General features: G+C 34.1%; 48 protein-coding genes (1 of these 48 only partly in view). 29 read left to right on the top strand and 19 right to left on the bottom strand.

What is annotated here, in order from left to right; all coding sequences use genetic code 11:
• On the top strand, positions 1-1,714 hold the 3' portion of the coding sequence (locus ACFQ1Q_RS02675; RefSeq protein WP_386127719.1) for a carboxy terminal-processing peptidase. 419 nt of this gene lie to the left of the window's left edge; the window shows 1,714 of its 2,133 coding nt (coding positions 420-2,133); the start codon falls outside the window, past its left edge; its stop codon occupies positions 1,712-1,714.
• 76 nt (positions 1,715-1,790) lie between these two features.
• Positions 1,791-2,885 (top strand): ABC transporter permease, encoded by a 1,095-nt coding sequence (locus ACFQ1Q_RS02670; protein ID WP_386127717.1) that lies wholly within the window; start codon positions 1,791-1,793, stop codon positions 2,883-2,885.
• On the opposite strand, the gene ACFQ1Q_RS02665 is transcribed toward ACFQ1Q_RS02670, so the two are convergent.
• From ACFQ1Q_RS02665 to ACFQ1Q_RS02655, 3 genes are all read right to left on the bottom strand, one after another.
• Complete coding sequence (locus ACFQ1Q_RS02665; protein ID WP_386127715.1) at positions 2,882-3,547, bottom strand: hypothetical protein; 666 nt, start codon at positions 3,545-3,547, stop codon at positions 2,882-2,884. The two genes, ACFQ1Q_RS02670 and ACFQ1Q_RS02665, sit on opposite strands and share 4 nt — an antisense overlap.
• On the bottom strand, positions 3,548-4,165 hold the full coding sequence (yihA, locus tag ACFQ1Q_RS02660; RefSeq protein WP_386127713.1) for a ribosome biogenesis GTP-binding protein YihA/YsxC: 618 nt from the start codon (positions 4,163-4,165) through the stop codon (positions 3,548-3,550).
• Between the two features lie 184 nt (positions 4,166-4,349).
• A complete protein-coding gene (locus ACFQ1Q_RS02655) occupies positions 4,350-5,114 on the bottom strand; it encodes an alpha/beta fold hydrolase (protein WP_386127711.1) in 765 nt (254 codons plus the stop codon).
• A 232-nt stretch (positions 5,115-5,346) separates the two neighbouring features.
• Here ACFQ1Q_RS02655 and mraZ point away from each other — a divergent pair, with 232 nt between their 5' ends.
• The 13 genes from mraZ to ftsZ all read left to right on the top strand — a co-directional run bounded on the left by mraZ (position 5,347) and on the right by ftsZ (position 20,879).
• A complete protein-coding gene (mraZ, locus tag ACFQ1Q_RS02650) occupies positions 5,347-5,817 on the top strand; it encodes a division/cell wall cluster transcriptional repressor MraZ (RefSeq protein WP_386127709.1) in 471 nt (156 codons plus the stop codon).
• Positions 5,792-6,700 carry a 16S rRNA (cytosine(1402)-N(4))-methyltransferase RsmH gene (gene rsmH / locus ACFQ1Q_RS02645; protein WP_386127707.1) on the top strand — a complete coding sequence of 303 codons (909 nt, stop codon included), beginning with the start codon at positions 5,792-5,794 and terminating at the stop codon, positions 6,698-6,700. The genes mraZ and rsmH overlap by 26 nt, the downstream gene beginning before the upstream one ends.
• Positions 6,701-6,750: 50 nt before the next feature.
• The gene (locus tag ACFQ1Q_RS02640) at positions 6,751-7,068 is read left to right on the top strand and encodes an FtsL-like putative cell division protein (RefSeq protein WP_386127705.1); all 318 of its coding nucleotides are present in this window, start codon (positions 6,751-6,753) and stop codon (positions 7,066-7,068) included.
• Between the two features lie 55 nt (positions 7,069-7,123).
• Complete coding sequence (locus tag ACFQ1Q_RS02635; RefSeq protein ID WP_386130138.1) at positions 7,124-9,082, top strand: penicillin-binding protein; 1,959 nt, start codon at positions 7,124-7,126, stop codon at positions 9,080-9,082.
• Positions 9,079-10,542, top strand: coding sequence for a UDP-N-acetylmuramoyl-L-alanyl-D-glutamate--2,6-diaminopimelate ligase (locus ACFQ1Q_RS02630; protein ID WP_386127703.1), 1,464 nt, complete (start codon positions 9,079-9,081; stop codon positions 10,540-10,542). Before ACFQ1Q_RS02635 ends, ACFQ1Q_RS02630 begins: the two co-directional genes overlap by 4 nt.
• A gap of 4 nt (positions 10,543-10,546) precedes the next feature.
• The gene (gene mraY, locus ACFQ1Q_RS02625) at positions 10,547-11,788 is read left to right on the top strand and encodes a phospho-N-acetylmuramoyl-pentapeptide-transferase (protein ID WP_386127701.1); all 1,242 of its coding nucleotides are present in this window, start codon (positions 10,547-10,549) and stop codon (positions 11,786-11,788) included.
• A complete protein-coding gene (murD, locus tag ACFQ1Q_RS02620; protein ID WP_386127699.1) occupies positions 11,789-13,120 on the top strand; it encodes a UDP-N-acetylmuramoyl-L-alanine--D-glutamate ligase in 1,332 nt (443 codons plus the stop codon).
• Positions 13,121-13,159: 39 nt separating this feature from the next.
• On the top strand, positions 13,160-14,362 hold the full coding sequence (locus ACFQ1Q_RS02615) for an FtsW/RodA/SpoVE family cell cycle protein (RefSeq protein ID WP_386127697.1): 1,203 nt from the start codon (positions 13,160-13,162) through the stop codon (positions 14,360-14,362).
• A 2-nt stretch (positions 14,363-14,364) separates the two neighbouring features.
• Positions 14,365-15,468 (top strand): undecaprenyldiphospho-muramoylpentapeptide beta-N-acetylglucosaminyltransferase, encoded by a 1,104-nt coding sequence (murG, locus tag ACFQ1Q_RS02610; protein ID WP_386127695.1) that lies wholly within the window; start codon positions 14,365-14,367, stop codon positions 15,466-15,468.
• A 1-nt stretch (position 15,469) separates the two neighbouring features.
• Positions 15,470-16,819: a UDP-N-acetylmuramate--L-alanine ligase gene (gene murC, locus ACFQ1Q_RS02605; RefSeq protein WP_386127693.1), complete on the top strand. Its 1,350-nt coding sequence runs from the start codon at positions 15,470-15,472 to the stop codon at positions 16,817-16,819.
• Entirely contained in the window at positions 16,809-17,528 is a 720-nt protein-coding gene (locus ACFQ1Q_RS02600; RefSeq protein ID WP_386127691.1) for a cell division protein FtsQ/DivIB, read from the top strand. The genes murC and ACFQ1Q_RS02600 overlap by 11 nt, the downstream gene beginning before the upstream one ends.
• Positions 17,529-17,531: 3 nt before the next feature.
• Positions 17,532-18,857: a cell division protein FtsA gene (gene ftsA / locus ACFQ1Q_RS02595; protein WP_386127689.1), complete on the top strand. Its 1,326-nt coding sequence runs from the start codon at positions 17,532-17,534 to the stop codon at positions 18,855-18,857.
• A gap of 96 nt (positions 18,858-18,953) precedes the next feature.
• Positions 18,954-20,879: a cell division protein FtsZ gene (ftsZ, locus tag ACFQ1Q_RS02590; protein WP_386127687.1), complete on the top strand. Its 1,926-nt coding sequence runs from the start codon at positions 18,954-18,956 to the stop codon at positions 20,877-20,879.
• Positions 20,880-21,040: 161 nt separating this feature from the next.
• Here ftsZ and ACFQ1Q_RS02585 read toward each other — a convergent pair whose 3' ends face one another.
• Positions 21,041-21,514: an Lrp/AsnC family transcriptional regulator gene (locus ACFQ1Q_RS02585; protein WP_386127685.1), complete on the bottom strand. Its 474-nt coding sequence runs from the start codon at positions 21,512-21,514 to the stop codon at positions 21,041-21,043.
• A gap of 198 nt (positions 21,515-21,712) precedes the next feature.
• Between ACFQ1Q_RS02585 and ACFQ1Q_RS02580 the strand changes: the two genes are divergently transcribed.
• From ACFQ1Q_RS02580 to ACFQ1Q_RS02565, 4 genes are all read left to right on the top strand, one after another.
• Entirely contained in the window at positions 21,713-22,999 is a 1,287-nt protein-coding gene (locus ACFQ1Q_RS02580) for a dihydrolipoamide acetyltransferase family protein (protein WP_386130135.1), read from the top strand.
• Between the two features lie 234 nt (positions 23,000-23,233).
• Positions 23,234-24,301 (top strand): branched-chain amino acid aminotransferase, encoded by a 1,068-nt coding sequence (locus ACFQ1Q_RS02575; protein WP_386127683.1) that lies wholly within the window; start codon positions 23,234-23,236, stop codon positions 24,299-24,301.
• A 256-nt stretch (positions 24,302-24,557) separates the two neighbouring features.
• Positions 24,558-26,606 (top strand): alpha-ketoacid dehydrogenase subunit alpha/beta, encoded by a 2,049-nt coding sequence (locus tag ACFQ1Q_RS02570; RefSeq protein WP_386127681.1) that lies wholly within the window; start codon positions 24,558-24,560, stop codon positions 26,604-26,606.
• 37 nt (positions 26,607-26,643) lie between these two features.
• Positions 26,644-26,973 carry a thermonuclease family protein gene (locus ACFQ1Q_RS02565; RefSeq protein WP_386127679.1) on the top strand — a complete coding sequence of 110 codons (330 nt, stop codon included), beginning with the start codon at positions 26,644-26,646 and terminating at the stop codon, positions 26,971-26,973.
• 86 nt (positions 26,974-27,059) lie between these two features.
• Here ACFQ1Q_RS02565 and ACFQ1Q_RS02560 read toward each other — a convergent pair whose 3' ends face one another.
• From ACFQ1Q_RS02560 to ACFQ1Q_RS02540, 5 genes are all read right to left on the bottom strand, one after another.
• Entirely contained in the window at positions 27,060-27,251 is a 192-nt protein-coding gene (locus tag ACFQ1Q_RS02560) for a cold-shock protein (RefSeq protein ID WP_386127677.1), read from the bottom strand.
• Positions 27,252-27,386: 135 nt separating this feature from the next.
• On the bottom strand, positions 27,387-29,030 hold the full coding sequence (locus ACFQ1Q_RS02555; RefSeq protein WP_386127675.1) for a SulP family inorganic anion transporter: 1,644 nt from the start codon (positions 29,028-29,030) through the stop codon (positions 27,387-27,389).
• A 112-nt stretch (positions 29,031-29,142) separates the two neighbouring features.
• Positions 29,143-29,712, bottom strand: coding sequence for a DUF4136 domain-containing protein (locus tag ACFQ1Q_RS02550; protein ID WP_386127673.1), 570 nt, complete (start codon positions 29,710-29,712; stop codon positions 29,143-29,145).
• Positions 29,713-29,728: 16 nt separating this feature from the next.
• Entirely contained in the window at positions 29,729-31,738 is a 2,010-nt protein-coding gene (locus ACFQ1Q_RS02545) for a urocanate hydratase (RefSeq protein ID WP_386127671.1), read from the bottom strand.
• Entirely contained in the window at positions 31,738-31,899 is a 162-nt protein-coding gene (locus tag ACFQ1Q_RS02540) for a DUF5522 domain-containing protein (RefSeq protein WP_386127669.1), read from the bottom strand. Before ACFQ1Q_RS02540 ends, ACFQ1Q_RS02545 begins: the two co-directional genes overlap by 1 nt.
• Before the next feature lie 476 nt (positions 31,900-32,375).
• Here ACFQ1Q_RS02540 and ACFQ1Q_RS02535 point away from each other — a divergent pair, with 476 nt between their 5' ends.
• The 3 genes from ACFQ1Q_RS02535 to hemL are packed head-to-tail and all read left to right on the top strand — an operon-like array spanning position 32,376 to position 35,379.
• A complete protein-coding gene (locus tag ACFQ1Q_RS02535; protein WP_386127667.1) occupies positions 32,376-33,275 on the top strand; it encodes a 1-aminocyclopropane-1-carboxylate deaminase/D-cysteine desulfhydrase in 900 nt (299 codons plus the stop codon).
• Positions 33,276-34,082 carry a glucosaminidase domain-containing protein gene (locus ACFQ1Q_RS02530; protein ID WP_386127665.1) on the top strand — a complete coding sequence of 269 codons (807 nt, stop codon included), beginning with the start codon at positions 33,276-33,278 and terminating at the stop codon, positions 34,080-34,082. It abuts the gene before it with no gap.
• Between the two features lie 7 nt (positions 34,083-34,089).
• The gene (hemL, locus tag ACFQ1Q_RS02525; RefSeq protein ID WP_386127663.1) at positions 34,090-35,379 is read left to right on the top strand and encodes a glutamate-1-semialdehyde 2,1-aminomutase; all 1,290 of its coding nucleotides are present in this window, start codon (positions 34,090-34,092) and stop codon (positions 35,377-35,379) included.
• A gap of 45 nt (positions 35,380-35,424) precedes the next feature.
• On the opposite strand, the gene ACFQ1Q_RS02520 is transcribed toward hemL, so the two are convergent.
• The 6 genes from ACFQ1Q_RS02520 to ACFQ1Q_RS02495 form a co-directional block, all read right to left on the bottom strand.
• The gene (locus ACFQ1Q_RS02520) at positions 35,425-35,850 is read right to left on the bottom strand and encodes a hypothetical protein (RefSeq protein WP_386127661.1); all 426 of its coding nucleotides are present in this window, start codon (positions 35,848-35,850) and stop codon (positions 35,425-35,427) included.
• 160 nt (positions 35,851-36,010) lie between these two features.
• A complete protein-coding gene (locus ACFQ1Q_RS02515) occupies positions 36,011-37,228 on the bottom strand; it encodes a hypothetical protein (RefSeq protein ID WP_386127659.1) in 1,218 nt (405 codons plus the stop codon).
• Between the two features lie 117 nt (positions 37,229-37,345).
• Positions 37,346-39,835 carry a zinc-dependent metalloprotease gene (locus ACFQ1Q_RS02510; RefSeq protein WP_386127657.1) on the bottom strand — a complete coding sequence of 830 codons (2,490 nt, stop codon included), beginning with the start codon at positions 39,833-39,835 and terminating at the stop codon, positions 37,346-37,348.
• Between the two features lie 187 nt (positions 39,836-40,022).
• Positions 40,023-41,714 (bottom strand): lysine--tRNA ligase, encoded by a 1,692-nt coding sequence (gene lysS, locus ACFQ1Q_RS02505; RefSeq protein WP_386127655.1) that lies wholly within the window; start codon positions 41,712-41,714, stop codon positions 40,023-40,025.
• A gap of 128 nt (positions 41,715-41,842) precedes the next feature.
• Positions 41,843-42,415 carry a TlpA family protein disulfide reductase gene (locus ACFQ1Q_RS02500; RefSeq protein WP_386127653.1) on the bottom strand — a complete coding sequence of 191 codons (573 nt, stop codon included), beginning with the start codon at positions 42,413-42,415 and terminating at the stop codon, positions 41,843-41,845.
• A gap of 108 nt (positions 42,416-42,523) precedes the next feature.
• Positions 42,524-43,582: a helix-turn-helix domain-containing protein gene (locus tag ACFQ1Q_RS02495; protein WP_386127651.1), complete on the bottom strand. Its 1,059-nt coding sequence runs from the start codon at positions 43,580-43,582 to the stop codon at positions 42,524-42,526.
• Between the two features lie 102 nt (positions 43,583-43,684).
• On the opposite strand from ACFQ1Q_RS02495, the gene ACFQ1Q_RS02490 reads away from it, so the two are divergent.
• The 3 genes from ACFQ1Q_RS02490 (at position 43,685) to lipB (ending at position 45,093) form a co-directional block, all read left to right on the top strand.
• Positions 43,685-43,843, top strand: a complete 159-nt coding sequence (locus ACFQ1Q_RS02490) for a YqaE/Pmp3 family membrane protein (RefSeq protein ID WP_386127649.1) — start codon at positions 43,685-43,687, stop codon at positions 43,841-43,843.
• Between the two features lie 69 nt (positions 43,844-43,912).
• Positions 43,913-44,272, top strand: coding sequence for a SnoaL-like domain-containing protein (locus tag ACFQ1Q_RS02485; protein WP_386127647.1), 360 nt, complete (start codon positions 43,913-43,915; stop codon positions 44,270-44,272).
• A 113-nt stretch (positions 44,273-44,385) separates the two neighbouring features.
• A complete protein-coding gene (gene lipB, locus ACFQ1Q_RS02480) occupies positions 44,386-45,093 on the top strand; it encodes a lipoyl(octanoyl) transferase LipB (protein WP_386130133.1) in 708 nt (235 codons plus the stop codon).
• A gap of 1 nt (position 45,094) precedes the next feature.
• Here the strand turns inward: lipB and ACFQ1Q_RS02475 are convergent, their stop codons facing one another.
• The 4 genes from ACFQ1Q_RS02475 to ACFQ1Q_RS02460 all read right to left on the bottom strand — a co-directional run bounded on the left by ACFQ1Q_RS02475 (position 45,095) and on the right by ACFQ1Q_RS02460 (position 49,633).
• Complete coding sequence (locus ACFQ1Q_RS02475) at positions 45,095-45,535, bottom strand: nucleoside deaminase (protein WP_386127645.1); 441 nt, start codon at positions 45,533-45,535, stop codon at positions 45,095-45,097.
• A gap of 6 nt (positions 45,536-45,541) precedes the next feature.
• Positions 45,542-46,591, bottom strand: a complete 1,050-nt coding sequence (locus ACFQ1Q_RS02470) for a nucleoid-associated protein (RefSeq protein ID WP_386127643.1) — start codon at positions 46,589-46,591, stop codon at positions 45,542-45,544.
• A gap of 68 nt (positions 46,592-46,659) precedes the next feature.
• Positions 46,660-48,999 carry a hypothetical protein gene (locus tag ACFQ1Q_RS02465; RefSeq protein ID WP_386127641.1) on the bottom strand — a complete coding sequence of 780 codons (2,340 nt, stop codon included), beginning with the start codon at positions 48,997-48,999 and terminating at the stop codon, positions 46,660-46,662.
• Positions 49,000-49,030: 31 nt separating this feature from the next.
• The gene (locus ACFQ1Q_RS02460; protein ID WP_386127639.1) at positions 49,031-49,633 is read right to left on the bottom strand and encodes a ribonuclease HII; all 603 of its coding nucleotides are present in this window, start codon (positions 49,631-49,633) and stop codon (positions 49,031-49,033) included.
• Positions 49,634-49,837: 204 nt separating this feature from the next.
• On the opposite strand from ACFQ1Q_RS02460, the gene ACFQ1Q_RS02455 reads away from it, so the two are divergent.
• The 4 genes from ACFQ1Q_RS02455 (at position 49,838) to ACFQ1Q_RS02440 (ending at position 57,410) form a co-directional block, all read left to right on the top strand.
• The gene (locus tag ACFQ1Q_RS02455; protein ID WP_386127637.1) at positions 49,838-52,912 is read left to right on the top strand and encodes a SusC/RagA family TonB-linked outer membrane protein; all 3,075 of its coding nucleotides are present in this window, start codon (positions 49,838-49,840) and stop codon (positions 52,910-52,912) included.
• A gap of 17 nt (positions 52,913-52,929) precedes the next feature.
• On the top strand, positions 52,930-54,441 hold the full coding sequence (locus tag ACFQ1Q_RS02450) for a RagB/SusD family nutrient uptake outer membrane protein (RefSeq protein WP_386127635.1): 1,512 nt from the start codon (positions 52,930-52,932) through the stop codon (positions 54,439-54,441).
• Between the two features lie 13 nt (positions 54,442-54,454).
• The gene (locus tag ACFQ1Q_RS02445; RefSeq protein WP_386127633.1) at positions 54,455-55,282 is read left to right on the top strand and encodes a hypothetical protein; all 828 of its coding nucleotides are present in this window, start codon (positions 54,455-54,457) and stop codon (positions 55,280-55,282) included.
• A gap of 175 nt (positions 55,283-55,457) precedes the next feature.
• A complete protein-coding gene (locus ACFQ1Q_RS02440) occupies positions 55,458-57,410 on the top strand; it encodes a putative porin (protein ID WP_386127631.1) in 1,953 nt (650 codons plus the stop codon).
• Positions 57,411-57,671 lie beyond the last annotated feature (261 nt).

The following is a 57,671-nucleotide window of genomic DNA, read 5'->3' as shown; positions in this document are numbered from 1 at the left end:
TTACGAAGATTTAGACTACGCTAAAAATAAGCGTGACTTAAAGGAGCGTTGGAGAAAGCAACTAAAATTTTCTACAATTGCAAATTTTGATGAAGCCATTGAAAATAATAGAATCATGGCTGAAGAAGACGAGACAGTAGAACTAAAATCTGAAAAAGAATTAGAAGTTGATGCACGTGAAGCTACAAAAGAATCTTTGGAGGAACTTTTTACTTACATACAAGAAAGACGTCGTAACGACTGGTTTGGTGTATTTATAAATGCTGTTGTTAGAGAATTTGATCCACATACATTTTATTTTTTACCAGAGGACAAAGATCGTTTCGATAGAGATATGTCTGGGAAATACAATGGTATTGGAGCAAGATTACAGCGCAAATTAGATGTCATTTCTATTAGCGAATTAATTAGTGGTGGACCAGCTTGGAGACAAAATGAGCTTGAGCCAGGTGACCAAATTTTAAAAGTTAGACAAGAAGACGAAGAAAAAGGCATCAGTATAATTGGCATGCGTTTAGAAGATGCTATCAAATTTATCCTCGGTCCAAAAGGAACAGTTGTTACGCTTACCGTAAAAAAGAACGATGGTACAATTCAGGACATTTCAATTGAGCGCGATGAAGTTGTTTTAGAAGAAACCTATGCAAAATCATCCACCGTAATTAAGGATGGTAAAAAATATGGACTCATTAATTTGCCAAGTTTCTATGATAATTTTGACAGAAATGATAGAGTAAGCTCTGCAATTGATGTTAAGCGCCAAATTGAAGAATTAAAAAAAGATGGTATCGAAGGTATAATTTTAGACCTTAGAGACAATCGTGGTGGTTCACTTGGTGCAGTCGTAGATATGGCAGGTTTATTTATTGAAGAAGGACCAATCGTACAAGTAAAAAGCACTACAGAAGACAAACGTGTTCTTAGCGATACCGACAAATCAATTGTTTGGGATGGACCATTAGTAATTATGGTTAATGAACTTTCTGCTTCAGCTTCAGAGATTTTAGCTGCAGCGATGCAAGATTATAAACGTGCTGTAATTATCGGAAGCGAGCAAACATTTGGAAAAGGAACAGTTCAAAATGTTGTTGATTTAAACCGAATGGTACGAAACAATTCTAACGGAGATTTAGGCGCAATAAAGTTTACGACCGACAAATATTACAGAATTGATGGTGGTTCTACACAACTAAAAGGAGTAAAGAGTGATATCATCGTTCCAGACAGATACAAATATATTGGTATTGGTGAGCGCACGCAAGATAATCCACTAGCTTGGGACAAGATAGACTCAGCGGAATATGAGGTTTGGGGGAACTATTTCGATTATGATAAAGCTATTGAAAAAAGTAAAAAACGTATCGAAAACAATGAGCAATTAAAGCTTATTGATGAAAACGCTAAGTGGATTAACGATATCCGTGAAAATGAATCGTTTTCTCTTAATTATGAAAAGTACAAACAACGCTTAGAGCAAAATGAGGAGTATGCTAAACGTTTCGATAGATTGACTGATTATCAGACAGATTTAACTTTTAAATCATTACCGTATGAATTAAAGTTAATTGAAAAAGATTCTATTTTAGAAGAAAAGCGTAAACGCTGGCACAAAAGCCTAAGTAAAGATGTTTATGTTGAAGAAGCTTTAAATGTGTTGAATGATTTAAAAATTGCTTACGGAATTAAAAACATAGTGTCTGATATTAAAAATTAAAAAAAGTTTAAACATTATAATTTGAAATATATAAATTGCTATTTCAGACGTCAGTCAAAAATCAAACTGAAGACAAATGACTAAAAATAGTAATTCACTAACAAGATTGGCGCTCCAAAAATTCAAGAAGAATATTTGGGGCGTCTTTAGTTTTTGGGTTATTGTAATCATTGGGTTTATTTCTGTTTTTGCATATGTTTTGGTGCCTGACAATTCTAAAAATGCAAATCAAATGCATTTGTCTATACATTCTAAATCTCCAGGATTTCAGGTTCAAATACTAGAAATGCCAAATCAAATTAAAGACGAATCCACTTGGCTTTCAAAACTGTTTTTCGGTACGGATGATGTTACTACCGAAATCCCAATTTCAAGTTATTATATTAAAAACGAACAACTCAACTACACCGAATATGCCGATGATGGATTAATTGGTCAAGAAAAAAGTATCAATTTATCCGTTTTTCCTAATTCTGAAGTTGAATCTTATATTAACAACCGCACTTTCATTTTCGGGACAGATAAGTACGGACGCGATTATTTAAGCCGAATTCTAATCGGAGCGCGTATTTCCTTTTTTATAGGTTTTGTTGCGGTTTTTATTTCCTTACTTGTGGGTTTATTTTTGGGAAGTTTGGCAGGTTACTACGGAGGAAAAATTGATGCTTTTATAATGTGGATTATTAATATCACTTGGTCAATTCCGACTTTATTATTAGTTATTGCAATCACATTAGCATTAGGTAAAGGTTTTTGGCAAGTTTTTATCGCCGTAGGTTTAACCATGTGGGTTGAGGTTGCTAGAGTTGTTCGCGGACAAATCATTGGTGCAAAACAATTGCAATATGTCACAGCGGCAAGAGCGTTAGGATTTACAGATTTCAGAATAATTACAAAGCATATTTTGCCAAATATTATGGCGCCATTAATTGTAATATCAGCAGCAAATTTTGCAGCCGCTATTTTAATAGAAAGTGGCTTGAGCTTTTTAGGAATAGGCGCACAACCACCAATGGCAAGTTGGGGCGCAATGATAAAAGACCATTATAATTATATAATACTCGGAAAACCATACTTGGCATTAATTCCAGGAATTTGCATTATGGTTTTGGTAATGGCTTTTATGCTAATTGGTAATGCCTTACGCGATGCTTTGGATGTGAAGAATTAGTTTTTGAAAAACAAAGGTATTTCCTTGTTAATAAAATGATTATACAAATCCATGTACGAACCTTCACCGTTCATTACTAATATCTTTCCCTTCTTAGTTATAATTGCAGAAGAACTACATAGAGTTTGGCTGGTAAAAATTTTTTCTCTAAAAAAATTATTTTTATCTAAGAAAAAAAATTCGTGTTCTTCGTTTGATTTTGTTCTCAATTTGATACCGTTTTCAAACAGCCACAAGTAAAAAAAATTTGCTTCTTCAAATTTTTTCAACCTGGGTTCAAGCCATTTTTTTCTATTTTTAATTTCTCCACGTGTCCAATAATTATCTATATAATTGATACACAAATCATCCTTAAATTTATAACTTAATAATATAATAGTACTATCAGGAATTTTTGTTTTTGTAATTTTTTCGAGTTCAGTCTTTATTTGATTGTAATTAGAAATTCCTTTTTGATATAGATTATGTCGTAACATCGCATAATGTTTTTTGACTTCACCGATGGAATCCCATCGAGATAGCATATTAGCACGATTAAACCATTTTAGATGAAAAGTATCTTTGTCTATGATTTTCTTGTCAACATCAAGATAAATATTCGCTTGACCAATACTAAAATTAGAACTAAACAGAATCACAAAAAAGTAAAAGAAATATTTCATTTAAATATTATTTCTTAAACCCTCAATCTCCTCATTAGTCTCTGCAATAAACCCAAGCACTTCATCTTGCCCAATTTTCTTACTAGAAGAAGTCACAAAATGCGGCGGTAACTCTTCCCAAAAACGCAGCAGATGATTGCAGTACTCTTCAACATGACGCTCAATAGCTTTTGGTTTTAGTTTATCGGCTTTGGTGAAAATAATTGAAAACGGAATTTCCTTTTCGCCTAAATACTGCATAAACTCCAAATCTACAGGTTGCGGTTTGTGCCTAATATCTATAAGAACAAATGCAGAAACAAGTTGTTGGCGTTGTTCAAAATAGTTAGTAATAAACTTCTGAAAGGTCTTTTTTGTAGACTTCGATACTCGAGCATAACCATACCCAGGTAAGTCTACTAAAAACCAATTGTCGTTAATTAAAAAATGATTAATTAGTTGTGTTTTTCCAGGTCGACCAGATGTTTTTGCTAAACTCTTTCGGTCGGTTAACATATTAATTAATGAAGATTTACCAACATTACTTCGCCCTATAAACGCATATTCAGGTAGAGGTTGTTGTGGACATTTTTCCACAACCGAGTTACTTACAACAAATTCAGCAGATTTTATTTTCATCCCATCAGTACGCTTCCGCGTCCAGCTTCCTAAATGGAAGCAATTTTCAGTTAATCAAAGTACAAAAATACACTTCTTTTAATTAAGGCATTTTTGAAACAAAAACCTTTAGAGTAAGAGTTTTGAGAATGAGTTTTAGAGCAAGAGTTTCCTTCCCTTTGGGAAGGATTAGGATGGGCTTTTTTTAAAAACCTCGTTTTCGCAACCAATCAAACAAAATCCTATTAAATTGGTCAGGATGTTCCATCATAGCAGCGTGACCACATTTGTCTATCCAAAATAATTCAGAATCTGGTAATAGCTCATGAAACTCTGTTGCAACTTCTGGTGGCGTAACAGTATCGTTTTTGCCCCAAATAATACAAGTCGGCGTTTGCATTTTTGGTAAGTCTTTTGCCATGTTATGACGTATTGCACTTTTAGCAATAGCTAGTGTTTTAATAAGTTTATTTCGGTCATTTACTGTTTCATAAACTTCGTCTACAATCTCTTTTGTTGCCACTTCTGGGTCGTAGAATACGTCTTGCGCTTTCTTTTTTATAACCTCGTAATCACTACGTTTAGTGTAACCGCCACCCATGGCGCTTTCGTAAAGTCCAGAACTTCCTGTTATAATTAGACCTTTTACTTTTTCTGGAAATAATTTGGTGTGATACAAACCAATATGTCCGCCTAGAGAGTTTCCTAAAAGCAAGACAGAATTAAAACCTTTATGCTCAATAAAATCATGAAGGTATTTGGCAAATGTCTTAACATTAGTTTTAAGTAGAGGTTTGGTGTAAATGGGTAATTCAGGAATTAAGACTTTATAGCCTTTTTCGCTAAAAAAATCCGTTACACCATCAAAATTACTTAAACCACCCATAAGTCCGTGAAGCACAATGATTGGTGTGCCTTCACCGACTTCGATATATTTAAAATCTCCTTCTTCCTTTAAAAGGTGTGCCATGCATTGGTTAGTATTGTTAAGAGCAAATATAGTTAAATCATTACGAAATATGCTTCAAAAATTTGCTCCATTTTATTAGAAGAATACGGCTTTCAATTGTTTTGCTGCTCGCTTATTTTTTTTTAAAAACAGAAAACTTATTAACAAAAGTGGTAGAAAGTGGTAAAATGTGGGTAAATTTTCGATATATTTGATTTTAAAATTGTTTTACAACCTTTTTTGACCCAATCATTTGAACGCATTAATAGGAACATACGAAGTAAAAGCCGACGCAAAGGGCAGACTTATGTTGCCAGCTGTTTTAAAAAAACAGTTGGCGCCTGTAATGCAATCTGGGTTTGTTTTAAAGCGTGCAGTTTTTCAACCATGTTTAGAATTGTATCCAATGCCAGAATGGGAAAAGCTGATGGAAAAGGTGAATAAGCTTAACCGTTTCAACAAAAAAAATGACGCATTCATTCGTCGTTTTACTGCTGGTGTAAAAGTCGTCGAAGTTGATGCTACAGGAAGACTTTTAATTCCGAAAGATTTATTGAATTTCTCTGGTATCACAAAACAAACCGTATTGGCTTCTGCAGTGAATATTGTGGAGATTTGGGATAAAGACAAGTACGAAACTGCTATTGATGATGCGGCTTTAGATTTTGCAGATTTAGCAGAAGAAGTAATGGGACAAGATGATGGAGCAGACGGATTATCATAATGCAGTTCTTTTAAAAGAAACGGTAGATGGTTTGGCAATTGAGCCAGATGGTGTTTACGTTGATGTCACTTTTGGTGGCGGCGGACATAGCCGTGAGATTCTAAATCGACTTGGTCCAAACGGGAAGCTTTACGCTTTTGATCAAGACATAGATGCCTTGGCTAATACAATTGACGACGAAAGATTCACATTAATTAATGAGAATTTTAGATATATAAAACGCTTTCTAAAGTTTTACGGTGTTAAAGAAGTTGATGGTGTTTTAGCAGATTTTGGAGTGTCGTCGCATCAGTTTGATGTTGCGGAGCGTGGTTTTTCAACCCGATTCGAAGCTGATTTAGATATGCGAATGAATCAGGAAAATGAATTATCAGCTTTTCAAGTAGTTAATGAGTACGATGAAGAAGCGTTGCGACATGTGTTTTTGCAATATGGCGAATTAAGACAAGCGCCAGCAATGGCAAGAGAAATTGTTGAAGCTAGAAAAACGTCGCCAATAAAAACAAGCGAGCAATTAAAAACGGTTTTAAAACGCTTTTTAAATCATAGAAAAGAAAATAAAGTATTGGCTCAGATTTATCAAGCCATCAGGATAGAAGTAAATCAAGAGATTGAAGTTTTAAAAGAATTGTTGTTGCAAATGCCACAAATTTTAAAACCGAAAGGAAGATTAAGCTTCATTTCATACCACTCTCTAGAAGATAGATTGGTGAAACGCTTTATAAGAAACGGATTGTTTGAAGGCGAACCAGAGCGAGATATGTTTGGCAATTTCGAAGTGCCTTTAAAAAAAGTAGGTGGTTTAATTGTGCCAACAAAAGACGAGATAAAAATAAATAACAGAGCACGGAGTGCAAAACTGAGAGTCGCTGAAAAAATTTAATAACTAAAAAGAAGTCTTCCCTTTGGGAAGATGTCCGAAGGACAGATGGGATGAAAAAAAGTATCTACAGCATATTAAGAGGTACATTTCTAATCAGTGATGATTCGTTCAAAAATTGGCGGGTCATTCTTTTTATTTCTGGGCTAGCCATAATTATGATTGCAAGTGCGCATAGTGCAGATAAAAAGGTTTTTGAGATATCTAGATTAAATAACGAAGTTAAAGAAATGCGAAGTGCTTTTGTAGATGGACGTTCCAAATTAATGCGATTAAAAATGGAATCGACCATTGTAAAAAAAGTAGAAGAAAAAGGGTTGGAAATTTCAAAAAATCCTCCAAAAAAAATAAAAATTAAAACACAAGACTAAATTGGCAACATCAGAAACTAACATATTAAACAGATTGTACTTCGTGGCAGGCTGTATGTTTGTCTTTGCGCTTGCCGTAGTGTTTAAGTTATGTTCCATTCAGTTTATTCAAGGCGATAAATATCGTGCTATGGCAGAAAAAAGAACGGTAAAGCGTTTCGAGATTCCTGCTAACCGTGGTAATGTTTATTCTGCAGATGGAAGTTTGCTGGCAACATCAATTCCAAAATATAATGTTGCTATTGATGCTGTAACCTCTTCAAACAAAAATTTCGAAAAATACATCAAGCCATTAAGCGATTCGCTTTCAGCTTTCACAGGAAAATCTTCAAATGGCATAGAGAAAAAAATCAGAAAAGCGAGGCGTACAAAAGACCAGTATTTGTTGTTGCTTAAAAATTTATCATATTCTGAATTCATCCGCGTCCGCAACTTTCCACTTTTCAATTTGGGTTCTGTTCGTGGTGGTTTTGTATACGACCAATCGACAAAGCGTGAACATCCCATGGGTGGCATCGCTGAGCGTTCAATTGGTTACGAGAAAATTGATGAAAATAATTATGCAACTCGCGTCGGAATTGATGGTGCTTTTGGAGTAAAATATTTAAGAGGTGAAAATGGTACGCGCCTCAAACAAAAAATAGGAAAAGGCGAGTGGAAACCAATTCGTGATGCTAACGAAGTTGAGCCACGTGATGGGTATGATATTTATACCACGATAGATGTTAATATCCAAGATATTGCACATCATTCCTTATTAGGTCAGTTAGAAACATACGAAGCAGAACACGGTTGTGTAGTAGTTATGGATGTAAAGACGGGCGAAATCAAAGCCATTTCAAACCTAGGTAGAAATCGTGAAGGTAAATACTACGAACGTCTTAACTATGCGGTTGGCGAAAGTCATGAGCCAGGTTCAACCTTTAAGGTTATGGCAATGATGGCGGCGCTAGAAGATAAAGTAATTGATACGTCAACTGTGGTAGATACTAAGAATGGCCGCAAAATGTTTTACGGTCGTCCAATCACAGATTCTGGTTCTGGACATGGAAAAATTTCGGCAGCAAAAGCACTGGAAGTCTCTTCAAACATCGGTTTGGCAACTATTGTAGATGAACATTATTCTAAAAATCCAGAGAAATTTTTGAAGCGACTTCGTACGTGGAAGTTAGACCAAACTTTAGGTGTTTCTATTATTGGTGAAGGTGAGCCTGTGATACCAAAGCCAGGTGACAAGATTTGGAGTCGTAATGCTTTGCCATCAATGGCTTATGGGTATAACATGCAATTGACACCGCTTCAAACTTTGGCATTTTATAATGCAATTGCCAATGATGGCGAATTAATTAAACCTCATTTTTTAAGAGCAGTAAAGGAGTTTGATAGAGAAATAGAAGTTTTTGAAAAAGAAGTGATTGTAGATAAGATTTGTTCGGACCAAACGCTTTCAAAAATAAAAGTGATTTTAGAAAATATAGTGAAGCGCGGAACAGGTAAAAAATTGTATTCCGAAACCTTTTCAATGGCAGGAAAAACAGGAACAGCACGAACAGATTATGCCGATTATGAAGAATGGCGTAAAGACCCAAAATACGTATCGTCTTTTGCGGGCTATTTTCCTGCGGACAATCCAAAATATTCTTGCATTGTGGTGATTCATAAACCAAGTACAAAAGTTGGTTTCTATGGTGCAGATGTTTCTGGTCCAGTTTTTAAACGTATTGCTCAAAAAATTTATACAGATACGCCACTGATTGAAGAAATGCAGACAGTGGAATTTAAGAATGAAGACATTATTTCGGACTTTGAAAAATTTAACAAAGTCTCAAACACTTACAAAACCATCATGCCAGATTTGGTGGGAATGCCAGCGATGGATGCTGTGGCTTTTCTGGAAAATATGGACGTAAATGTAAAAGTAAAATTGAATGGAAGCGGCGAAGTGAAGTCGCAATCTGTTTCAAAAGATATTAAACTCAAACCGAATCAAACTATCATTTTAGAAGCATCGTGAAACTTTTAAAGGACATATTATACAAGGTTAAAATCAATGCGGTTTCGGGCAACACGAGTGTGTCTGTGAACAAGATTGAATTTGATTCTCGAAAGATTGAATCTAAGGATGTTTTTGTGGCGCTTGTAGGTACGCTTTCAGATGGTCATGACTACATTACTAAAGCTATTAATAATGGTGCAATTGCGATTGTTTGTCAGAAATTACCAGAAAAATTAGAAGATAACGTTACCTATATAGAAGTCGAAAATTCTAACGAGGCGCTCGCTTTTATGGCGGCAAATTATTACGAAAACCCTTCAGAAAACTTAAAGTTAGTCGGTACAACGGGAACAAACGGTAAAACTACTGTGAGTTCCCTGCTATACCAATTATTCAAAAAGGCAGGTTATAAAGTTGGCTTATTATCTACCGTGAAAATAATGGTAGATGATACCACTTACGAAACATCGCACACGACACCAGATTCTCTAACGATTAATAGATTTTTAAAGTTGATGAATGACGAAGGCGTAGAGTTCTGTTTTATGGAAGTAAGTTCACACGGCATTCATCAAAAACGTACCGAAGGTTTGCATTTTGAAGGCGGAATTTTCACCAATTTATCTCATGACCATTTAGATTATCATAGCACGTTTGCAGAGTATCGTGATGTAAAAAAGGCCTTTTTTGATGGCTTACCAAAAACAGCATTCGCTTTGGTAAATACCGACGATAAAAATGGATTGGTAATGTTGCAAAACACCAATGCAAAAAAATACACATACGCTTTAAAAACTTACGCAGATTACAAAGCGCAGATTTTAGAAAATCAGTTTGGTGGATTGTTATTAAAGCTGAATGACAATGAAGTTTGGACAAAACTAATCGGAAATTTTAACGCTTATAATTTACTCGCCATCTATGCAACTTCAGAATTATTAGGACTCCAAAATGAAGAAAGCTTAAGATACATCAGTGAACTCGAAAGTGTAAGTGGCCGTTTTGAATATTTTGTTTCAGACGAAAAAATTACTGCCATTGTCGATTATGCTCATACACCAGATGCTTTAAAAAACGTGTTGGAAACTATCAACTCCATTAGAACTAAAAATGAAGAATTAATTACGGTTGTTGGTTGTGGTGGCGACAGAGATGCTACAAAGCGTCCGAAAATGGGACATATTGCTTCAGCATTAAGCACAAAAGTAGTCTTTACAAGTGATAATCCGCGTACGGAAGATGCACAAAGTATTCTCAATGATATTGAAGCTGGAGTTGAACCACAAAATTTTAAAAAAGTGCTTTCAATTTTAGATAGAAAACAGGCTATAAAAACAGCGTGTCAATTAGCGCAACCTAACGATATTATTCTTATTGCTGGTAAAGGGCATGAGACCTATCAGGATATAAATGGTGTAAAAAATGATTTTGATGACTATAGAATTGTCAGCGAACTTTTAAAACAATTGCAAAAGTAAAACTATGTTATACTACCTGTTTGATTATTTAGAAAAACAGTTTCAGTTTCCTGGAGCATCACTTTTTGGGTTCTTGACATTTAGAGCGGCGATTGCAATGATTTTGTCTTTGTTAATCTCTATTGTTTATGGTAAGCGCATCATTCGTTTTTTACAAACAAAACAAGTTGGTGAAACTATTAGAGATTTAGGTTTAGAAGGTCAAGCTGAAAAAGCGGGAACGCCAACAATGGGTGGAATTATCATCATCTTGGCGACGTTAATTCCAGTATTATTATTCGCTAAGCTAGATAATATATATATCATTCTACTGATTGTCACTACAGTTTGGATGGGCGCAATCGGCTTTTTAGATGATTACATAAAGAAGTTTAAAAATGATAAAGAAGGCTTAAAAGGAAAATTTAAAGTTCTCGGTCAAGTCGGTTTAGGAATTATAATTGGAGCAACGCTTTATTTCCATCAAGATGTGACAATGAAGGAAAAATTGCCAATAGAACAACAAAAAGTATTGTTGGCTGAAAATCCTGATATCGAACCTTCGAAATTATTTGAAGAAGAGGCGAAATCATTAAAAACAACAATTCCTTTTGTAAAAAATAATGAGTTCGACTATGCAGATTTAATCACTTGGATAAACCCGAATTTAGAAAAATATGCTTGGATAATTTTCATATTAGCTGCAATTCTAATTATTACTGCGGTTTCAAATGCTGCAAATCTTACTGATGGTATTGACGGTTTGGCGGCAGGAACTTCGGCCATAATTGTACTCACATTGGGAATTTTTGCTTGGGTTTCTGGTAACATCATTTTTTCAGAGTATCTCAACATCATGTACATACCAAGTGTTGAAGAAATCACCATATATATCGCTGCTTTTGTAGGTGCTTTAATCGGTTTTTTATGGTATAATACCTATCCAGCTCAAGTATTTATGGGCGATACAGGAAGTTTAACCATTGGAGGAATCATAGCAGTAATCGCAATTGCGGTCCGTAAAGAATGGTTAATTCCTATTCTGTGCGGAATTTTTGTAGCAGAAAATTTATCAGTGATGTTACAAGTTGGTTATTTCAAATACACAAGAAAAAAATATGGCGAAGGCAGACGCATTTTTAAAATGTCGCCTTTACATCATCATTATCAAAAATCAGGATTTCACGAAAGTAAAATTGTTACCAGATTCTGGATTGTCGGAATTCTATTGGCAATCCTAACTATTGTGACATTGAAAATTAGATAAATGAAAAGGCTTGTAATTCTCGGCGGTGGAGAAAGTGGTGTTGGCACGGCACTTTTAGGAAAAGCAAAAGGCTATGATGTTTTTGTTTCTGATAAAGGTGAAATAAAACAGAATTACAAGGACGTTCTTATACATAATGAGATTAAATGGGAAGATAAACAGCATTCTGAATCATTAATTCTGAATGCGGATATCATTATGAAAAGCCCAGGAATTCCAGATAAAGTGGAGTTGATTCAAAAAATCAAAACAGCGGGAATTAATGTGGTTTCTGAAATTGAATTTGCTTCACATTACACAGATGCGACCTTGGTAGCAATTACAGGAAGCAATGGAAAAACCACAATAGCAAGTCTAACGCATCATATTCTAAAGCAAGAATTGGATGTTGGGTTAGCGGGAAATATTGGAGACAGTTTTGCAAAACAAATCTTAGAAAAAAATCATCAAAATTATGTGCTTGAGGTCAGTAGTTTTCAGTTAGATGATATCCAAGATTTTAAGCCACATATCGCGATTCTGACAAATATTTCACCAGACCATTTAGATAGATATGATTACAAATTTGAAAATTACATCGCATCAAAATTCAGAATAATAGAAAATCAAACGGAAGACGATTATTTCATTTACGATGCGGATGACGAAGTGATTTCAGAATGGTTAGAAAATAATCCTATTAAATCTCAAAAATTGCCTTTTTCATTGACGAAAGAATTTGAAAACGGCGCATATATAAAAGAAGAAAATATAATAATAAACATAGATAACAACCATATAATTATGCCAATAAAAAAACTAGCATTAGACGGTAAACACAACGTTAAAAATGCAATGGCTGCTTCAACAGCGGCACATTTACTTAAGATTAGAAAGCAAACCATTCGCGAAAGTTTAGAGAACTTTCAAGGTGTAGAACATCGATTGGAAAATGTACTACGTATTAACAAAGTACAATACATAAATGATTCAAAAGCCACGAATGTCAACGCAACATATTTCGCTCTAGAAAGTATGCAAGCGCCAACTGTTTGGATTGTTGGTGGTGTAGATAAAGGCAACGACTACCGCGAAGTTTTTCAGTTTGTAAATGAAAAAGTAAAGGCTATTATCTGCTTAGGTACAGACAACACAAAACTGATGCAAACTTTTGGTAATATGGTTGATGTTATCATCGAAACGCAGTTTATGAGCGAAGCTGTTAAGATTGCTTACAAAATTGCAAGCGCCGGTGATAATGTGTTGTTATCGCCAGCATGTGCAAGTTTTGATTTGTTCGAAAATTACGAAGATAGAGGTCGTCAATTTAAAGAAGCGGTTAGAAAATTATAAACTTAATTCTTTCTTCTAGGAAGATGTCTAACAAGACAAATGGCACAAGGGATTTTTAAAAATATAAAAGGTGATAGGTTAATTTGGGCAATAGCAACGTTATTGGCAATTTTCTCATTTTTACCTGTGTATTCAGCAGCTAGTAATTTGGCATATACTGGCGGCTCGGGTAACACCTTTTCTTATTTGGTAAAACATTCCATGCATTTATTTTTAGGCTTCGCCATTATGTATGCGGTGCATCGAATTCCATATCGCTATTTTAGAGGATTATCAATGATTATGATTCCTGTAGTTATTGTCTTGTTAATTTTAACTGTGTTGCAAGGAACTACTATTGATGGTGCCAATGCGAGCCGTTGGATTAAAATACCAATACTCAACATGTCATTTCAGACATCAACTTTAGCATCGGTTGTTTTGATGGTTTATGTAGCGAGATATTTGTCCAAAATTAAAGATAAAGCCGTTTCGTTTAAAGAAACAATTCTGCCATTATGGGCGCCAGTTTTTATTGTACTTGCACTTATTTTACCAGCCAATTTCTCAACAACTGCTATCATGTTTTTAATGGTAGTACTACTTACTTTTTTGGGAGGTTATCCTGTGAGATATCTTTTGGTTATTATTGGCTCGGGTGTATTAGCATTGATATTTTTTATACTTATTGCAAAATCCTTTCCAGAAGTGATGCCAAACCGTGTAGATACTTGGATGAGTAGAATTGAAAGTTTTACTAGTGATGAGAAAACTCAAGAAGCGTACCAAATAGAAAACGCTAAAATCGCTATTGCATCCGGCGGCGTAAGTGGTTTGGGTCCTGGAAAAAGCATTCAAAAAAATATATTGCCGCAATCATCATCAGATTTCATATTTGCTATTATTATAGAAGAGTACGGACTTGTTGGTGGGTTATTTCTGTTGGTGATGTACTCATGGTTGTTATTTAGATTAGTGATTGTATCTCAAAAATCAGATACCATTTTCGGAAAATTATTAGTGCTTGGTGTTGGGTTACCAATTGTGTTTCAAGCTTTAATAAATATGGCTGTAGCGGTGGAATTATTCCCAGTCACAGGCCAAACTTTACCATTAATCAGTAGTGGTGGAACATCAATTTGGATGACGTGCTTAGCAATAGGAATTATTTTAAGTGTAAGCGCAAAACGTGAAGAAATAAAAGCAAAAGAAGACGAAACTAGAGAAGATAATCCATTAGATATTTTATCGGAAACAATATAAAATTGAGTCAAAATAAATCGACATATAAATTTATTTTATCAGGCGGCGGAACAGGCGGACACATCTATCCTGCAATTGCTATTGCTAACGAATTAAAGTCGCGTTACCCAAAAGCGGAGTTTTTATTTGTTGGTGCAAAAGATAGAATGGAAATGGAAAAAGTACCTCAAGCTGGTTACAAAATTCAAGGACTTTGGATTTCTGGAATTCAACGAAAGTTGACTTTGAAAAATCTTCAGTTTCCATTTAAATTAATGTCAAGTTTATTAAAATCTATTCGAATCATCAGAAGTTTTAAACCGGATGTGGTGATAGGAACAGGTGGTTTTGCAAGTGGACCGTTATTGCATGCGGCGAATTCAAAACGAATTCCGACGTTGATACAAGAACAAAATTCATATCCAGGAATTACCAATAAATTATTGAGTAAAAAAGCCAATAAAATCTGTGTGGCTTACGATGGTTTAGAACGATTTTTTCCTAAGGAGAAACTGGTGCTAACAGGAAATCCTATTCGTAAAGATTTAATTGAAGTTGAAGGTAAAACTGAAGCAGCAAAAAAAGAGTTTCAACTTGTTGAAAATAAATTGACGCTTCTCGTTTTAGGCGGAAGTTTAGGAGCAAGACGTGTTAATCAACTTATAGAAAGTAAACTTGATTTTTTTAAGTCGAATAACATTCAGCTCATTTGGCAATGCGGAAAATTGTACCAAGATCAGTACAGCAAACATAATTCTGTAGATAATATTCAAGTGCACGCATTTTTAAATCAAATGGATTTAGCTTATGCAGCAGCTGATATTATAATTTCAAGAGCTGGCGCAAGTTCGGTTTCAGAATTATGCGTGGTTGGTAAACCTGTAATTTTTATTCCATCACCAAATGTGGCAGAAGACCATCAGATCAAAAATGCGCAATCAATCGTTGATAAAAGCGCTGCAATTCTTATAAAAGAATCTCAATTAGATTCAGATTTTAATTCTGTTTTTAAAGGTTTAGTAATTTCCAAAGAACAAAGAGAAGCATTAGGTGAAAACATAAAGAAATTAGCACTGGTAAATGCTACAAAAGATATAGCGGACGAAGTGGAAAAGCTTCTCAGATAATATGAATAGCAAAAAACAAAATATCTATTTTATAGGCATCGGCGGTATTGGCATGAGTGCTCTGGCGCGGTATTTTGTAGCTAACGGAAATCAAGTCGCTGGCTATGACAAAACACCTTCGGATATCACTCGAGCTCTAGAAGATTTAGGTGTTGCTGTTCATTTTGAAGATGATGTAAATGCGATTCAAGATAATTTCAAACAAAAGGAAAATACGCTTGTGGTTTACACGCCAGCGATTCCAGCGTCACACTCAGAATTAAACTTTTTTAAATCACATAATTTTGAAGTTAAAAAGCGTTCAGAAGTTCTTGGGGAAATTACTAAAAGCACATTCTGCTTTGCCGTTGCAGGTACGCATGGGAAAACAACCACGACAAGTATTTTGGGTCACTTACTAAATGAGTGTGATGTAAAAATGACTGCCTTTTTAGGTGGCATAAGTGAGAATTATAATTCAAACTTAATTGTAAACGGAACAGAAGCTACTGTAGTTGAAGCAGATGAATTTGACCGCTCTTTTTTAACCTTATCTCCAGATTACGCTTGTGTAACATCTATGGATGCAGACCATTTAGATATTTATGGTGACGCTTCAGAACTCACGAAATCCTTCGAAGATTTTACAAAAAAAATAAAGCCAAACGGCAAGCTGTTTGTAAAAAATGGTTTGCCACTTGACGGAATAACTTACGGTATAGAAGACAATTCAGACTATACCGCACAACATATTAGAATAGAAAATGGCAGTTACATTTTTGATGTAAAAACGCCTAAAACTGTTCTTAAAAATTTCAAATTTAACCTACCTGGTAGACACAACTTGTCTAATGCATTAATAGCCTTGGCGATGTCTGTAGAATATGGCATCCCTCAGCCGCAGCTTGCCAAGGCTTTAGCAAACTACAAAGGTGTTAAAAGACGATTTACCTATCAAATTAAAAGGGACGATTTGGTGTTTATTGATGATTATGCACATCATCCTGAAGAAATTAACGCTGTGCATCAAGCCGTTAGAGAAATGTATCCAAACGATAAGGTTTTGGCCGTTTTTCAACCTCATTTATTTTCAAGAACCCGAGATTTCGCAGATGAATTTGCGCAGGCGCTTTCGCAATTTGATGCGTTGGTTTTATTGGATATTTATCCTGCGCGAGAATTGCCGATTGATGGTGTGAACTCGCAATGGTTATTAGATAAAATAGACAATGAAAACAAGGTTTTAGTAACAAAGAAAAATTTAATTAAAACTATAAAAAATAGTTCAACCAAAATTATCCTCACAATTGGGGCTGGAGATATTGGTGAAGAGGTCAAAAAAATTAAAAAAGGGTTGCTAAATGAAGATTAATTACGGATACATAAAAGTCTTGTTTTTACTAGTGTTAGTAGGGTTTTTGTATGCGTTTTCGGCGGAGCGAAATAAAAATCGTGTCATTAATGAACCAAAGGTTGAATTTACAGGTACTAATAACTTGTTTTTAACCCATAATAATGTTAGTAAATTGTTAATACAAAATCCTAAAGGTCTTCATAATAAGCATAAAGATATTATAGATTTGAATGAATTAGAATCTGCCCTAAGTTCTAATCCAATGGTTAAAAATGCCGAAGTATATATGTCTGTAAATGGCATGCTTACGGCAGAAATTGAGCAAAAACGACCTATCGCTAGAGTGCATACAAACGCTTCATATTACGTAGATGATGAAGGGTCTTTTATGCCATTATCCGATAATTATTCGGCGAGAGTACCTTTGGTGACAGGTAAAGTTTATAAAACGAAGCTTGAAACTATTTATAGAATTGCAAAAACTATAGATGAAGATGATTTTTTAAAACAGCATGTTATAGAAATTATTCAAGCCGAAAATCAAGATATAAGCTTACGCTTAAGAAAATTTGATTTTGTAGTGCATCTTGGAAGTTTAAATAAGCTTAAAAAGAAGATAAATAATTTTAAAGCTTTTTATAAAAAAGCGATAAACGATAAGACAATTAACACGTACAGTAGTGTAAACTTAAGGTTTGATAACCAAGTGATATGCACCAAAAAGTAGAGTATGGAAAAGCATAATATTTCGGTAGGATTAGATATAGGAACCACAAAAATTGTGGCAATGATTGGCCGTAAAAATGAATATGGCAAGGTGGAGATTTTGGGAGTTGGTAAATCCAAAAGTTTAGGAGTACATCGTGGTGTTGTAAATAATATTACACAAACTATTCAGTCCATTCAGCAAGCTGTTCAAGAAGCAGAAGCTGCGGCGTCAGAGAAAATTTCTGAAGTCACAGTAGGTATTGCAGGACAGCATATTCGCAGTCTTCAACATAGCGATTATATCACAAGAGCCAATTCTGAATTGGTAATTGATGAAACGGATATTGATAGATTAATCAACCAAGTGCACAAATTGGTAATGTTGCCTGGTGAAGAAATCATCCACGTATTACCACAAGAATTTAAGGTTGACGGTCAAGCCGAAATTAAAGAGCCTATCGGAATGTACGGTGGAAGATTAGAAGCTAATTTTCATGTGGTAGTCGGTCAAGTATCTTCAATCAGAAACATTGGACGTTGTGTAAAAAGTTCGGACTTAGAGCTTGAAGGTATCACGTTAGAGCCTTTGGCTTCGGCAAATGCAGTTTTGAGCCAAGAGGAGCGTGAAGCTGGTGTGGCTTTAATCGATATAGGTGGCGGAACAACTGATTTAGCAGTTTTTAAAGACGGAATCATTCGTCATACCGCTGTTATTCCTTTTGGTGGAAATGTGATTACAGAGGATATCAAAGAAGGTTGCTCAATTATTGAAAAGCAAGCCGAATTATTAAAAATGAAATTTGGTTCAGCTTGGCCTGGAGAAAATAAAGACAATGAAATTGTCTCAATCCCTGGTTTAAGAGGGCGCGACCCAAAGGAAATTACTCTTAAAAATTTATCAAAAATTATCCACGCTAGGGTCGTGGAGATTATTGAGCAAGTATATGTGGAAATTAAAAACTACGGTCACGAAGAGCAAAAGAAAAAATTAATTGCAGGTATTGTTTTAACAGGTGGAGGAAGTCAATTAAAACACCTCAAGCAATTAGTAGAATATATTACAGGTATGGACACCAGAATAGGTTATCCTAATGAGCATTTAGCAGGTGGAAGTGATGAGGAAATTGCGAGCCCTTTATTTGCTACAGCTGTTGGTTTAGTAATGGACGGCTTAAAGCGCCAAGAACGTAAAATTAGTGATGAAGCTGAGCAAGAAGAGGTAAAAACCGAAACACAAGAGAATGAAGAGGTAGAAACTTTAATAAAAGAAGAAAAGACAAAAGAACGTCGTTCGTTTTTAGATAAGTTAACTGAACGTGTTAAAGATTTTTTAGATAACGCAGAATAAAAAATTAGAAATGAAACGCTTAGTTAAACTTAAGTATTTCATCAAAATAAGAATTAATTAATCAATCTATATATAAAACCCCATAATAAAGTTAATATGAGCAACAGCAACGAATTTGGGAATATTTCTTTCGATATGCCAAAAAACCAATCCAATGTCATTAAAGTTATTGGTGTCGGTGGCGGCGGAAGTAATGCAATAAATCACATGTTTCAACAAGGTATCAAAGGTGTAGATTTTGTTATCTGCAACACTGATGCGCAAGCCCTCCAAAATAGCGGTGTGCCAAACAAAATTCAGCTAGGAGTTAATCTTACTGAAGGTCTTGGTGCAGGTGCTAATCCAGATGTTGGTGAACAATCTGCAGTAGAAAGTCTAGAAGATATTCGACGTATGTTAGATACCAATACAAAAATGGTGTTTATTACTGCCGGAATGGGTGGCGGAACAGGTACAGGAGCAGCGCCAATCATCGCTAAGATGGCGCGTGAGTTAGATATTTTAACTGTTGGTATCGTTACAATGCCTTTTCAATTCGAGGGTAAAATGCGTAACGAACAAGCGCAACGTGGCATCGAAAGATTACGTGAGCATGTAGATTCGTTAATTGTTATTAATAATAACAAACTTAGAGAAGTGTACGGAAATCTAGGTTTTAAAGCTGGTTTCTCAAAAGCAGATGAAGTTTTGGCTACCGCTTCTCGCGGAATTGCAGAAGTAATTACGCATCACTACACACAAAACATCGATTTACGTGATGCTAAAACTGTATTGAGTAAAAGTGGTACAGCAATCATGGGTTCTTCAACAGCATCAGGGCAAACTAGAGCCCAAGATGCAATTATGAAAGCTTTAGATTCACCATTGTTAAATGATAATAAAATTACTGGAGCCAAAAACGTATTGTTGCTTATCGTTTCTGGCACTCAAGAAATTACTATTGATGAAATTGGGGAAATCAATGATCATATTCAAAACGAAGCTGGTCATGGCGCTAACATCATTATGGGTGTAGGCGAAGATGAATCTTTACAAGAATCAATTGCGGTTACCATTATTGCTACTGGCTTTGATATTGACCAACAAAACGAAATATCAAACACGGAGACAAAGAAAGTCATTCATGCATTAGAAGATGAAGAAGTTCATCAGCAAGACCTTGGGCCAGCAATTATTTCTCCAGACATCATCTTAGAAAAAGAAGTTAAAGAAACACCAATAGTGCATACTTTAACTGAAGATGATTTTGAGGAAGTTTCACAAAGTAAACCATCTTTAAAAAACGAACTGATTCAAACAACTGATGCCATTAAAAACATTAATGTTATTTATGATGAAGTTTTAGATGCTAAACCAGTAACTGAAGAAGACTTTATAATTACACCAGTTCAACAAGTGGAAACTCCAGTTGTTGAAGAAAAGGATGAGGAACAAATTACTTTGACGTTTGATTTACCATTATCTCAATTTGAAAATGAGCCTATTGAAGAGCCAGAAACTGGAGATGAGAAAATGCTTTTTCAACTCGAAGATGAAGTCAAAGACATTTCTGTGAACGACCCAATAGAGTTAATTTCTGTAACAGAAGTAAATGAAGAAGGTGAAAAGCGTTACGCTTTAGACGATTTTACATCTTCTGAAACAGAAGCAACCTCGACAAAAACTAAACTCGAAACGGAAGTAAAAGAAGAAATTGTTTTCGAAAAGAAAACGCTACCAATAGAAGAAACTGCAGAAGAATCTGTTGGAGAAATTGACCCTATGAATAGTCCAATTTCAGAGATTTTAAAAGCAAGAGCAGATGAGCGTCGTAGGAAAATGAAAGACTTTAATTACAAGTTCAACAATGCAAAAATTGATGAAATAGAAAAAGAACCAGCATATAAAAGGCAAGGCGTTAATTTGGAGGATGCTCAACATTCTTCAGAAACAAGTGCTTCACGCATGTCTGTTGGTACTGATGATAATGACGATATTCAATTAAGAAGTAATAATTCTTTTTTACACGATAACGTCGATTAAATAAATATCCATTGAATGCTTGTTTAAGAGCAAGATTTAACCCGAAAAGTCCCTTAACTTTTCGGGTTTTTATTTAATAAGAACTTAATTATGTAAGTGGATTTTAGAAAATATTAAAACTGTCACATAATGCGCAGTCGAAATGCTTAAGTCGTAGAATTTCAAACCCGACTCAAATCAATCTCATTAGTTTCTTTTCCTGTAGACAGTGTAATTAAACTCTGTACATTTCCTAAATAGGGTAGAAGTGTCAGTTTTGAAATGATAAAGGTTTCGTAGGCTTCAATGTCTTCAACTACTAATTTTAGCAAATAATCAAAGTTTCCGCTAACGCGATGACACTCTATGACTTCAGGAAAACTATTAATCTGTTTTACGAACTTTTCAAGATAACTTCTTGTGTGTCCCTGAAGTGTTATGCATATAAAAACTGTTTGTTTTAAGCCAATTTTCTTATTGTTTAAAATAGCAACGTACTTTTTTATATATCCTTCTTTTTCCATTTTTTTAATGCGTTCAAATACAGGAGATGTGGTCATGCCGAGTTCCTCAGCAATACTTTTTGTAGTACGATTACTGTTATTTTGAAGAATAGCAAGGATTTGCATATCGATTTTATCGAGCGTGTAAGCCATAAAAACATTTCATCTTTTCGATTGCCAAGATAGTAAATTATAAAGAATAAAATTCGGTTTTAAACAATATTAAAGAATATTATTCTTTTTTAAATCATTTTAAAAGTTTTTAACAGATGTAAAATGAGTGAAGTGTTATCTTTAATACTTATTCAAAATCATTTTATCTTGAAAGAATTTGAACTTAAAATGCCCAAAATGGGCGAAAGCATCACTGAAGGAACTATCATCAACTGGTTGATTTCTGAAGGCGATTCTTTTGAAGAAGGCGATATTTTATTGGAAGTAGCCACTGATAAAGTTGATAACGAAGTTCCAGCTCCTGCTTCAGGAACATTAGTAAAAACGTTGTTTCAAGCAAAAGATGTTGTTCCAGTTGGCGATGTTATAGCAGTTTTAGAAGTTTCTGAAGAGCAGAAGTTGAATTCGAACTCGAAATTGAAATCGAAAACACAGAACAAACTTGAAAAACTAAGGCCAGTTCAAAAACATTCAATTTCAAAGAAAGCTTCAGTTTCGAATTCAGCTTTAAATTCATTTTCGATTTCAGACTCAAATTCGAACACATTTTTTTCACCATTAATCATTTCCATAGCCAAAGAACATCATATTAGTTTTGAAGAACTAGCGCGAATTCCTGCTACAGGAAATGAGGGACGATTACGCAAAAGTGATTTGTTTCAATATATCGAAGACGGAAGACCGTACAAATTTGCGCAACCTGTTCAACAAGACCCAACGGCGTATAGAATTCCACAATTATCTTTCGACAAAGGCAAAGGTAAAATCATTGAGATGGACCGCATGCGTCAGATGATTGCAGACCATATGGTATATTCCAAGCATACGTCACCACACGTAACGGCTTATGTTGAGGCGGACATGACTAACATGGTAAATTGGCGTAATGCTAATAAAAAAGCCTTTCAAGAAAAGTATGGTGAGCGTTTAACCTTTACGCCACTATTCGTCGAAGCAGTAGCGAAAGCAGTGAAGGATTTTCCGAATATTAATGCCTCAGTAGATGGGAATCATATCATTGTAAAAGAGCATATAAATATTGGTATGGCAACCGCATTACCTAGTGGAAATCTTATCGTTCCTGTGGTGAAAAATGCGGACACAAAAGATTTAAAAGCACTAGCCACTAACGTTAATGAATTGGCAGCAAAGGCAAGAGATAATAAACTTGGTGGAGATGATATTAAGGGAAGTACGTTTACAATTTCCAACGTAGGAACTTTTGGCAGTGTCATGGGCACACCTATTATTAATCAGCCAGAAGTAGCCATACTCGCACTCGGCATCATAAAAAAACGTCCTGAAGTTATTGAGACGGAAAGCGGTGATGAAATCGCGATTAGAAGCATGATGTATCTTTCACTATCGTTCGACCATCGCGTCGTTGACGGTTTTTTAGGCGGAAGCTTTGTACGTCGCGTGGCAGATTATTTTGAACAGTTTGATATTAATAGAGACATCTAGAATATAGAGATTAGACCGCTTCGCTTTTAGATATAATCAATGCGAAGCATTGAAATAAATGTTGAAATGCCGAATATAAAAATCAAATCGTTAAGAATTCAGGAAGCCTTGGACTGAATTTAGATTTTATTTTTGGTTTTCAATCTGTGAAACAAGATTGAAAAATTCCTTATTTCAACTTGAATTTTTGGTTCGTTTTGTTTCAAGACAAAATGAACTATAAAACAAAAGATTATGAACTACAACATATCAATTACAAAAGTTGAAAAATCGCAAGTCGACGACTTAGATTTCAACAATATCCCTTTAGGAACCACCTTTACTGATCACATGTTTATCTGTGACTATGAAAATGGCGAATGGACTAACTCAAGAATTGAGCCTCTAAAGCCTATTCCAACGCATCCTGCGGCAATGGCATTGCATTATGGACAAGCTATTTTTGAAGGTATGAAAGCCTATAAAGACACTGATGGCGAGCCAATGTTATTTAGACCTGCTAAAAATGCATCTCGATTAAACAAGAGTGCTGACCGTATGGGCATGCCTTACGTACCGGAAGATTTATTTGTTCAGGGATTAAAAGAGTTAGTGAGTTTAGAGCATAATTGGATTCCGCCACAGAAAGGCAGTGCGTTATACTTAAGACCTTTTATGTATGCCGATGAGCCTTTTATTGGTATGCGTGCAGCTACGCATTATAAGTTTATTATTATGGCTTCACCTGCAGGTCCATTTTTTAGTAAGCGTATTAAACTTTGGGCCGAGAAGCAATACATAAGGGCAGCTCATGGCGGAACAGGAGAAGCAAAGGCAGCTGGAAATTATGCTGCAGCAATCAGACCAACGGAACTGGCAAAAGCCAAAGGATATGATCAAGTCTTGTGGTTAGATGCAGTGGAGCATAAATATATTCAGGAAGTTGGGACTATGAATATTTTCTTTAAAATCAATGGTGAATTTATTACACCAGAATTAGATGGTTCCGTGCTACATGGTATTACAAGAGCTAGTGTTATAGATATGCTTCGTGCGATGAATTATTCAGTTACAGAACGAAAAATTACTATCGACGAAATTATTAAAGCTTCCAAAAACGGAACGCTCGAAGAAGCTTTTGGGACAGGAACTGCTGTTGGTATTGCCAACATTCAAGAGATTGGACTAAAAGGCGAAACAATTCACGTTTCAGACGAAAGTCCTGTAGGACTGGAAGTCAACGATACATTAAATGCAATTAAAACAGGACAACTCGAAGATAGATTTGGTTGGATGGTAAAAACAAGAAAGCAATTCGTTTAGGATAATTTGGCCGTTACCTCGCTTGCTCGCTGAAGTTTCAACGAAAGCGAGGTCGGGCTTTCGGCAGTCGCTTCCCGACGAAAAAGTCGGGAGAGCTCCAACAAAGCCTCAATCCCTAACGCAAAACACTCCTAAAGTCCCCTTAAGGGGACAGTAGTTCCAAAGTTACATTAGTGGATTGTCCCCTTAAGGGGACTTTAGGGGTGTAAAAGAAAATAACATAAACAAGGTATTTTAACTATCCTAAGAAATAAATATGAAAAAAGATATACTAAAAAAAGGTTTTTCTAAACTCTGTACCGCTAAGGCTATGGCAGAGTTGTATGAAGAAAATTTCAAGCAAGTTTCAAAATACGTACATGCGACTTCTAGAGGTCATGAGGCTATTCAAGTGGCTTTAGGTATGCAATTATTGCCTCAAGATTATGCATTTCCATATTATAGAGATGATGCGATGTTATTGTCATTTGGTTTAGAGCCTTATGATTTAATGCTGCAACTTTTAGCTAAAAAGGATGATCCATTTTCTGGTGGTAGAACCTACTATTCGCATCCAAGTTTAAAGGATGATGATAAACCAAAAATTCCACATCAATCTTCAGCAACTGGTATGCAGGCGATTCCGGCAACAGGTGTTGCTATGGGAATGCAATATAAAGAATTACAAGGTCTAAATGATTCGTCTATTGAGAACCCAATTTCAGTATGCTCCTTAGGAGATGCCTCAGTTACCGAAGGTGAAATAGCCGAAGCGTTTCAAATGGCAGCATTAAAGCAAATGCCAATCCTCTATTTAGTACAAGATAATGGTTGGGATATTTCTGCAAATGAAGCCGAGACGAGAGCGCAAAACGCAGCAGAATATGCAGCGGGATTTCATGGTTTAGAAGCTATCAGTATAGACGGCGCTAACTTTATTGAAAGCTATGAAGCTATTGAAAAAGTCATTGCGACTATCCGAAAAGAGCGTCGTCCGTTTTTGGTTCATGCTAAAGTTCCGTTATTAAATCACCACACATCAGGTGTACGAATGGAATGGTATCGTGATGATTTAGACGAAGCACGTTCGCGTGACCCATATCCGGTGTTAAAACAGCAATTATTAGATAATGGTTTTACAGAAAAGGAAGTCGATGAGATTGAAAATAAAGCAAAGGAAAAAGTGGCTTCAGATTTTCAAAAAGCATTGAAGGCTGAAGACCCAAAACCAGAAGATTTATTTACTAACGATTTTGTGCCAACCCTAATCACTGAAGAAAAAGGAACACGTTCTCCCGAAGGCGCAGATAAAGTGGTGATGGTTGACTGTGCCTTGTTTGCAGTTGAAGAGCTCATGAGAGAACACAAAGAGTGTTTGTTATACGGGCAAGATGTTGGCGGAAGACTTGGCGGCGTATTTAGAGAAGCTGCGACACTAGCCCAGAAGTTCGGAGACGATAGAGTCTTTAATACACCAATACAAGAAGCTTTTATCGTAGGGTCTACGGTAGGTATGTCAGCAGTTGGTTTAAAGCCAATTGTTGAGGTCCAATTTGCAGACTATATTTGGCCAGGACTTAATCAGCTCTTTACAGAAGTAAGTCGCAGTTGTTATTTATCTAATGGAAAATGGCCAGTAAGTATGATACTTCGCGTGCCAATCGGCGCTTACGGTAGCGGCGGTCCTTATCATTCTTCTTCTGTGGAAAGTGTGATAACAAACATACGAGGCATAAAAATAGCATATCCAAGTAATGGTGCTGATTTAAAAGGGTTGATTAAAGCCGCTTATCACGATCCAAACCCAGTTGTGATTTTAGAACACAAAGGATTGTATTGGTCTAAGGTGCCTGGAACTCAAGGCGCAACTTCTGTTGAGCCAAGTGAAGATTATGTATTACCATTCGGAAAGGCTTGGGTGCTTCAAGAAATTTGGAAACAAGAATCGGTTGAGACGCTGACCATAGTTACTTATGGTATGGGTGTGCATTGGGCTATGAATGCTTCAGAAGAATTGGAAATGCAAAATCAAATTGAAGTCATTGATTTAAGAACGCTCTATCCTTTGGATGAAGACACTGTAATGAAATCTGTAAAGAAAACAGGTAAGTGTTTGGTTGTTACGGAAGAGCCTTCAAACAACAGTTTTGCAAGAGCATTAGCAGGAAAAATTCAGGAAGAATGTTTTAAATTTTTAGATGCGCCAGTTATGACTATTGGAAGCGAGAACATGCCTGCAATTCCTTTGAATTCAACTCTAGAGCAAACTATGATTCCGTCGACTGAAAAGGTAAAAGACAAGATTTTAGCGCTTATAAATTATTAATTGTATATTCATTTTCAGAATACTAATACTGAAAATAATGTACACTTACAAAGCAAAAATAATTGATGTTTACGATGGAGATACGGTAACGGCAATTGTAGATTTAGGTTTTTTAATTTCGAGAGAGATGAAACTTAGACTTTATGGTATAGACACTCCAGAACTTCGAGGCCCAGAAAAAGAAGAGGGTCGAAAAGTTAGAGATATTGTTAGGGGTATGATATTAGATAAAGATGTAACCATCAGGTCTTATAAAGACAAACAAGGAAAATATGGACGTTATTTAGCTAATATCATTTTAGAAGATGGTTTAGAATTGAACCAATGGTTGATTGACAATGGGCATGCAAAGCCTTATTTACTTTAAGTTTACCCATTAAAATCAAATTATAAACAAAAAAGCCTATCAAATTTTGATAGGCTTTTTACTTAAAAAGATTGTAAGGTATATAATTATATAACTTTTACATTAACTGCGTTTAATCCCTTTTTTCCTTCGGTTAAATCGAATTCTACATTGTCACCTTCTCTTACTTCATCAACTAAACCCGAAACATGTACAAAATGATCTTTGTCGTTTCCTTCTTCCGTTATGAATCCAAAACCTTTAGAATCATTAAAAAATTTTACTGTACCAGTACTCATATTTAAATATATTAAATTAAAGCAGCAAGTTAGTCTAATTAATTGATAATCAGTTATTTTTACGTTTTATTTAGTAAAGGGAATATCTGTTGTTAACTAGCTGATGAATAGGTGTTAAGCTTACTTAAAAACAAATTATATATTATATTCTGAAAGTGGTTTAGTAAATTTTTCTGGATCAGCCGCTAAATGATACCGTGGGTCATCAATATCTTCAACAATAACTTCCTTAAATTTTGGACTAGCTTTATACATTAAGTTTTTACAGTCTGTACTTAAATGTTTCAGCTTTATGTCTTTGCCAGCTGCTTCATATTTATTTACCAAATTGAAAATAGCTTCCATAGCAGAATGGTCACTTACGCGAGATTCGACAAAATCGATTTCAACTTTATCTGGATCATTTTTCACATCAAATTTCGAATTAAAATTCTGAATAGAGCCAAAAAATAAAGGTCCCCAGATTTCATAAGTCTTAGTGCCATCTGCCTGAATGCGTTTTCTTGCACGAATCATCGTCGCGTTTTTCCAAGCAAATACTAAAGCCGAAATAATAACACCCGCAATTACTGCAACAGCTAAATCTTTCCAAACAGTAATCGCAGAAACAGCAATTAAAACTATGGCATCGGATAACGGAATCTTTCTAATAATTCTGAAACTAGACCAAGCAAAAGTTCCTATAACAACCATAAACATGACGCCAACAAGTGCAGCGATTGGGATTTGCTCTATTAAAGGTGCTCCAAACAAAACAAAGCATAATAGTGCGATAGCTGCAACAGCTCCAGACAGTCGGCCACGTCCACCAGAATCTACGTTAATAATAGACTGGCCAATCATAGCACAGCCACCCATTCCGCCAAACAATCCATTTAATATATTGGCTCCGCCTTGTGCTATGCATTCTCGGTTTCCGTTTCCTCGAGTTTCGGTCATTTCATCAATTAAGTTTAATGTCATCAAAGATTCAATTAACCCGACTGCCGCTAGAATAAAAGCTGTAGAAAGGATTAAATCCCAATGGCCATTTAAAGAGTCAAACAATCCAAATATTTGAGCTTGAAAAGTAGGTAAACTGCCTTGCAAACCTTCGCCACCACCATCTCTGATAAATGAGCCAACAGTGCTGACATCCAATTTTCCTAATATAGTTATCGCTGCAACAACAATAATTGCTGTTAAAGCTGCAGGAATTTTTTTAGTCAATTTTGGTAACCCAAACATTATTGCCATAGTTAACGCAATTAGGGCTAGCATAGTATAAAGTCCGCTACCTGTCATAAATACCTTTTCACCATTGATATTTTCTTTGAAAAGCCCTAATTGTGAAAGAAAAATAACAATAGCCAAGCCATTTACAAAACCCATCATCACTGGATGTGGAATCAGGCGAACAAATTTACCCAACTTAAAAACACCTGCTAAAATTTGAATGCCACCAACAAACAGTAATGTTATAAATAGCCATTGTAAACCTAAGTTTTCTGTAGTTGTGTCTAAAGTTAAACCAACTTCATTTCCTTTTTGGATAAGGTGTACCATTACCACCGCCATAGCGCCTGTTGCACCAGAAATCATTCCTGGACGGCCACCAAAAAGAGCGGTTACAATTCCCATCATAAATGCACCATATAATCCAACCAAAGGGTCAACACCTGCAACAAATGCAAATGCTACTGCTTCTGGTACTAATGCTAATGCAACTGTTAATCCAGAAAGAATGTCATTCTTAGGGTTTTGGGTAAAATTTTTTCGTGTAGTTTGACCTAAAATCATAATGCTTATCTTAAAAGTGCGCAAAGATACACTTTTACTAGACATTAGAATTAAGACAAAAAAAAGAGCACTCGGTTAATGAATGCTCTCTGTCTTTATAGAAATAAAAATATTATTTTGTTTCCTCAGCTGGAGGATATTTTGTCATCATTTCAGAGACAAACTCATTAATTCTTGCTTCTTTTTTCTCGATATTTTTTGTCACTAAATAACCAGTTCCGCTTCCTTGCCAAATAAGTTCTTTTTTATTTGCATCAATAAAATCTATAAATAATATACCTTCAGTTCTTGTAGAAACTTGGTTACCGCCAAATCCTCCAAAGCCCCAACCTGGTCCCCAACCCCAACGGTTGATTCCCCAACCCCAGTTGTTAAAACCCCAAGCGTTGTTATAAACATCTACACGCTGGTTAGATTTTGTAAATATACTTACTAGCATATCAGGATTTTCGGATTTTGTCATGCCTTTAGCCATCAATTCAGCTTCAATAGCTTTTAAAATTCGGCGTTTATCAAGGTCACTAATCTCTGCTTTGTCAATTCCTGGCTTAAAAAATGCGAAAGTTTTATACTCATTAAATTCAGTTTCCTTGTTGTAATCTGAAGCTACACGCACAGAACTACAAGAGCTTAATAAAACTGCAAAAACTAGAAGCGGTAAAAATTTTGTAATCTTTTTCATGATATATGTATTTGAGTTATAGTCCATTTAATAAAGCATCGTCAACATAATTTGGCAATGTCACTTTTAAGTTAGGTTCATTTTCCATAGCGCGTTTTATAGCAAAAATCGCACCTTCGTTTCGCGCCCAACTTCTTCGTGAAATACCATTATTAACATCCCAAAACAACATCTGTTTCAAGCGTTTATGAGCTTCCATAGAACCATCAAGAACCATACCAAAACCACCGTTTATAACTTCGCCCCAACCAACGCCGCCGCCATTGTGTATGCTTACCCAAGTTGCACCTCTAAAACTATCGCCTATTACATTATGTATAGCCATATCTGCGGTAAACCTAGATCCATCGTATATATTGCTGGTTTCTCTATATGGTGAATCTGTTCCTGAAACATCGTGGTGGTCGCGACCAAGGATTACATATCCGATGTCTCCATTTTCTATAGCATTATTGAAAGCCTCGGCAATTTTCATTCGGCCTTCGGCATCAGCGTACAGAATTCTTGCCTGTGAACCAACTACTAATTTGTTTTCTTGTGCGCCTTTTATCCATTGAATATTATCCGCCATTTGTTGCTGAATTTCTTCAGGAGAATTTTTTATAATCTCCTCAAGAACTTGGCATGCAATTTCATCGGTCTTTTGTAAGTCTTCTGGTTTTCCTGAAGCACAAACCCAACGAAAAGGTCCAAATCCGTAATCAAAACACATTGGTCCCATTATATCTTGGACATAGCTTGGGTATTTAAATTCTCTTCCAAGCGTTGGGTTATTGTTCATAATATCTGCTCCTGCACGAGAAGCTTCAAGTAGAAAAGCATTTCCATAATCAAAAAAATAGGTGCCTTTTTCTGTGTGTTTATTTATAGCTTTAGCATGTCGTCTAAGGCTTTCTTGAACTTTTTCCTTAAATAATTCTGGTTGTTCGGCCATCATAATATTGGCATCTTCAAACGATACGTCTGCAGGATAATATCCGCCAGCCCAAGGATTGTGAAGTGAGGTTTGGTCGCTACCTAAATCGATGTGAATATTAGCTTCGTCAAATTTTTCCCAAACGTCAATTATGTTTCCTAAGTAAGCGATAGAAACCACTTCTTTTTTAGCTTTGGCTTGGTTGACACGTTTTACTAATAGGTCTATGTCTGTTATTTTTTCGTTTATCCAACCTTGGTCTAAACGCACTTGAGTTATTTTTGGATTTACTTCAGCACAAACCGTAATACAACCCGCAATGTTTCCAGCTTTTGGTTGTGCGCCAGACATTCCGCCTAAACCAGATGTCACAAATAGATTCCCTTTAGGGGATTTTCCAATTTTTCTAAAACCATTCAATACTGTAATTGTAGTACCATGAACAATGCCTTGTGGTCCAATATACATATAGCTACCAGCAGTCATTTGTCCATATTGGGTTACACCAAGCGCATTAAATTTTTCCCAATCGTCTGGTTTTGAATAATTAGGAATCATCATCCCATTGGTCACCACGACACGCGGTGCTTCTTTATGCGATGGAAACAAACCCATAGGATGTCCAGAATACATAACTAGCGTTTGCTCGTCATTCATTTCGGCCAAATATTTCATGGTGAGACGATATTGCGCCCAATTGCTAAAGACACCTCCATTTCCGCCGTAGGTAATTAATTCATGCGGATGTTGAGCTACAGCATAATCCAAATTATTCTGAATCATAAGCATAATAGCAGCAGCTTGTTTTGTTTTTGCAGGATATTCGTCAATAGGTCGAGCGTACATTTTATAATCCGGGCGAAAACGATACATATAGATACGTCCGTAAGTGTCTAGCTCGGTTTTAAATTCTTCAATTAAAACTTTATGATGTTTTTTATCAAAGTAGCGTAAGGCATTTTGTAAGGCTAATTTCTTTTCTTCTTTGTTGAGAATATCTTTTCTTACTGGTGCATGATTTATAGAATTATCATACGGTTTCACTGGCGGAAGTTGCTCAGGAATACCTTCTAATATCTGCTCTGAAAATGATGTTGCGCTATTTTGCATTACTTTTTTTTGAGTTTTTCTTTTGTAAAACCATACGGACAATGTCTGCACCCGCTTTCGCAACAATAGCCACGTTTTAAGTGGTATTGTTCTGTAAAACAGCGATAGCCTTCTGGCGTCAAATAATAATCGCCATCTTCGATTGGGACGTATTTTTTCATGGCCTTTCCTTAACCCTTTCCAAAGGAAAGGGAATTTGTTCTGTTCATAGCATAAAGTTCTGGGTTGCGAAATGATTTTATAAATTATTCCGCATCATTAGCAAAGATAACTTATTTTGGATTGATTTTTGATTTCCAAAAAAAAGTGATTCTCATTTCAAAATACATCGTGCCTAAAGGTTATACTGGCTTAACTCTGTTTCCGTTTATATTTTTAAAACGAAAAGAATTGTTGTTGAATAAAATCTTAGTCAATCATGAAAAAATTCACTTAAGACAACAGCTCGAACTTCTAATTATTCCTTTCTATCTTTTGTATATAATTGAATTTATAATTAGATATTTAAAACTTAATGATTGGCAACAAGCCTACCGAAGTATTTCTTTTGAGCGTGAGGCCTACAAGAATGATACTAATTTGAAGTATTTAAAAAATCGCCCATTTTGGAATTTTATAAACTATTTTTGAAACCAGAATGCAGTCTCGAATTCAGAAAATATATATTAAAAATGATAAGAACATCCAGCTTTTTATAAAGCGCGAAGATGAGCTGCATCCTTTTGTTTCTGGTAATAAATTTAGAAAATTAAAATATAATTTATTAAAGGCGAAGCAACAAAATCAAGATACGATTTTAACTTTTGGCGGAGCGTTTTCCAATCATATTGCCGCTACGGCTTATGCGGGAAAAATGGAAGGTTTTAAAACTGTTGGTGTCATTAGAGGTGAAGAGCTTTTTGATAAAATAGATGCAAATCCGACCCTAAAATTTGCAAAAGCAAACGGTATGAAATTTCATTTTGTCTCTCGTGAAAACTATCGACAAAAAGAATCAGAAAAATTTCAAGATAATTTAAAAAAACTATTTGGGGATTTTTATCTAATTCCCGAAGGTGGAACAAATCAATTAGCAGTAAAAGGTTGCGAGGAAATTTTAGATGATGTCACAAAAGATTTCGATTATATCTGTACTTGTGTTGGTACTGGTGGAACCATTTCAGGATTAATTAATGCTTCAAAAGAAAATCAAAAAATATTAGGTTTTCCTGCACTGAAAGGTCATTTTTTACAAGATGAAATTCTTAAATTTGCATCACAAAATAATTGGGAGTTATTATTAGATTTTCATTTTGGTGGATATGCAAAAATAAATACTGAATTAGTTACGTTTATTAATGATTTTTCATTTCGATACGGTATTCAGTTAGACCCAGTTTATACAGGAAAAATGATGTATGGAATTTTCAAAATGATTGAAAATGGAGATTTTTCTGATAATTCTAAAATACTAGCAATTCATACTGGAGGTTTGCAAGGCATTTCAGGTATGAATTTAAGATTAGCAGCTAAAAAAATGCCTCTTATAAAATTATAAATGAAACTACGTTTTTTAATACTTGTTCTGTCTGTACTTTTAATGGCTTGTGGTGCCAAAAAGGGCGTTGTCACAAAAAAGAAAAGGCAAAATCAATCTGTAAAAAAGGAAGTGGTAAAAGTGGTTTCAAAGCCTAAACCTGTAATAGAAAAAGTTGAAGAATTAGACATTCCGAAACCACGAACTTCAGTTGACACATACATTGAGACCTATTCAGGTATTGCCATGCTAGAAATGAAGAAATCAAAAATACCAGCTAGTATTACTTTAGCACAGGGTATTTTAGAATCGGCATCTGGTAATGGACGTTTGGCAAAAGAAGCTAACAATCATTTTGGTATTAAATGCCACGGCTGGAAAGGTGAAAAAATTTACCATGATGATGATGAAGACCAAGAATGTTTTAGAAAATACAAATACGCTTCAAGTTCTTACGAAGACCATTCGGAATTTCTAACAGGACGCAAGCGTTACGCCAATTTATTCAAACTAAAACCAACAGATTACAAAGGTTGGGCAAAAGGTTTAAGAGCAGCTGGTTATGCCACAGATAGAAGGTATCCACAAAAGTTAATCAGCTTAATTGAACGCTATCAGTTATATAAGTATGATGCTGAAGTGCTCGACACTCCATTAGAAACAATAGAAGATAACTCTTTAGAATCAACACAAATACATACCATAGTAAAAGGTGATACGCTTTATTCTCTCAGCAAAAAATATGGTATTTCTGTTGCTGAAATTAAAAAGAAAAATAATTTAAAATCTAACAATTTGTCTATTGGGCAAATTTTGAAAATAAAATAGTTATATAATGTTATATCAAAGAAGTAGCGCGCTATTTAAAGATGCTCAGACTGTGATTCCTGGTGGTGTTAATTCTCCAGTCCGAGCCTTTAAAGGTGTAGGTGGTACTCCAATTTTTGCAAAATCCGCAAAAGGTGCTTACGTGTACGATGAAGACGGAAATAGATATATAGATTACATAAATTCTTGGGGACCAATGTTATTAGGTCATGCTTTTGAGCCTGTTGTAGAAGCAGTTAAAGCCAAAGCAGAATCTGGTACATCATTTGGAATGCCAACAGCATTAGAAACCGAAATAGCGAAACTTGCTGTGTCAATGGTGCCTAATATTGATAAGATTCGTTTTGTAAATTCGGGTACAGAAGCTTGTATGAGTGCTATTCGTTTGGCTCGAGGTTTTACCAAAAAAGATAAAATCATAAAATTTTCTGGCTGTTATCACGGACACAGTGATGCGTTCTTAATTGCTGCTGGAAGTGGTGGTGCTACATTTGGTACACCAAATAGCCCAGGTGTAACTCAAGGAACAGCTAAAGACACCTTATTAGCCGATTATAATAATTTGCTTAATGTTGAAGAACTAATAGCAGCAAATCCTAATGAGATTGCAGCTATTATCATTGAACCCGTAGCAGGAAATATGGGATGTATTCCACCGCAAGATGGATTTTTAGAAGGTTTAAGACGTTTATGTGATTCTAACGGCATATTGCTCATATTTGATGAGGTTATGACAGGATTTAGGCTTGCAAAAGGTGCAGCGCAAGAATTATATAATGTAAATGCAGATATTGTTTGTTACGGAAAAGTGATTGGCGGCGGATTGCCTGTTGGTGCTTTTGCGGCTAGAAACGAAATTATGGATTATTTGGCGCCCAACGGACCTGTTTATCAAGCAGGAACATTAAGTGGAAATCCACTTGCAATGGCTGCCGGATTGGCTATGTTAAAAGCTATTAATTCTGATGAAGGATTGTTTAAACGACTAGAAGAGAAGACAGCTTACTTACATAAGGGTATGGCTAAAGTGTTTTTTGAACATGAAATTGACCACACAATCAATAGAGTAGGAAGTATGATTTCGGTACATTTTCATAAAGACCCAGTATATGATTTTGTTACAGCTGCAAACGGAAACAATGATACGTTTAAAACTTTTTTTCATAGTATGCTTAGACAAGGTATTTATATAGCTCCAAGCTCATTTGAAACTTGGTTTATCACAGATGCTTTAACTTATAAAGACTTAGACGAAACTATTGCTGCAGTAGAGGTGTTTGCAAAAGAATTAAAATAAAAAAAGCGCCAATTGGCGCTTTTTTTTATTTTAAGTAAATGAAATTTATTTCTTTCTTTTTCCTGGTTTCATTTTACGATTTACCATCTGAGAATATTTTTTGTATTGCTCCTCGTTCAAAATAGTTTTCATTTTAGCTTTAAGTGCAATTTGCGCGTCTAAAGCTTCAGACTTCATAGCCATTCTTTCGTCTTCCGTAAGTTTTTTATCAGATGTTTTAATAGCCATTTTTTTCTCTTCAGCTTTTGTGAAATGCTCTAATAATGCCGCTTGTACTTGAGATTGTTGAGCGCTAGATAAATCTAATCTTAATGTCATTTGCTTACTCTGAATTTCGGCACGATGCTCAGGAGATTTTGTATTTCGTTTTGTAAAACGCTCTGTAAACTCCTTTTTTCTATCTTCTTTGTTTCTTTGAGAAAACCCTACAAATGTTGAAAGGGTTAATACTAAAATCAATAATTTTTTCATGTTTATAATGTATTTTAATTTTTAATTGATGTTTCGAATTTTCGTCAAAATTCTATTGCTAAACGTTTAAGTTCCTTGCTAGGACTTTAAAAATTCTAAAACGTTTAAATGTACTATTTTTTTTAACATAACATTTAACATACTGAGATTTTAAAGGCTTCTAATTTAATAGTGGTAAACTTAAATTTATTCCAGTTTGTATATCTGGAGCATTATTTACCGAAAAATCTTGCTTAACGTACAAAGCAAATTTAAAATCTTTTCTCCCGTAAGTGTAAATTAATGACCAATTAGACAATGGCACATAAAGTCTTGTAACTCCATTATGCCAACCTGCATTAATATCCCTAAAATTACCAATGAGTCTGTAGTATTCTGTTTCTTCTACTTTGTTAAATCTTGATTGAATTTGATAGTTGAGTCCAAATGCATTGTAGTTGCCTTTTTGAGTGTATTTTGTAAATTCTACATCAGCTTCAAAGGTGGCTAAATACGTATTGTTTCCAAAATCTATAACTTCATCAAAGTCGATAATATTTTTTCTCAATAAACTTGCTCCAGCTGCAATGTCTAATTCATTATTGTTTTTAAACTTAATTTTTTTTAAGCTATTTACTGAGATACCGATATCTAAAGATGGGTTATACTTTGATGTGTTTATGCCTAAATGGCTTCCAAAATTAAAATATAAATTTCTTGTTTCGTTGAGTTTTGAATCTGGATAAAAATGATGATTTATTTCAAATCCACCGATAAAAAAATCATTTTCATTTATGTTTAAACGATTACCATTTCTGTCGTTGTAAGTGAATCGTATCTGATTAAGCCCATAAAAACGTCTACCAAATGGGTCTTCGCCACCTGCAATATTGCTATGAAACCACTCTATTGTTTCATCGCTAGTAAATATTGAAAAAGGATAACTGCCATCTGTAAAAAGGTATGATCTCATATTTATATTCAGCTCATGATTTTTTGCAATTGGCATAGTAAACCCTAATCGAAATTCTTTAATTACGGCATCAACAACAATATTGTAATAATCTGCAGGAGTTGTTTCTTGGTCTATAAAATCGAAACGTCTTTGAAACCAAATTACCTGACTTAATTGCTCTCGAACTTGTGGGTCTTTGGGTAAGTGTGCCTGTACAAATGGTTGAAAATTGTTTCCGCTAGCGTAATTAAAAGTAAAAGTTTTGTTAGCAATAGGACGAATTTTGAAATTCTGACTAATTCGCGAACTAAAGATTCCGAAATGATGTATGGTTTGCATATTTGGATTGTTAATACCGTTTTTGAAAGTTAGGCTATCAGCTTGTTGGGCTTGACTAAAACCAACGACAAAAACTAATAATATAAATAAAATGAATCTTTTCACGAGGGCGAAAATAACTTATTTTTTATTACCGTTGAAACCGAAATTTAGTTTGAATGTGATGCATAAAAAAAGCTCCAAACCTAAGTTTGAAGCTTTTTTAAAAATAATCTAGATAAATTATTTTGGGTCTAAAATGTTGTTAACTCGCTCTAAAGCATCTGCTATGTGAATTCTACTCATAGAGTCTGCGCCACGAGCACTTCGTAATTGAGAACGTAAAGATTTTAATTCAGCACGAACAACAGCTCTAATATCAGATTGGCTTACATTAACAGATGTACCACCAAAGAAACGTCTAAATGCTGCAGGAATGTCTTGTTCATTATTCATAATAAATTCTAGACGCTCAATGTAAGCACGCTGTAAATTACGACGGTAAATATCAATTTTTCTACCTGTGCGTAATTCGCTAAATAAGCCGCGGCGTAAGTCTTTCATCATGTCATACAAACCATACGCTTCATTACCATTTAAAGTTTCGTTTTCAAGCATTCTTGCCATTCTTCCAAAATCTAAAATATTATTAAGAGTTCTAGTCTGAATTCCTCTTACACGTTCTAATTGCCCAGCGCTTTCAAACTTATTTACAATTTCTTTATCTAACATCCACTCTGGAGTATTAAACAATTGGTTTTGTATAAAATCTAAAGCTTCTTTTTGCTTTTCTTTTGGAACATGTGTGTAAACTGCACCTTCTTGGTCATATGTTTTATAATATTCATAAACACCACCAATATTAGCGGCTACATGTCCCATATAACGATTAAATTGTCCAAGAACTTGACCGTACATTGTTTCTAAATCATCGTAGTTTTTACCATCTTCGGCAGTCCACTCGATTAAGTTTGGTATAATTCGTTTTAAGTTTTTAATACCATAATCACTCGCTAAAACGGCATCGTCTCCTAAATCTTCAGTTTGTGAGCTTGGATCAATAACACCACGTTGTTGTCTACCAAAACGGTACATTGGGTCACCTGCTTTTTCTAAAATCCACTGGTCTAAAGTTTCCTTTTCATCTTCAGCAGATTTTGCATCTAAAATAGGCCTGTAACCCCATTTAATAGCGTACTTATCGTAAGGTCCTATATTTGGCATTAAAGCCACACCTTCGTCTCCTGGTTGTGCAACATAATTAAAACGTGCATAATCCATGATTGATGGTGCAGTACCATATTTTTTAGTAAATTCTGGGTCTCTTAAATCTTCAACTTTATAAGCAACACTACTACCCATATTATGTGGTAATCCTAATGTGTGTCCAACCTCATGAGCAGATACAAAACGGATTAAACGCCCCATTACTTCATCCTTAAATTCTACACCACGTGCTTCAGGATTTATAGCTGCAGTTTGTACAAAAAACCAGTTGCGTAATAATGTCATTACATTGTGATACCAATTAATATCACTTTCTAAAATTTCTCCTGATCGTGGGTCACTTACGTGAGGTCCGTTTGCATTAGGTATTGGAGATGCTAAATAGCGCACTACAGAATAGCGTACATCTTCAGGAGACCATTCTGGGTCTTCTTCAACGGTTGGTGGGTCTTTTGCAATTATTGCATTTTTAAAGCCTGCGGCTTCAAAAGCAACTTGCCAATCTTCGATACCTTGCTTGATATATTTACGCCATTGTTTTGGAGTTGCTCTATCAATGTAGTATACGATTTGTTTTTTTGGTTCAACTAATTCACCACGTTTAAACTTTTCAATATCTTCATCTTTTACTTCGAGTCTCCAACGGTCAAGATAACGAACTGTTTTACTCTCTTGAGCATCTAAACCATAATCTGTTTGACCTCTACCAAACCATCCAACACGTTGATCGAACATACGACGCTGCATTGGTACTTTTGGTAATAAAATCATAGAATTATTAATTTCTAAAGAAATTGTTCCTGTACTTGAGTTTGAAGGTGGACGACCTGCAACATAAGTTTTTACGTGTCTTGCTTCAATATTTTCTGGATAACTTTTTAAAGATTCAATAAAAGATTTTTCAGAATCTAAACGTGTAATACGATAAGTTTGTCGTCTTCCCTGAGGAAAACCAAGAGCTTTTACGTCTTTTTCGAACATAGGCGTAACATCTACAACTGTTTTAGTAGAATCTTTACTGAAAGCCTTTATTGGGAAAGTATATAATATTGGCTCAAAGTTAGAATTAACTACCGCTTCATGAACAGGAAGAGAATCTGCAGCAACAACTTGATGCGATACTACTCTTAACAATACTTTTTTGTCTTTCTTTTGCCATCGTAATACTTGCGTATTTTGTTTTCCACCACCAAAACCTAATCCATTGGCAGTTTTTGCAATACGCGTAACCATTAGCATTTCTCTTTCAAAAAGAGAATCTGGAATTTCGTAGAAAAATTTGTCATCAATTTTATGGACATCAAACAAGCCTTTATCGGTTTTTGCCTCTTTTGTAATTACCTTATCGTAAGGTTTAATGTCATTTTTGCCAGGCTTTTTGGTTGGCTTTTTAGCTGCAGCGGTCGCGCCAGCTTTTTTAGAATTGCTCGCTTTTTTTGCAGTGTCGCATGAGAACACCAAAAATGCGCAAGCAACAAATAGAAGTTTAATTCGTAAATGTTTCACAGTTTGTTGGATTTTTAAAATTATTTCTGAAAATAAACAAACAGCCGCTTTTTATATAATTACAAATGTTATTTAGTATTTATTTAACTCGATTGTGATGGGTTTTAACGCATTTCTTAAACTTAATAAATAAAAAAGACGCTGAATTAAAATACAGCGTCTTCAATTATTTAAACTAAAAAAAAACTTATTTAAGCTCTACATATAGGCCTTCATCTGTCTTTTCAACTTTAGTAATACCAAGCTTTCCTAGACCTTTGATGCCTTTGTCCCAACCTTTGTTGCTTAAGCCAGATTTAGATTTAAGCTCGTTTAAATCCATACGGTTTTCAGACTTCAAAATCTCAAAAATGGCTTTTTCGTTATCATTCATTTCCACAGCTTTTTTCTCAGGTTTCATTTGTGGGAAGAATAATACTTCTTGTATCGATTGATTATTAGTTAAAAACATGATTAATCTGTCCATACCAATTCCCATACCAGAAGTTGGTGGCATTCCATATTCTAAGGCACGTAAGAAATCGTGGTCTATAAATTCTGTAGCTTCATCATCTCCTTTTTGAGCTAATCTTAATTGATGTTCAAAACGCTCGCGTTGGTCAATAGGGTCATTAAGCTCAGAATACGCATTTGCGATTTCTTTACCACAAACCATAAGCTCAAAGCGTTCTGTTAATTCAGGATTTTCTCTATGTTCTTTACAAAGAGGACTCATCTCTTTTGGATAGTCCGTAATAAAAGTTGGTTGTATGTAATTGCCTTCGCATTTTTCGCCAAAAATTTCATCAATTAATTTGCCTTTGCCCATCGTTGCATCCACTTCGATACCCATGTCTTGACAGGCTTGACGTATTTCATCTTCAGATTTATTATTGATATCAAATCCTGTAAATTCTAAAATAGAATCACGCATTGTAATGCGCTTATAAGGTGCTTTAAAATTGACTTTATGCTCACCAAAAGTAGATTCTGTTGTTCCGTTTACAGCAATGGCGCAATGTTCTAAAAGCTTCTCGCAAAAATCCATCATCCAGTTGTAATCTTTGTAAGCTACATAGATTTCCATAGCTGTAAATTCTGGATTATGAGTTCTGTCCATGCCTTCGTTACGGAAGTTTTTTGAAAACTCGTATACGCCATCAAAACCACCAACAATCAATCTTTTTAAATACAACTCGTTAGCAATTCGCATATATAATGGAATGTCTAAACTATTATGATGCGTTACGAAAGGGCGCGCTGCTGCACCACCAGGAATTGGTTGTAATATTGGTGTTTCCACTTCAAAATAACCAGCGTCATTAAAGAAGTTTCGCATGGCGTTAAACAATTTAGTGCGCTTAACAAAAACCTCTTTTACGTGGGGATTGACCGCTAAATCTGCGTAACGCTGACGGTAACGCATTTCTGGGTCGTTGAATTTATCGTAGGTATTACCTTCTGCATCTTGCTTTGGTAATGGTAAAGGTTTTAAAGCCTTGCTTAACAGCTTAAAATTTTTAACTAAAACTGTTTTTTCACCAACTTGGGTTGTAAATAAATCGCCTTCAATACCAATAAAATCCCCAATATCTAAAAGCTTTTTATAAACATCATTGTAAAGTGTTTTGTCTTCGCCAGTGCAAATTTCATCACGGTTAAAGTACACCTGAATACGACCTTCAGAATCTTGAAGTTCAGCAAATGACGCTTTTCCTTGAATACGTCGTGACATTAAACGACCAGCAATTATAACTTGTTTGCCTTCTTCGAAATTAGATTTAATCTGTTTTGAAGTATGATTTACAGGATATAAATCGGCTGGATATGGATTAATATCCAAAGCTCTTAATTTTGCTAGTTTTTCGCGTCTTACTAATTCTTGTTCTGAAAGCTGCATTTTCTATGTGTTAAAATTGAAATCATCTTGACTATTCCGAAATCAGAAGAAGTTCAAGATAAATTGACTGCAAAATTACACTATTTACAAAAATTAACATTCAACTTTTAGTATCAATTTAACGTGCGCTATTTCTTGTTGATTTTTGGCTTTCGTTTTACACCAAAATAGTTGGGTTTGTAATCGTTTTTGGTAATGATATTTAGCATGTCTTTTTCTAAAGTTTCAATAGGTTTTTCTATGATACGGTTGACTTCTTTTCCATTTCTAAAAAATATAATGGTTGGTACACGCACAATATTTAAACCTTCTTCTTCGTGTTGAGGACTCTCTTTGTAAGTTTCTTTTTCTCTGCTTAAAGCAACAGCAGTCAATTGTTTTATTGGATATTCTGTAGCTTCTAAAATCTTGAAGAATTTGGGAACTTCATGTTTGCTATCGCCACACCAAGTTCCCATAAATAGCTTAATGTCATAATCAGATAAGTTTTGTTTTAAGACTGTAATGACTTCATAATCTGGTGTATAATTATTATAATTTGTGTCGTACCATGAGTTATAATTTTCAGTTTGAAGTGCTGACTTATCAAATTGACCAATGAGATATGGTTTTTTGCCTTCGGGCATAAATTCTGCATTTAGTTTTTGAGATTTACACGCTATTGTTGAAGCTAGAACAATTAATAATATTACTTTTTTCATTTTAAAAGATTTTGAAATTGATTAGTTATCAAAAATCAAAAAATGAAAGGCTGATGAAGTAAATTAAGGGTTTGAAATTGGTACTAGAACCAGGTTGTAAATTTTTAACTATTTGAAAAATAGGCTTTTAGCTTCGTCTCTGTTTTGCACATTTAGTTTTTTGTAAATGTTGTTAGTATGCGTTTTTACAGTACTTACGCTGACAAAAAGTGCTTCGGCGATGTCTTTATTGGTTTTATTTTGAAGTAATAAATCTAAAACTACACACTCTTGCTTGGATAATTTTTGTTTGAGTTGATTTGAAGATTGAATCTTCTGTTTCCGCCTTTGAAGTATTAAAAACGCATTAAAGAGTAATGACAAAATAAGAATTGGAATAAGAACATAAAGCCATTTGAATTCTGAAGTTTGCGATTTAGAAGAGTTTAAAACAAACATATCCGAAGCCAATTCGTTAGAATACTGTTTGGCGTAAACTGAATTCGGATAAGTTTCCGTCAATCGCGTTTCAAGATTTTTGTAATAATTGGTTTGCGATAAATCTTCAATATAATAGCTATGTAAATCGCTGGTTCTGTCCGAAATATAGCTATAAATGTAAAGCTCTGCCAAAGGCTCGTTAAGTGATTTGCCAAAGTTTTGAAGTGTTTTAAACCATTTTTTATTATTCAATTTGCGGTTAGCTTCACTCCTAAATTCGCCATAAGCAAATTTCATGTCTTGTTTTAAAGAATCAATTTTGGTAAATGCGTTTGCCTTTGGATTACTAGAAACAATATTGCAAAATACTTGGTTTTCAAATGAAAATGGAAGCTGTAATGTATCCGTATTATTCGCTATAAAAATTAAAGCTTTACTGTCTTTACAATGGCCATTAAAATGGTTAAGGTCTTGTTGATTTTCGGAGCATTTATCGACGTGAATTCTGTATATTTTGTTGGATTCGTCGAGCATATTTCCTTTGAATTCAAAAAAACCTGTATCATCAGCAGAGGTTTTAGCAATGATTTGTTCAGAATAAACGCCATCGATTTTGCGGTAATCTTCAACAATAGAGAGATAAACGGTGCTTTGCCATTCTTCCGCATCAATATATCCAGAAAATGAATATTGCGCTTTGCAAATTGAAAATATGCATAGAAAAAGTATGATAAACCGAATTCTCATAAAACGAAGCTAATCATTTTTTTAGAATTCCTATTGCTTTCAATCTGTAACAAATAGCTGAAATATACGTCATACAAATACATCAAATCAAAAAATAAAAGTATGAGTTTTTGGAGAGTTCTTCTCGCTATTATTTGCCCGCCATTATCGGTAATTGGTAAAGGTTGTGGTTCTATTTTAATTGTTTTTTTATTGTGGCTTTGCGGTTGGGTTCCAGGCGTTATTGCAGCTTTAGTAATACTCAATAATCCTGAAAATTAACTTCAAAGTTTACTTTTAAAAAACTGAAAATGATTAAATTAGTATTCTAATTAAATAAAATCAGTCCATATGAATACAAAAGAAGTTGCCGACAAATTAGTAAGTTATTGCCGAAACAATCAAGAGGCAAAAGCTTACGAGGAATTGTATAGCCCAGAAATTACCAGTATAGAAATGCAAGAACCGATGAAAGAGGTTCATGGTTTTGAAGGTATTCAGAAAAAAGGCCAATGGTGGGAAGAAAATTTTGAAGTCCACGCTACAAAAGTCTCTGAGCCTTTGGTCGCTGATAACCATTTTACGGTTAAATTTTGGATGGATACAACCCACAAACCTAGTGGTCAACGTTCTCAAATGAACGAACTGGCGGTTTATCAAGTTAAAGATGGAAAAATTTGGAAAGAGCAATTTTTCTACGATACCGAATAGTAATATTTTATTATTAATTAAAAAAAGCCTAACAGAATATAATGTTGGGCTTTTCTTATTTAGGTCTATCTTTGTAAAATCATTTTTTTATCAAAAATGATAATCACAATTCTATTTTTAAAATGAATAAAAAAATAAAATTCAAAGACTTAGGCTCTAAAGACTTTAAAGAAACTTGGGATTACCAGGAACAACTTTTTAAAGCCATTTTAGATACTAAAATTAAAAATAGGAGAGAAGATGCAGGTTTAGAAACTGATAATCATTTTCTATTTGTAGAGCATCCGCATGTTTATACTTTAGGGAAAAGCGGTGATTTATCTAATCTGTTACTGTCTCAAGAGCAATTGGTAGAAAAAGGTGCCACATTTTATAAAATAAATCGTGGTGGAGATATTACGTATCATGGTCCAGGACAAATTGTAGGTTACCCAATTTTAGATTTGGATAATTTTTTTACAGACATCCATAAATACCTTCGTTTTTTAGAGGAGTGTATTATTTTAACTTTGGCCGAATATGGATTAGAAACTGAGCGAAGTCCTGGAGAAACAGGCGTTTGGTTAGACGTCGGTACGCCATTTGCACGTAAGATTTGCGCTTTAGGTGTGCGAGCAAGTCGTTGGGTAACTATGCATGGTTTTGCACTTAATGTAAATGCAGATTTAGGCTATTTTGATAATATTATTCCATGCGGAATTAGAGGGAAAGCGGTAACATCTTTACATGTAGAATTGGGCGTTGAAAAAGTCGATGAGTCTGAAGTAAAATCTAAGATTTTAAAGCATTTTAAAACGCTTTTTGAAGCTGAGTTTATTTAAACTATTGCCAAACTTTTATAGCTTCTTCTTTGCAAATTTGAATCATATTAAATTCCTCATGCCTCTTCTTATTTTCTGAATCGTAATACATTTCTGAATATATGTAGCCGTGTTGTTTTGCGTCTTCTGCAGAGGCGCCAAAATATATTGCTTTAAATTTTGCCCATTTACAAGCGCCGAGGCACATCATGCAAGGTTCGCAGCTGGTGTATAGTGTATATGAAGATAGGTCAGTTGTTTTTAGTTTTTTACAAGCCTTTTGAATGGCTTTTAATTCGGCATGCTGTGTAACATCGCTATCACCTTTTACGGTGTTGTGAACTTTGCAAATAACTTTGTCATCTAAGGTAATGACCGCACCAAAAGCACCACCATTTTCTGATGCTTTGCCTTCTTTTGCCAAATTAATGGCCATGGTCATAAATTTTATGTGATTTTTCATATTTTTTTAGCCTTCTTCGTTAAAAAATACTTTGTAAAAATGCATTTTCTTTTCGTCGTCATAACCGCGTTCTAAATATTCTGCAGAAGCATCTGGAGCATCAACATCTAACTTAATTTGTATGTTGGTATCGAGTTTAATCTCTGTTTTTATCTTTTGTTTTTGTTTTTTTAATGCGACTTCAGAGACATCAAATTGATTTCTTATTAATACGCTATTCTCTGCTTCATAGGTTTTTTTGTAATCTTCAAATTGCTGAATTTGGTCTTCAGTTTCAAATACTTCTTCCTTAAATGTTTCGACATTTACAATTTCATTTTCTTTAAAGAAATCTACTGTTTTTGCTAAGAAATTACTTTGTTCTTGGCCGCCAAAATGTGGTTGTAACACTTCTTTAGAAAACTCTCTACAAAGTTCAATGTAATTCTTGGTGTGTTGGTTGCTGTCATCAGGATATTTAATGTTAAGAAAACTTTTTATCCAGTATTGGGTGTCGTAATTGTTATTGTCTACGCTGAGTACAATCTTACCTTCCATATCGGACGTATTTAAGATTAAACACCCTTTGTCAACCTTTTTGGCTTGGATGCCTTTTTGTACCAAAATATCGTAGTTGTTTTGCTCTAAATAGGTTTGAAAAAATTCAGTTTTATTTTCAATTTTAAAAATTCCGATGGCGTCTGTAAAATAGTCCTGATATTGTATGTTTTCAAAATGACAAATAAATACATCTCCAGTTTTAATTTGTGCAGAATTGCTCTGCTCAAAAAGATGGGTTACAATGTGTTTTGAGACGTCTACAAATTTACCATCTTCAGAAAATAACTGCTCACTGTAAGTGTTAATTTCATTGAGATTAACGTCGGAATGATGATTAAATCGGTACGTCTCAGCTACGCTTACAAATGGTTTTAATAAGTAAGGTAAAATAAGCTGGTATGTGGCTTCGTCAAAATGTACAGTAGCCTCTGAAAATGTATTTTTTGTACCATTAAATTTGTTGCCAACTTTATGAATAATTAAATCTTTTATTGAAGCTTTTTGACGTTTAATCATAATCGTAAATCCTGAAATTTTTAAGAGTTACAATAGTACAAAAATAGGGTTCAAAATAGGGCTTCAAATTAATTGATTTTATAAACAATTACGGATTGGTTATCACTCTGTGTTATAACAAATACGTCTTTGCTTTTATTTAATTTTGTTATTGTTGCTGAAGATGTACCGTAAATTGGAAAATTTTCTAATAGTTTAGCTTGACTATCAAAAACAAAAACTTTGTTAGTCTGCAAATCCGTAGTAGTTACGTAAATTTTATCGTTTAGATAAAAAAGTTGCGGAGATGTGTAATTACCGAAGTCTAAATCAGAAGTTTTATTATTAATTCTTAATTTGTTCTCTGTTAAAGAAACTAGGGTTTTGCTACTTGCAGTTACTTTTGAGTCTGATGCAAGGTTTTGATTGACTAGTTTTAATTTGCCTTTGGTATCAACCTGTAAAAATTGACCTGAAGCCGTTTTGGTCGCAAAACTGTTTTTATAATTAAAAATTTCAGAATCTGAGAAATTTATAGTTTCATTTACTTTAATCCTTTCTTTGCCCTGTCGATTTAAAATTTCTAGTTTTTTACCCTGAGAAAATACAATATAGTCTTTGCTGTTAATTCTAAAATGTTTTGGCTGACTTGTAATTGTGTTATTTGTTTTTTTAAAGTTGAATCCTTTAACTCGGTTGCCTTTAGCATCATACATTAACAACTGATTTTGTTGGGTAATCAGTAATCTATAATTCTTACGTTTGTCATAATCAAAAACTGAAAGTGGTTGCGTAATGGCATCATTAAATTTTAAAGGAAATGGCGCCACATCCTTACCATTTCTGTCTAAGACGTATAACTTGTTTTTTGTTGCAAATGCAATTTGTAGTCGACCGTTTTTGTAAATGTCTATTTGTTCAATTTTACCCAGAACTTTGCCATCAATTTTTTTCTTCCAAATAATTCTTCCAGAATTTGAAATTTGGTAAAGCATATTTTTATCATCTTGTAAAACGATATCACCACCACCGGTTGTATAGTTTTTTACAGTTTGCGGGCCAACAAGAATAGAATTGGTTAGTTTAAAACTAAAATCTTCGGATACAGAATTTTGAGAGGCTCGTTTATTATATCTAGAATAAACGCCATTGATGTGTGCAAAATCCTGATCGTAAATATATTGTACAATATTTGTATTGTAGTTTTCAGGATTTTTGCCAAAATAATCTTTAAATCCATTTTCATTTTTATAAATGATATATGATGAATTTGTTGCAATATCTCTGCTGATGTTTTTAAATTTTTTTGAATCGGCGAGGCTGTTATTATTGAGCTTATTTGTTATAATTTGTTTAAGAAAATCCTTGCTTGAAGATAACACTACGAAATTTTGAAACACAAAACCAAATTCAACATTATTTAGTGATATAAATGGTGAAAGTTTTTTTTTGAAAAAATCGGGTTGCGAGAAATTAAAAATAGAAACATTTTTATAAGTTTCGTTTATTGAATTGATGTCTATTTCTGTATCAATAACTTCAGCGTCTAAAAAATTAATGGCTATAGCTTTATTTTGCTCGTTTTCTATTTGTGCAATTTCATTTGTAAGCTTAAGCAGGTTAGAGGTTGAGTCATTTTCAATACGATTTATTGCTTTTAGGTTTTTTGAAAAAACTCCGTAATCATCAAAAGCAATTCTTTTAATTGTTTTAGTATTTTCAGGAATAATATTAGAAAGCTGAAATTTTTGTGGAACCGTATTTTTAAAAGCGTTGAGTATAAAACTACTATCTACACTTTTTATAATTCCATTAAAACTTATCCCTTTTGCGTTGGTATTTATATCAATAGCTTCAAACTTAAGTGAATCTTTAGTTGAATTTATAAAGAATAGAGGCGATTTGCTGTTTTTTAAAATAAGCGATGTATGAGCTTCATTATTTGTTGTAGCTAAAAATGTTTTTAAATCGTCACTGGAGTTGTTAACTGCGGATGTAACGAGTTCAAGATTTTTTGAAGCTATAAACACATTATCGATTTTGCGGTGATAAATGGTGTCTTTATCTATTATTGTCTTTGAGATGCCTTTATTAGACAAACCATTATTTTTTGTAGTTGAAGTTGAATCTAGCTTAATTAAACTATCGTAATATTTTGTTACTAAAAACATTTCATCTTCAGTAGAACTTAAAAACACCGGTTCATTAGTAATTATAAGGTTTAAAAGGGTCGATGATTCTTTTAAATTTAATTTATTATTTAAAAATTGGTTTTGATAAAGTTTATTAAAATTAAAACTATCGTTTATTTTAATTATAGATGTGTGATTGTTAGGTATAAAATCTTCTGGTTTCTGTTCTTTCTGGTAACGTTTTGAACATGAAAACAAAAAAAATAAGAATATTATGAAAATATTACGGAGCTTCATTACTAGTTTATTTCTGCAAATATAATAGTACTTATATATCTAATGTATATTGTTGAGGAAGTAATCTAAATGATTTTCTGTGGTATTTTGTTATACCATATTTTTTAATAGCTTCTCTGTGAGCCTTTGTAGGGTAGCCTTTATTTTGTTTCCAATTGTACATAGGAAATTCTTCATGGATTTTTTCCATATATAAGTCTCTATAGGTTTTTGCTAAAACAGACGCTGCCGCGATACTTAAATATTTACTATCTCCTTTTATTATTGTTTGATGAAGGACTTCTTTATAAGGTTTAAATTTATTGCCATCTACAATTATAAACTGCGGTGAAATATTTAATTGCTCAATAGATTTGTGCATTGCTTTTATTGAGGCGTTTAAAATATTAATGGTATCTATTTCTTCTTCGTATATATTGGCAACTCCAAAGCATACAGATTGCGATTCTATAATAGGCTTTAATAATAAGCGCTTTTTTTCTGTAAGCTGTTTTGAATCATTTAGTAAATTATTAGAGAATGTTGAGGGTAATATAACAGCAGCAGCGGTAACAGGTCCGGCAAGGCAGCCTCGACCAGCTTCATCTGTTCCGCATTCAAAATCCTTATCTGAAAAGTGTTTTAGTAATTTCATAAATATGAAGGTAAAAAAGTATATGCAATTATTAAAATAACATTATTTAAAGATGTATTTTTTTAATAAAGCAAAGTATTAATGGAGCTATTGCGGTATTATTAAGTTTTATGCGACTTTCTTTAACATTTTTTTATGCTATTCCCTTGCATTTTTAATAATTTATTATGATGTTTGCGGAAGACTAACTCAAATAATTGTTTTATGAAATTAAAGTTAACATGGTTATTAACGCTTTTTATGGCGTTTGTAATGCAACTTTCCTTTGGACAAGAGAAAGACATTACGGGAACAGTTACTGCAGCCTCGGACGGATTACCGTTGCCGGGAGTTAATGTAATTGTTAAAGGTACCGCTAAGGGTACACAAACAGATTTTGATGGTAATTATACCCTCAAATCAGTAAAAGCAGGAGATGTAATTGTCTTCTCATTCGTTAGTATGAAAACTACCGAGAGAACTGTCGGAGCAGGAAACGTTATAAACGTAAGTATGGCTGATGATGTTGCTTCTCTTGATGAAGTTGTTATTACTGGTTACTCAACTACAACAAAGGCGAAATCGAGTGTTTCTTCTGTAAGAGTATCTAGTGAAACTATCGAGAACAGACCAAATGCAAGTTTTGTTCAGACATTATCTGGTCAGGTACCAGGTTTGAATATTACTACTAGTACTGGTCAGCCAGGTGGTAACTCTTTAGTTCAGCTTCGTGGTGTAGGTTCCATCAATGGTAATACTGAGCCATTATTTATTATTGACGGTGCTCCTGTGGACGAAGATAATTTCCGATCTTTAAACCCGCAAGAAATTGCATCTATTGATGTATTAAAAGATGCTGGTGCAACTGCTATTTATGGTAATAGAGGTGCAAATGGTGTAATTATTATTAAAACACGTACAGGTAGTTTTAATCAAGGCTTGAAAGTTAATTATAACGGTTTTGTATCTTATAGTACTATTCAGAGTAACGATTATAACTTAATGAACTCACAGCAGTTACTTACTTATGAAAGAGATAAGGGTAGAGGTGCTGGTGCTGGTGCAACAGCTAATAAAGGCTTTAGGCCAGTGCGTGATTACCTGACTCCAGGTTTTCCTGTAATTGCCGCAAACACAGTTCCTATGACTGATGCGGAAATTGCTGCTGCACCTGACTTTGATTGGTTTGATTATTTCTTTAGAACTGCAGTAACACAAAACCATACAATTTCATTGTCAAGTGGTGGTGAAAATTCTACGCAGTTTACTTCTATTGGTTTCTCTGATACTCAAGGTATCTTAGTTCAGAGTGGATTAACAAGATTTAACTTAAGAACAAACGTTACTGGTAAAAGCTCTAATGATAAGTTTAACTATGGTTTAAATTTATCTGTAAACTATTCTAAGAGTGACGAGCCAAATAATATTGGTGGTGGCGCTGTAAATAGAAACTATGTATTAGGGTCTTTACTATCGTTCCCTTACAACACTCCTGATCAGATTGGTATTGCAAAGCCTGGTGTTATCGCAGCACCAAGTGTTGTAGATACTCCTTTCTTCCTTATTGATAGATTAAACGAATTTACACGTTTTGAAGAAGAGGTTAAAATTGTGGGTAGTATAAATGCTAACTATAAGTTTACAGATTTTTTAAGTGCAAATGTTGTGGCTGCTTTTGATTACCAGAATGAGGTATTGACTTCTGGTCAATTCCCAAATGCAATTAATTCGCAGATATTTGGTGGTAATAATGAACAAATAACACAAGATACAGATAGAGTTTTTACTTACAATCAAGTAACATCTCTTAATTATAACGATACTTTTGGAAAGCATACTTTCGATGTTGGTTTATATACAGAGTACTTTAAAGCTCATAGAAGGTTTTTTGGATTTAATTCTGTAGGTCTTAATGCATTGACATTTGCTCCACAAGATGGTGCAGGTTTTATTGATGACGGGCCAAACGATGATCTTTTTGTTGACGGTGTTTTTGCTACAAAGCGTGATGCTGGTTTATTCTCTTATTTTGCATCTTTTGATTATGATTCTAAATATGGTTTAGCTGCTACAGTGCGAAGAGATGCTTCCTTCCGTTTTGCTGATTCAAATAGATATGCAACTTTCTGGTCTGTTTCTGGTCGATGGAATATCTCTAACGAAGCATTTATGGATGATTCTGTATTCAATAATTTAAAATTAAGAGCTTCTTATGGTACTGCCGGTAATCAAGACATTGTAGGTTTAGGTCCTTTTTCTGCTTTCGCAGAAACTTTAGATTTGTTTGTTACAGATACTGGTTATATAAGTAATCAATCCATATTTTTAGACCAAGTAGGTAATAGAAATTTAAGATGGGAAACTATTGCTCAGTTAAACGTTGGTATAGATTTCGGTGTTTGGCAAAATAGACTTAGAGGATCTGTTGATTATTATAAGCGTAATACTACTGATTTATTCCAAGGTATAAATTTATCTGCTACAACTGGTTTTACTCAACAAAACGCAAATATTGGAGAGTTGGAAAACAGAGGTGTTGATTTTCAAGTTGATTACGACGTCGTAAGAGCTAATGCTCCAGGTGATTTTGCTATGACGGTTGGTGTTGTAGGTAACTATAACGTTAATGAGTTGATTGATTTGCCTGTAGAAGAATTACCTGGCACTGGTCGTGAAGGCGGACCACTTGGTGAGTATTTTTTAATACGTTATGCAGGTGTTAACCCAGCTACAGGTAATTTACTATACTTAGATGCTAATAATAACTTAACTGAGAATCCAACTACTAATGATCAAGTTTGGACAGGAAAAAATATCTTACCAGACTGGAACGGTGGTGTTACTTTTAATTTCGATTACAAAGGATTTTTCTTAACTACACAGTGGAACTACGTATTAGGTGTTGATAGATTTGATTCTGATTATGCAGGTTTCGTAGATGTTGATAATACAGGTTCTTTCCAATTATCTGCTGATATTTTACGTGAGTGGACTCAGCCAGGTGATATTACAGATATCCCTTCTCCTACAGCATTTAATAGAAATTCATTTACAGCAATTGATGACAATTTCTTATATAGCGGTGATTATTTAAGATTAAGATTTGCTAGTTTTGGATATAATTTTAATCAAGATATTTTAGAAGGTACTGGTTTCACTAAAGCTAGACTTTTCTTTAACGCTGAAAATGCTTTAACATTTACAAAATGGAGAGGTTTTGATGTTGAGACTCGTGATAATGGTGGTGCTGAATACCCAACGCCTGCAACTTTCTCTGTTGGTGTAGAGTTAGGATTTTAAACAAAAAAAATAATATGATGAAAAAAATAAAATATTTAGTCATGTGTCTTGTTGCAGCTTTACTTGTAAACTGTAATGATGCCATAGACATTAGACAAGTTGGTCTTTTAGACCCTGCAAATGCTTTTAGAAGTGTTGACGATTTAGAAGCTGGTGTATTTGGTTTATATTCCAGAAATGGTCAAAGTGGAGCGTTTGGATTTGACACAACTCCTGAGATTGCATTAGCATCAAACTTTACAGATGAGATATCTATTGGTGCAGGTACAGGTGGACAGGGCTTTGCTTTGTATGATTTTGTATTAAATCCTACTTCTGCTGCAGCCTCTAACTTTTGGATTAGAAATTTTTCTCAAAACAATAGAGCTACTGTTTTGTTGGAAGCAGCACAGAATATAACTGTTGACCCTTCAGACCAAGCAAGATATAATCAATTGTTAGGTGAAATTTATGTAATGAGAGCGTATGCAAATTTCGAATTACTTAATATGTTTTCTGTAGATGTACGTAATGATGCATCTTTAGGAATTCCGGTTGTTGATTTTGTACCTCCATTAACGTTTCAACCATTAAGGGATACTGTTGGTGATGGTTGGGATTACATTAACTCAGACATTGCAGCAGCTGAAAGTTTACTCGGACCTGCAACAGCTCCTGACAGAATTTCTTTAGACGTTGTAAGAGCTTTCAAGGCAAGAACTTTAGCGACTAGAGGTCGATATGCAGAAGCTTTACCTATTGCTAATGCATTGGTAGCTGCTTATCCTATAGCAAATCGAACGGATTATAGAAATATGTTTTTAGACGATAGTGATGAAGAAATTATTTTTAAATTACAGCGTGTAAGAAATGGACCTTTTGATAGACAAGGCGCGACAGGTAGTGTTAATGCAGGTGGATGGCCAGGAGCTGTTTATACTTTTGCAGATATTTTATCTGATGCTTATTTTGAGATGGACCGTAAAACTTTTAATATGATTGATCCTAATGATATCAGATATACAGTTAACGTGTCTCCTGCATCTGTTATAGATCCAACATATATGACTAATCCTAATGCTTTTTCTACGGATAAGATTATTCCTGCGAAATACCCGGGTTCTGAACAGCAACCTCTAATGAATGATTTAAAAGTATTTAGATCTTCAGAAATGTTATTGATTGCTGCAGAAGCAAGAGTAGGAGCAAATAACGATTTAACAGGAGCAGCACAGCTTATCAAACAACTAAGAGATGCTAGATTTGGTTCTGCACAACCGCTTCCAGTTTATGCTTCTGCACAAGAGGCATATGGCGCAATCTTAGATGAAAGACGTATTGAGTTATTATTTGAAGGTCACAGATTCCGCGATCTAAAAAGATTAGGTGTTGCTGGAAATAGAGGAGTTGATAGAGATTTAACGGATTGTACTAGACAAGGTGGCGCTTGTACTTTGCCAGCAGACGATTTTAGATTTACATTACCAATTCCTTTGTCGGAAATTAATGCAAACCCTGGAATTGGTGCCGAGCAAAATCCAGGTTACTAAAAAATAAAAAATTATGAAAAAAATATTAAAATCAATTTTATGCGTTGCTGTTATTGCATCTTTATCAAGTTGTGATAATGAACAAATTATATATGACAATGCAACTTTTGTACAAATTTCAGGTTCTCCTTCAATTTCTACAACTGAAAACAGTGGTGAAACTCTATCTGTAACAGCAATTTTAGGTGAGCCTCAGGCAACAGATATTACTGTGAATTTTGATGTAACAGGTGATGCTTCTAGGTATACTTTAACTCCGGGACCATCAGTTACAATTCCTGCTGGTCAGACTAGTGGAAGTCTTAGTTTCTCACCAATTGACGATGATGACATTAATGGAGATGTTGATATCGTGTTTACATTATCTTCTTCTAATACTTTACCTATTGGTATCGGAGGAGAAGGAGCTAATGCCGTTAGTAAAACAATTACCATTGTTGATGACAATGTACCTTGTAATGATTATACTTTCTCAATTACCACTGATACTTATGGTGATGAAACATTTTGGGAAATAATCGATGCTAGTGGAAATGTTGTTGAATCTGATGGTGATGGTACTGCTTATCCTAATTCAGGTATTGCTAGTAACACAACTACAGATTATAATTTTACCTTATCTGACGGTTGTTATACCCTAAGAGTATATGATTATTGGGGGGATAATGGACCAACATTTACGTTATCATGTGGTTCTTTAACTCCAGTTGATGATAGTGATGGTTTAGCAGGTTCTGCTACATTAGACATTAACACTGTTCCTTTACCAGGATTTAGAGGTTCTCCATCTAGCCCTTATGCTAGTTATGTTGAAACATTTGATTTTTGTGTGAACCAATAATCTAAATGTAATAATACTAATCTATTTTTAGTTATTATTAAAATATAAATAAACCAGAGAAGTTTGCTTCTCTGGTTTTTTGTTTTATAAATCTTTGTATAAGTATTATAGTTTTTAATACTTTCCTGAACACTTTAATTGTTTAATTTTACGTTATAATTTTTTATATTTTTTGATGAAGAGGTTTTCTATATTTTCTATATTTCTAATTGTTAACATTATTAGTGGTCAAAATCCCCCCATAAAAAAAACTTCTAAGCAAAAGGATACAACAAGTTTTTTTTTTAAAAAGGGAAATAAAACTCAACAAAGTAAGCTCACAATAGCTAACTATCTCATCATTTCAAAACAAAACGACACTACTTTTGTAGATACAACACTCACAATAAAAAAAGATTATAAATTTAATTACTTACGTAAGAATAATTTTAATTTTATTCAATTTGCAAATACTGGTCAAACTTATAATACTTTAAGTATAGATAATTCTACAAATAATATTATGCCTGGTTTTGCTGCCCAAGCCCGACATTTTAATTATTTGGAGACCAATGATATTGATTATTATCGTGTTCCAACTCCTTTAACCGAATTATATTACAAAACTGTTTTTTCTCAAGGTCAAAATCTTGATGCTTTTTTTACAGTAAATATTTCTCCTCAATTAAATTTTTCAATTGCTTATAAAGGTTTAAGGTCTTTAGGTAACTATCAAAATTCATTAACGAGTACAGGTAATTTTAGATTTACAACTAACTATCAATCTGATAATAAAAAATACAATATGAGAAGTCATATCGTAATGCAAGATTTGTTTAATCAAGAAAATGGTGGATTAACTGACGAAGATGTAATTAGATTTAAAGAGGGCGATGAGGAAATACAGGACAGATCTGTTTTTGATCCTAATTTTGAAAATGCTGATAGCGTTTTAGAAGGGAAACGATTTTATATTGACCAATCTTATGCGATTTTATCAAAGAAAGATTCAACTTCAGTAAATAATTTATTTTTTGTAAACACCATATCATTTCAAAACAGGTTTTTTGAGTATAACCAAACTACTTCTGCAAATAACTTTTTTGGTTCATCTTTTAGTAATACAATCCAAGATAAAGTTACCCTCGAAGAATTTTATTCAGATTTAGGTTTAAACTATTCTAACAAATTATTAGGTGAAATAGCTTTTAAGGTAAATTACAATAGTATCAATTATGGTTATAATAGTTTAGTTTTTTTAAATAACCAGACTATCACAAATAGAATTAAAGAAGAATTTTTTGGATTTGAAGTAGCGTACAATAATCAAATTGGAAAACTTAAGTTGGAAGGAAAACTCGGGGCTAATTTTTCAGATAATATAAAAGGTAATTTTTTAGATTTCAAGGGTAAATATCAGTTATTGGATAATATTGATTTATTTGCTGGAATAAATGTTAACAATAGATTACCTAACTATAACAAATTATTATATCAAAGTAATTACACTAATTATAATTGGGATAATAGAGAAATTTTTAAAACTATAGAAACTCAACAACTATCATTTGGGTTAAATTCGGAAAAGTATATAAATATTAATTTTGATATAACTAATATAGAAAATTATGCTTTTTTTAAACTAGAGTCTATTCAAAATGATATTAAAGTTATTAAACCTATCCAAAACGATAAGGCTATACAATATCTTAGAGTAAAAATTCAAAAAGAATTCCGTTTAGGTAAGTTTGCTCTCGACAACACGATTATGTATCAAAATGTAAAAAGTGATGAAAATGTTATTAATATACCTTCACTTATTTCGAGAAATACGTTTTATTTTTCTGATGAAGTTTTTAAAAAAGCTCTAAAGTTTCAAACAGGAATTACATTTAATTTCTTTTCAGAATATTATGGTAATGGTTATGACCCTCTATTAGCAGAATTTTATACGCAAAATCAAACAAAAATAGGAGGATTTCCTAGATTAGATTTTTTCGTAAATGCAAAAATCAGACAAACTAGAATTTTTTTAAAGGCTGAGCATTTTAACTCTTCGTTCTCTGGAAACAATTATTTTGCAGCTCCAAACTACCCTTATAGAGATTTTACAATTCGTTTTGGTCTTGTTTGGAATTTCTTCTTATAGTTTTTTCTATAAAATCAATATTTAAGATTTTTGTAACTTTTATAGCTTAGTGTATTTTTTCAAATGATTTTTATATTTATTATAGGTTAATTATTTGTCTTTAACTTTTTAGTATTAGAGTTTTAGTTTCTTTTAATATACAATTATATAAGCTTATTTTCGATGTGTAATATGTATCTCATCATTTTAAAAAAAACATAAATATCTGTTAATAAGTGTTGTAACAAGTGTTGTTAAATAATTTCAAAATAATTTTAAGAA

The organism is Winogradskyella litorisediminis (assembly GCF_042675765.1).
Taxonomy (GTDB): domain Bacteria; phylum Bacteroidota; class Bacteroidia; order Flavobacteriales; family Flavobacteriaceae; genus Winogradskyella; species Winogradskyella litorisediminis.
Note: the sequence above shows the minus strand (reverse complement) of the source record. Positions and strands in the feature narration are given on the sequence as shown.

Bases quoted from the DNA above. Each gene is read 5' to 3' on its own strand.
- ACFQ1Q_RS02550 (WP_386127673.1), bottom strand. From the start codon at position 29,712: ATGAAAAAGATTACAAAATTTTTACCGCTTCTAGTTTTTGCAGTTTTA.
- rsmH (WP_386127707.1), top strand. From the start codon at position 5,792: ATGATGGAGCAGACGGATTATCATAATGCAGTTCTTTTAAAAGAAACG.
- ACFQ1Q_RS02565 (WP_386127679.1), top strand. From the start codon at position 26,644: ATGTACACTTACAAAGCAAAAATAATTGATGTTTACGATGGAGATACG.
- ACFQ1Q_RS02475 (WP_386127645.1), bottom strand. From the start codon at position 45,535: ATGAAAAATCACATAAAATTTATGACCATGGCCATTAATTTGGCAAAA.
- lysS (WP_386127655.1), bottom strand. From the start codon at position 41,714: ATGCAGCTTTCAGAACAAGAATTAGTAAGACGCGAAAAACTAGCAAAA.
- ACFQ1Q_RS02440 (WP_386127631.1), top strand. From the start codon at position 55,458: ATGAAGAGGTTTTCTATATTTTCTATATTTCTAATTGTTAACATTATT.
- ACFQ1Q_RS02560 (WP_386127677.1), bottom strand. From the start codon at position 27,251: ATGAGTACTGGTACAGTAAAATTTTTTAATGATTCTAAAGGTTTTGGA.
- ACFQ1Q_RS02600 (WP_386127691.1), top strand. From the start codon at position 16,809: ATGAAGATTAATTACGGATACATAAAAGTCTTGTTTTTACTAGTGTTA.
- ACFQ1Q_RS02470 (WP_386127643.1), bottom strand. From the start codon at position 46,591: ATGATTAAACGTCAAAAAGCTTCAATAAAAGATTTAATTATTCATAAA.
- ACFQ1Q_RS02485 (WP_386127647.1), top strand. From the start codon at position 43,913: ATGAATACAAAAGAAGTTGCCGACAAATTAGTAAGTTATTGCCGAAAC.
- ACFQ1Q_RS02665 (WP_386127715.1), bottom strand. From the start codon at position 3,547: ATGAAATATTTCTTTTACTTTTTTGTGATTCTGTTTAGTTCTAATTTT.
- ACFQ1Q_RS02570 (WP_386127681.1), top strand. From the start codon at position 24,558: ATGAAAAAAGATATACTAAAAAAAGGTTTTTCTAAACTCTGTACCGCT.
- hemL (WP_386127663.1), top strand. From the start codon at position 34,090: ATGTTATATCAAAGAAGTAGCGCGCTATTTAAAGATGCTCAGACTGTG.
- ACFQ1Q_RS02655 (WP_386127711.1), bottom strand. From the start codon at position 5,114: ATGGCACACCTTTTAAAGGAAGAAGGAGATTTTAAATATATCGAAGTC.
- ftsA (WP_386127689.1), top strand. From the start codon at position 17,532: ATGGAAAAGCATAATATTTCGGTAGGATTAGATATAGGAACCACAAAA.
- ACFQ1Q_RS02555 (WP_386127675.1), bottom strand. From the start codon at position 29,030: ATGATTTTAGGTCAAACTACACGAAAAAATTTTACCCAAAACCCTAAG.
- ftsZ (WP_386127687.1), top strand. From the start codon at position 18,954: ATGAGCAACAGCAACGAATTTGGGAATATTTCTTTCGATATGCCAAAA.
- ACFQ1Q_RS02445 (WP_386127633.1), top strand. From the start codon at position 54,455: ATGAAAAAAATATTAAAATCAATTTTATGCGTTGCTGTTATTGCATCT.
- ACFQ1Q_RS02575 (WP_386127683.1), top strand. From the start codon at position 23,234: ATGAACTACAACATATCAATTACAAAAGTTGAAAAATCGCAAGTCGAC.
- ACFQ1Q_RS02520 (WP_386127661.1), bottom strand. From the start codon at position 35,850: ATGAAAAAATTATTGATTTTAGTATTAACCCTTTCAACATTTGTAGGG.
- murD (WP_386127699.1), top strand. From the start codon at position 11,789: ATGAAAAGGCTTGTAATTCTCGGCGGTGGAGAAAGTGGTGTTGGCACG.
- ACFQ1Q_RS02635 (WP_386130138.1), top strand. From the start codon at position 7,124: ATGTTTGTCTTTGCGCTTGCCGTAGTGTTTAAGTTATGTTCCATTCAG.
- ACFQ1Q_RS02535 (WP_386127667.1), top strand. From the start codon at position 32,376: ATGCAGTCTCGAATTCAGAAAATATATATTAAAAATGATAAGAACATC.
- ACFQ1Q_RS02540 (WP_386127669.1), bottom strand. From the start codon at position 31,899: ATGAAAAAATACGTCCCAATCGAAGATGGCGATTATTATTTGACGCCA.
- ACFQ1Q_RS02530 (WP_386127665.1), top strand. From the start codon at position 33,276: ATGAAACTACGTTTTTTAATACTTGTTCTGTCTGTACTTTTAATGGCT.
- ACFQ1Q_RS02615 (WP_386127697.1), top strand. From the start codon at position 13,160: ATGGCACAAGGGATTTTTAAAAATATAAAAGGTGATAGGTTAATTTGG.
- ACFQ1Q_RS02670 (WP_386127717.1), top strand. From the start codon at position 1,791: ATGACTAAAAATAGTAATTCACTAACAAGATTGGCGCTCCAAAAATTC.
- ACFQ1Q_RS02585 (WP_386127685.1), bottom strand. From the start codon at position 21,514: ATGGCTTACACGCTCGATAAAATCGATATGCAAATCCTTGCTATTCTT.
- murC (WP_386127693.1), top strand. From the start codon at position 15,470: ATGAATAGCAAAAAACAAAATATCTATTTTATAGGCATCGGCGGTATT.
- ACFQ1Q_RS02640 (WP_386127705.1), top strand. From the start codon at position 6,751: ATGAAAAAAAGTATCTACAGCATATTAAGAGGTACATTTCTAATCAGT.
- ACFQ1Q_RS02455 (WP_386127637.1), top strand. From the start codon at position 49,838: ATGAAATTAAAGTTAACATGGTTATTAACGCTTTTTATGGCGTTTGTA.
- ACFQ1Q_RS02490 (WP_386127649.1), top strand. From the start codon at position 43,685: ATGAGTTTTTGGAGAGTTCTTCTCGCTATTATTTGCCCGCCATTATCG.
- mraY (WP_386127701.1), top strand. From the start codon at position 10,547: ATGTTATACTACCTGTTTGATTATTTAGAAAAACAGTTTCAGTTTCCT.
- ACFQ1Q_RS02500 (WP_386127653.1), bottom strand. From the start codon at position 42,415: ATGAAAAAAGTAATATTATTAATTGTTCTAGCTTCAACAATAGCGTGT.
- ACFQ1Q_RS02495 (WP_386127651.1), bottom strand. From the start codon at position 43,582: ATGAGAATTCGGTTTATCATACTTTTTCTATGCATATTTTCAATTTGC.
- yihA (WP_386127713.1), bottom strand. From the start codon at position 4,165: ATGAAAATAAAATCTGCTGAATTTGTTGTAAGTAACTCGGTTGTGGAA.
- ACFQ1Q_RS02465 (WP_386127641.1), bottom strand. From the start codon at position 48,999: ATGAAGCTCCGTAATATTTTCATAATATTCTTATTTTTTTTGTTTTCA.
- ACFQ1Q_RS02460 (WP_386127639.1), bottom strand. From the start codon at position 49,633: ATGAAATTACTAAAACACTTTTCAGATAAGGATTTTGAATGCGGAACA.
- ACFQ1Q_RS02450 (WP_386127635.1), top strand. From the start codon at position 52,930: ATGAAAAAAATAAAATATTTAGTCATGTGTCTTGTTGCAGCTTTACTT.
- ACFQ1Q_RS02580 (WP_386130135.1), top strand. From the start codon at position 21,713: ATGGGCGAAAGCATCACTGAAGGAACTATCATCAACTGGTTGATTTCT.
- ACFQ1Q_RS02545 (WP_386127671.1), bottom strand. From the start codon at position 31,738: ATGCAAAATAGCGCAACATCATTTTCAGAGCAGATATTAGAAGGTATT.